32 protein-coding genes and 1 pseudogene are annotated in these 45,812 nt (G+C 60.7%); 18 read left to right on the top strand and 15 right to left on the bottom strand.

Annotated features, from left to right (window positions below):
- The 8 genes and pseudogenes from KDL09_RS03950 to KDL09_RS03915 all read left to right on the top strand — a co-directional run.
- Nucleotides 1-231, top strand: a pseudogene (locus tag KDL09_RS03950) (hypothetical protein); the annotation flags it as partial.
- An 8-nt stretch (nucleotides 232-239) separates the two neighbouring features.
- Nucleotides 240-989 (top strand): hypothetical protein, encoded by a 750-nt coding sequence (locus tag KDL09_RS03945; protein ID WP_294381602.1) that lies wholly within the window; start codon nucleotides 240-242, stop codon nucleotides 987-989.
- 25 nt (nucleotides 990-1,014) lie between these two features.
- On the top strand, nucleotides 1,015-1,785 hold the full coding sequence (locus KDL09_RS03940; protein ID WP_294381599.1) for a ThuA domain-containing protein: 771 nt from the start codon (nucleotides 1,015-1,017) through the stop codon (nucleotides 1,783-1,785).
- Nucleotides 1,786-1,792: 7 nt separating this feature from the next.
- Nucleotides 1,793-4,660 (top strand): DUF1553 domain-containing protein, encoded by a 2,868-nt coding sequence (locus KDL09_RS03935; protein ID WP_294381596.1) that lies wholly within the window; start codon nucleotides 1,793-1,795, stop codon nucleotides 4,658-4,660.
- Entirely contained in the window at nucleotides 4,657-6,057 is a 1,401-nt protein-coding gene (locus KDL09_RS03930; RefSeq protein ID WP_294381592.1) for a DUF1501 domain-containing protein, read from the top strand. The genes KDL09_RS03935 and KDL09_RS03930 overlap by 4 nt, the downstream gene beginning before the upstream one ends.
- A 17-nt stretch (nucleotides 6,058-6,074) precedes the next feature.
- Nucleotides 6,075-7,436, top strand: coding sequence for a hypothetical protein (locus KDL09_RS03925; RefSeq protein WP_294381589.1), 1,362 nt, complete (start codon nucleotides 6,075-6,077; stop codon nucleotides 7,434-7,436).
- A gap of 54 nt (nucleotides 7,437-7,490) precedes the next feature.
- Entirely contained in the window at nucleotides 7,491-8,279 is a 789-nt protein-coding gene (locus tag KDL09_RS03920; protein WP_294381586.1) for an SDR family NAD(P)-dependent oxidoreductase, read from the top strand.
- A gap of 31 nt (nucleotides 8,280-8,310) precedes the next feature.
- A complete protein-coding gene (locus tag KDL09_RS03915; protein ID WP_294381584.1) occupies nucleotides 8,311-9,168 on the top strand; it encodes a fumarylacetoacetate hydrolase family protein in 858 nt (285 codons plus the stop codon).
- A gap of 128 nt (nucleotides 9,169-9,296) precedes the next feature.
- On the opposite strand, the gene KDL09_RS03910 is transcribed toward KDL09_RS03915, so the two are convergent.
- The 4 genes from KDL09_RS03910 to KDL09_RS03895 all read right to left on the bottom strand — a co-directional run bounded on the left by KDL09_RS03910 (nucleotide 9,297) and on the right by KDL09_RS03895 (nucleotide 16,017).
- Complete coding sequence (locus tag KDL09_RS03910) at nucleotides 9,297-13,193, bottom strand: LamG-like jellyroll fold domain-containing protein (RefSeq protein WP_294381581.1); 3,897 nt, start codon at nucleotides 13,191-13,193, stop codon at nucleotides 9,297-9,299.
- 11 nt (nucleotides 13,194-13,204) lie between these two features.
- Nucleotides 13,205-14,200, bottom strand: a complete 996-nt coding sequence (locus KDL09_RS03905; protein ID WP_294381579.1) for a PmoA family protein — start codon at nucleotides 14,198-14,200, stop codon at nucleotides 13,205-13,207.
- A gap of 63 nt (nucleotides 14,201-14,263) precedes the next feature.
- A complete protein-coding gene (locus tag KDL09_RS03900; RefSeq protein WP_294381576.1) occupies nucleotides 14,264-15,541 on the bottom strand; it encodes an amidohydrolase family protein in 1,278 nt (425 codons plus the stop codon).
- 113 nt (nucleotides 15,542-15,654) lie between these two features.
- Nucleotides 15,655-16,017, bottom strand: a complete 363-nt coding sequence (locus KDL09_RS03895; RefSeq protein ID WP_294381574.1) for a hypothetical protein — start codon at nucleotides 16,015-16,017, stop codon at nucleotides 15,655-15,657.
- A 241-nt stretch (nucleotides 16,018-16,258) separates the two neighbouring features.
- On the opposite strand from KDL09_RS03895, the gene KDL09_RS03890 reads away from it, so the two are divergent.
- On the top strand, nucleotides 16,259-16,609 hold the full coding sequence (locus KDL09_RS03890) for an RNA-binding protein (RefSeq protein WP_294381571.1): 351 nt from the start codon (nucleotides 16,259-16,261) through the stop codon (nucleotides 16,607-16,609).
- 22 nt (nucleotides 16,610-16,631) lie between these two features.
- On the opposite strand, the gene KDL09_RS03885 is transcribed toward KDL09_RS03890, so the two are convergent.
- The 4 genes from KDL09_RS03885 to KDL09_RS03870 form a co-directional block, all read right to left on the bottom strand.
- Entirely contained in the window at nucleotides 16,632-19,184 is a 2,553-nt protein-coding gene (locus KDL09_RS03885; RefSeq protein WP_294381568.1) for a tetratricopeptide repeat protein, read from the bottom strand.
- Nucleotides 19,153-19,596, bottom strand: coding sequence for a biopolymer transporter ExbD (locus tag KDL09_RS03880; protein WP_294381566.1), 444 nt, complete (start codon nucleotides 19,594-19,596; stop codon nucleotides 19,153-19,155). Before KDL09_RS03880 ends, KDL09_RS03885 begins: the two co-directional genes overlap by 32 nt.
- Nucleotides 19,597-19,614: 18 nt before the next feature.
- Nucleotides 19,615-20,421 (bottom strand): MotA/TolQ/ExbB proton channel family protein, encoded by an 807-nt coding sequence (locus tag KDL09_RS03875; RefSeq protein WP_294381565.1) that lies wholly within the window; start codon nucleotides 20,419-20,421, stop codon nucleotides 19,615-19,617.
- 66 nt (nucleotides 20,422-20,487) lie between these two features.
- Nucleotides 20,488-21,930, bottom strand: a complete 1,443-nt coding sequence (locus KDL09_RS03870; protein ID WP_294381562.1) for a DUF1501 domain-containing protein — start codon at nucleotides 21,928-21,930, stop codon at nucleotides 20,488-20,490.
- 140 nt (nucleotides 21,931-22,070) lie between these two features.
- On the opposite strand from KDL09_RS03870, the gene KDL09_RS03865 reads away from it, so the two are divergent.
- The 6 genes from KDL09_RS03865 to KDL09_RS03840 all read left to right on the top strand — a co-directional run bounded on the left by KDL09_RS03865 (nucleotide 22,071) and on the right by KDL09_RS03840 (nucleotide 34,186).
- Nucleotides 22,071-25,103, top strand: coding sequence for a DUF1592 domain-containing protein (locus KDL09_RS03865; protein ID WP_294381559.1), 3,033 nt, complete (start codon nucleotides 22,071-22,073; stop codon nucleotides 25,101-25,103).
- Nucleotides 25,104-25,121: 18 nt separating this feature from the next.
- Nucleotides 25,122-26,441 (top strand): DUF1552 domain-containing protein, encoded by a 1,320-nt coding sequence (locus KDL09_RS03860; RefSeq protein WP_294381558.1) that lies wholly within the window; start codon nucleotides 25,122-25,124, stop codon nucleotides 26,439-26,441.
- A gap of 388 nt (nucleotides 26,442-26,829) precedes the next feature.
- Nucleotides 26,830-30,090, top strand: a complete 3,261-nt coding sequence (locus KDL09_RS03855; RefSeq protein WP_294381556.1) for a WD40 repeat domain-containing serine/threonine-protein kinase — start codon at nucleotides 26,830-26,832, stop codon at nucleotides 30,088-30,090.
- A 201-nt stretch (nucleotides 30,091-30,291) separates the two neighbouring features.
- Entirely contained in the window at nucleotides 30,292-31,047 is a 756-nt protein-coding gene (locus tag KDL09_RS03850) for a hypothetical protein (protein ID WP_294381553.1), read from the top strand.
- Nucleotides 31,044-32,279, top strand: a complete 1,236-nt coding sequence (locus KDL09_RS03845) for a hypothetical protein (RefSeq protein WP_294381551.1) — start codon at nucleotides 31,044-31,046, stop codon at nucleotides 32,277-32,279. Before KDL09_RS03850 ends, KDL09_RS03845 begins: the two co-directional genes overlap by 4 nt.
- On the top strand, nucleotides 32,276-34,186 hold the full coding sequence (locus KDL09_RS03840) for a PQQ-binding-like beta-propeller repeat protein (RefSeq protein ID WP_294381548.1): 1,911 nt from the start codon (nucleotides 32,276-32,278) through the stop codon (nucleotides 34,184-34,186). Before KDL09_RS03845 ends, KDL09_RS03840 begins: the two co-directional genes overlap by 4 nt.
- Here KDL09_RS03840 and KDL09_RS03835 read toward each other — a convergent pair.
- Nucleotides 34,176-37,112, bottom strand: coding sequence for a PSD1 and planctomycete cytochrome C domain-containing protein (locus KDL09_RS03835; RefSeq protein ID WP_294381546.1), 2,937 nt, complete (start codon nucleotides 37,110-37,112; stop codon nucleotides 34,176-34,178). The genes KDL09_RS03840 and KDL09_RS03835 overlap by 11 nt on opposite strands.
- Nucleotides 37,113-37,175: 63 nt before the next feature.
- Nucleotides 37,176-38,486: a hypothetical protein gene (locus KDL09_RS03830; protein WP_294381543.1), complete on the bottom strand. Its 1,311-nt coding sequence runs from the start codon at nucleotides 38,484-38,486 to the stop codon at nucleotides 37,176-37,178.
- A 100-nt stretch (nucleotides 38,487-38,586) separates the two neighbouring features.
- On the opposite strand from KDL09_RS03830, the gene proC reads away from it, so the two are divergent.
- On the top strand, nucleotides 38,587-39,390 hold the full coding sequence (gene proC / locus KDL09_RS03825) for a pyrroline-5-carboxylate reductase (protein ID WP_294381541.1): 804 nt from the start codon (nucleotides 38,587-38,589) through the stop codon (nucleotides 39,388-39,390).
- Here the strand turns inward: proC and KDL09_RS03820 are convergent, their stop codons facing one another.
- From KDL09_RS03820 to KDL09_RS03810, 3 genes are all read right to left on the bottom strand, one after another.
- Nucleotides 39,391-39,753 carry a hypothetical protein gene (locus KDL09_RS03820; protein WP_294381538.1) on the bottom strand — a complete coding sequence of 121 codons (363 nt, stop codon included), beginning with the start codon at nucleotides 39,751-39,753 and terminating at the stop codon, nucleotides 39,391-39,393.
- Between the two features lie 88 nt (nucleotides 39,754-39,841).
- A complete protein-coding gene (locus KDL09_RS03815) occupies nucleotides 39,842-40,249 on the bottom strand; it encodes a hypothetical protein (protein ID WP_294381535.1) in 408 nt (135 codons plus the stop codon).
- Nucleotides 40,250-40,263: 14 nt separating this feature from the next.
- Nucleotides 40,264-42,054, bottom strand: coding sequence for an NADPH-dependent assimilatory sulfite reductase hemoprotein subunit (locus KDL09_RS03810; RefSeq protein WP_294381532.1), 1,791 nt, complete (start codon nucleotides 42,052-42,054; stop codon nucleotides 40,264-40,266).
- Nucleotides 42,055-42,263: 209 nt separating this feature from the next.
- On the opposite strand from KDL09_RS03810, the gene KDL09_RS03805 reads away from it, so the two are divergent.
- The gene (locus KDL09_RS03805; RefSeq protein WP_294381530.1) at nucleotides 42,264-43,112 is read left to right on the top strand and encodes a hypothetical protein; all 849 of its coding nucleotides are present in this window, start codon (nucleotides 42,264-42,266) and stop codon (nucleotides 43,110-43,112) included.
- Between the two features lie 60 nt (nucleotides 43,113-43,172).
- Nucleotides 43,173-43,739, top strand: a complete 567-nt coding sequence (locus KDL09_RS03800; RefSeq protein WP_294381527.1) for a c-type cytochrome domain-containing protein — start codon at nucleotides 43,173-43,175, stop codon at nucleotides 43,737-43,739.
- A 56-nt stretch (nucleotides 43,740-43,795) separates the two neighbouring features.
- On the opposite strand, the gene KDL09_RS03795 is transcribed toward KDL09_RS03800, so the two are convergent.
- Together KDL09_RS03795 and KDL09_RS03790 are read right to left on the bottom strand one after the other, a co-directional pair.
- Nucleotides 43,796-44,890 (bottom strand): DNA alkylation repair protein, encoded by a 1,095-nt coding sequence (locus tag KDL09_RS03795; RefSeq protein WP_294381525.1) that lies wholly within the window; start codon nucleotides 44,888-44,890, stop codon nucleotides 43,796-43,798.
- Between the two features lie 12 nt (nucleotides 44,891-44,902).
- A complete protein-coding gene (locus KDL09_RS03790) occupies nucleotides 44,903-45,766 on the bottom strand; it encodes a hypothetical protein (RefSeq protein WP_294381523.1) in 864 nt (287 codons plus the stop codon).
- Between the last annotated feature and the right edge of the window lie 46 nt (nucleotides 45,767-45,812).

Genomic DNA, 45,812 nt, shown 5'->3' with positions numbered 1-45,812 from the left:
TTTCCCGGCGAACTCACCGTGCAGATCGGCTTGAACATCAAATCGCTCGCCAAAGATCCTCACGCTTTCGTCTCCGGCTACACGAACGGCTACATCTACTACACGCCCACCGTCCACCAGCGCACGAACACCGGCTACGCGCAGGAGGACTGCGATTCGCTCGTGGCACCCGAGTGGCAGAAGATTTTCGAATCGAAGGCCGTCGAAGTGATTCGCAACCTTGGCCGCTAAACACTCTCATGAAATCTTTCCTCATCCTCCTTCTCGCATTCAGTACAGTGGTCGCGGACGATCTGCCTAAGACACTCATGACCACACGCGGCAAATTGCTAGTCAGCGAAGATTTCACGCCGCCGCTGGCGCCTGTGACGGGCAAGCCGGTCGGCTTTGCGAGCGGATTCTCGGGCTGGCGCTACAACGCGGGCCCGGCTGGTGGAAAATCGGGCCAGTGGAAGCTGGCTGACGGCTGCTTCATCGGCATGGAAAGTCCCGAAGCGCATCATCCTGCGACGGCGTCATTAGGATTTCAGTTCACCAACGCGATCATCCAGTGCGAGGTGCGGTTGAACGATGTGCCGGACGAAGGACGGAAGTATCGTTCCCTCTTCGTGAAGGCGACGGACGTGAAGGACTACGTGATCTCGCTCAGCGTCGGCCCGGGCGGTCTGTTTTTGACGCCGTATGATGCGGATCGCATCAATCCCGCCACCAGACAGCGCGAGAAGGGACCAGCGGGCCGCGTCTCGACGCCGGTCAAACTCAACGAATGGCACACGGTCGTGCTGGAGATCCTGGGCGACGAGGTGGTGGGCACGCTTGACGGCAAGAGCACCACGCTGAGCAACAAACTCATCGGCACGGCCAAGCACAGCATCATGCTCGGTGCCAGCACGGAGTCGAGCTTCCGTCATCTGCGCGTGTGGGAGGCGCTGCCGAACAAAGACTGGGACACCACGAAGCCAACGATTCCAACCAACACGAAACCCTGATTCGATTTTCATTTCATCCACAGCCATGAACTTCTCCTTCTTCTCCCGCACGCTGCTTATTCTTGTCACGGCTGTTGGTCTGCAACTCCAGGCCGCAGAACCACCGCACATCGTCATCATGATTGGCGAGGACGAGTATCAAACCTGGGAGACCTTGCCGGAGTTTGCGGTGAAGGAATTGAAGGCTGTGCCGTATCGCGTCACGATCATTCATGCGGATGCGGCGGACAAGAACCAGTTCCCCGGCTTCGTGGAGGCGATGCATGACGCGGATCTGCTCTTCATCAGCGTGCGCCGTCGCACGCCGTCGGTGGAAGTGATCGATGCCGTGCGTGCGCATCTTGCCGCTGGGAAGCCGCTGGTAGGGATTCGCACCGCCAGTCATTGCTTTGCGCTGCGGCCCAAAGATCCCAAGCCAAAGCAAGGACTCGGCCATTGGCAGGAGTTTGATCCGCAAGTGCTGGGCGGAAACTACACCGGCCACTATGGTAAAGATCCCGCCACGATCACACGGGTGCCCGGTTCAGAGTCACATCCCATTCTGCGCGACGTGGCTGTTGACGGACTCATCGGACACGGCGGGCTCTACAAAAACACGCCGCTGCAGGCCGGCACCACGCCGCTACTGATGGGCACGCTGGCCGGTCAGGCGACGGAGCCCGTCGCGTGGACGCATCTCTATGGCGAGAAGAAGTCCCGCGTCTTTTACACATCGATGGGCCATTGGGATGACTTCAAACTGCCCGCCTTTCGTCGCTTCCTGTTGAATGGCATCGCTTGGGCATTGGAAAAATGACATCTGCGTGAAACTGCTGCTCGCCATCGCCGCTGCCGGTGTGATCCAGCCTGTGCTGGCGGCGGGCGAATTGCAGTTCAACCGCGACATCCGTCCGATCCTTTCCGAGCACTGCTTCCGCTGCCACGGACCAGATGCGAAGAGCCGCAAAGCAGACCTGCGTCTCGATCTTCCTGGCGGTGAATTGAACGAGCTGGTCAAGCGCATCACCTCCGATGATGACGACGAAATCATGCCGCCTCCGGACGTCCACAAACCGCTGGCCGCAGCGCAGATGGCGAAACTGAAGCAGTGGATGACGGCAGGCGCCCGCTATCAGAAACACTGGGCGTTTGAACCGCTGAGCACTCGTGCCGCGCTGAATTCGATCGATGCCATCGTTGAGCAGAGTTTGAAGGAGAACGGGGTGTCGTTCGCGCCGGAGGCGGATGCGGCGGTGCTACGGCGCAGAGTGGCGCTCGATCTGACGGGACTGCCGCCCACTGAAGCGATGCTGGCGAAGCCTTACGAGGCCGTCGTCGATGAGTTGCTCGCGTCGAAGCACTTTGGCGAACATCTCGCCGTCGCATGGCTTGATGCGGCGCGCTATGCGGACACAAACGGCTATTTCGGAGACAAGCCGCGCCAGATGTGGCTGTGGCGAGACTGGGTGATCGACGCATTCAACGCGAACATGCCCTACGACCAGTTCAGCATCGAGCAGCTCGCGGGTGATCTGCTGCCGAACACCACCGTGAAGCAACGCATCGCCACCGGCTTCAATCGCAATCACATGGTGAACAACGAGAGCGGCAGCATCGACGAGGAGTTTCGCACCGAATACGTCGTGGACCGCGTGGACACCACGATGACGACGTGGCTCGGCCTCACCGCAGGCTGCGCGCAATGCCACGATCACAAGTTTGATCCCATCTCGCAGCGCGAGTTCTACCAGCTCTTCGCCTTCTTCAACAACGTGCCCGAGCAGGGCGTGATCCACGCCGAGAACCCGCCGCCGTTGATCGAAGTTCCGTCCGACAAACAGAAAGTCGAACTTGATAAGGCACAGGCTGCCGTGAAAACCACAAAGGCAGCATTCGTGGCGGTTCACGAGGCGTTGAAGCCGCAAATCGCGGCATGGGAGAAAACCGCGGCGAGCTCGCTGCCGCAGCCGCCACACGACTCTTTGTTTCACGAGTCATTCGATGCCCAAGTCACCATGGTGGGCAACGAATCCGAACCGGAAGCTGGTGTGCGTGGCATGGCGGCGAAGTTTGATGCCACGCAGCATGTCGAAACGCGTGTGAAGAACTTCACCATGGACCAGCCGTGGACGATTGGCCTGTGGGTGAATGCGGATGGTTCGCTGAGTTGTCCGCTCTCCCTGATCGAGCCGAAGGGCGAACGTCGTGGTCTGGAACTGATCTGGCAGAAGGGCCGTTTGCAGGTCAATCTTGTGCATCGCTGGGGAGCCAACGCCATCGAGGTTTCGACCGTTGAAGCTCTCAGCGCGAAAAAATGGCATCAGGTCGTCGTGTGCTATGATGGATCGAAGAAAGCCGCCGGCTTGCGGGTGTTCTTCGATGCGAAATCGACGACGCTGGAGGTGCGTCGTGATTCGCTCGACGGCAGCATCGCGAATCAGGAGCCGCTGCGAATCGGTCGTCGCGATTCGGGCCTCGGCTTCTACGGTTTGATCGACGAAGTGCGTTTCGTGCCCGCCGCTCTCGATGTGCAGGCCGTGGATGAGTGGTTCTGGGGCGAGCGCATTCGTGGCATTGTCGAAACTGCGCTCGCCAAACGTCGTGCGGCGGATGTGGAAGTCCTGCTCGACTACTACATCGCACACTTTGCCGATGTGCCGACGCAGAAGGCACGTGAGGCCGTCTTGTCGGCTCAAAAGCGCGAGCAGGTGCTGCGCGATTCGATTCCGACGACACTGGTCATGCAGGAGATGCCGAAGCCGCGCACGGCGCATGTGCTGGAACGCGGCCAGTATGACAAGCCGCTCGATGCGGTTGTCCCCGGTGTACCAACGGCGATTGCAGCTTGGCAAAGTGATCTGCCGGCAAACCGTCTCGGTTTCGCCAAGTGGTTGTTTTCACCGGAGAATCCGCTGACGGCTCGCGTGGCCGTGAACCGCTTCTGGGCGCAGTGTTTTGGCGAAGGACTCGTGCGCACGCCGAATGACTTCGGATCGCAAGGCGAGGCGCCGACGCATCCTGAATTGCTCGACTGGCTCGCGGTCTCGTTTCGCGAAAGCGGTTGGAACATCAAAGCGCTGTTGAAGCAGATCGTCATGTCGCGCACCTATCGTCAGGATTCGCGCATCGCGATTGACGATCCGGAGAACCGGTTGTTCGCGCGTGGCCCCAGCGGACGACTTTCCGCCGAGGTGCTGCGCGATCAGGCGCTCGCGATCTCCGGTCTGCTCGTGCCGAAGATCGGCGGGCCGAGTGTGAAGCCGTTTCAACCACCGGGACTCTGGGAAGCGGTGAGTTACAACGGCGAGGAAACCTATGTTCCTGATGCGGGCGATGGTTTGTGGCGGCGCAGCCTCTACACCTATGTGAAGCGCCAGTCGCCGCATCCGATGCTGCTGATCTTCGACGGCCCCACACGCGAAAAATGCACCGTGCGTCGCGCCAGCACGAACACACCGCTGCAGGCGCTGCTGTTGCTCAACGACGAGACGTTCACGAAGGCCTCGGAGGCACTCGCGAAACGATCAGAAGGTCAGGAAGATCGCATCGCGTGGATGTTTCACGCCGCTACCTGCCGTGAGCCGCAAGCAGACGAACTGGAGCTGCTGCGCGGCCTGTTCGAACGCCGCAAGTCACTGCCGTTGGTCGCGCACGCGATCCTGAACCTCGACGAGGTGATCACGAAACGATGAATGCCTTTCTCCAGCGTCGTCAGTTCATCCGCGGCTCAGGTTTGAGCCTCGGCGGCATGGCTCTGGCGTCGTTGATGAGTGATGCGAAGGCGCTGACGCATTTCGCGCCGAAGGCGAAACGGGTGATTTATCTGTTCATGCACGGCGGTCCGTCTCAGCTTGATCTGTTCGATCACAAACCGGGGTTGAAGAAACTGCACGAGCAGGAGATTCCTGCGTCGGTGTTGGGCGATCAGCGCCTGACGGGCATGACTGACAAACAGAAGTCGAAGCCGGTTACCGCGTCTTTATTCAAATTCGCACGGCATGGTCAAAGCGGCGCATGGGTGAGCGAGCTGCTGCCACACACGGCGACGATCGTCGACGAACTGTGCGTCATCCGCTCCATGCACACGGAGGCGATCAATCACGATCCGGCGGTGACGTATCTGCAAACCGGTCATCAGCAGCCAGGGCGGCCGGGCTTTGGTGCTTGGTTGAGCTACGGCCTCGGTTGCGAAAGCCGCGATCTGCCGGCTTTTGTCGTCATGGTTTCACGCGGGAGCGCGGCACGTCCGGCGGATCCGCTTTATGCGCGGCTGTGGGGCTCGGGCTTTCTGCCGTCGAATCATCAAGGCGTCGCGCTTCGCAGCAGTGGCGATCCGGTGTTGTATCTCTCGAACCCCGCGGGCATCGACAGCGCCACGCGTCGCGATGAGCTGGATGTGATTGCAGCCTTGAACAAGAAGCAGCTCTCACAGCAGCACGATCCCGAAATCATCACGCGCATCTCGCAGTATGAAATGGCCTTCCGCATGCAGAGCAGCGTGCCGGAGTTGACAGACCTCAGCGGTGAAAGCGCGGCCTCGTTGGATGCCTACGGACCGCAGGCACGACAGCCGGGCAGCTTCGCGGCAAATTGTCTGCTGGCGCGACGCATGGCGGAGCGCGGTGTGCGTTTCATCCAGCTCTACCACCGCGGCTGGGATCAGCACTACAACCTGCCGAGCGATCTGCGTCTGCAATGCGGCGATGTGGACCAGCCGGCCGCCGCGCTGCTCCGCGATCTGAAACAGCGCGGCCTGCTGGATGAGACGCTGGTCATCTGGGGCGGTGAATTTGGCCGCACGACCTACTCGCAAGGCAAACTCGAACCGACGAATCATGGGCGAGACCATCACGGACGTTGTTTTACGATGTGGCTGGCCGGCGGCGGCATCAAACCGGGCAACCAGTTCGGCGAGACGGACGACTTCTGCTTCAACATCGCCCGTGATCCGGTGCATGTGCATGATTTGAACGCCACGCTGCTGCACCAGCTCGGCCTCGATCACGAACGGCTCACCTACCGATTCCAAGGCCGCGATTACCGGCTCACGGACGTGCATGGGAAAGTGGTGAAAGGAATCCTTGGCTGACCACGGCTTCATTCGTGATGAAACTTTGCGCCACGCTACTTTTCCTGACTGCATTCTGCCTCTCACAGGCCGCGGAACTGCGGATCACGACGTTCAAAGTCGATGCCACACCGCCCCCCGGTTCACCGTTGTGCAATGGCGCGGTGAAGCCGGTGAAGGAGATTGTCACGCCACTCACCGCACGCGGCGTGGTGCTGCTCGGCGCGGGCGAGCCGATCGTGCTCTGTGCGTTCGACTGGGTGGGCATTGGCAACGAAGGGCATGACGCCTATCGCGAGACACTCGCGAAGGCTGCCGGCACGTCGATGGATCGCGTGACCGTGCACACGCTGCACCAGCACGACGCACCGGGCAGTGATCTGGCCACGGAGCGCCTGCTCGCGGAGCATGGCCTTGGCGGCAAGTTTTCCAATCCGTCGCTCGACCGTGAAGTGATGCAGCGGCTTACCGCTGCCGTGCAGGACTCGCTCCCCAAGGCGCAGACTGTGACGGAGATCGGACTGGGCTCGGGCAAGGTTGAGCACGTCGCCTCCAATCGCCGCATCCTCGGGCCGTTGGGCAAGGTCATCTTCCAACGCCAAAGCTCCGGCGGCAAAAACCCGGCCGCACGTGAAGCGCCGGAAGGCACGATCGATCCGCTGGTGCGGCTCATCTCGTTTTGGAACGGCGACACGCCCGTGGCCGTGCTGACTTACTACGCCACGCATCCGCAGAGCTACTACGGCCAGGGTTCGGTGAACTGGGACTTCGTCGGCATGGCACGTGAGATGCGAGCCGAGGCGTTGCCAGGTGTCGCATGCGTTCATTTCGACGGAGCAGGCGGCAATGTGGCCGCCGGCAAATACAACGACGGCTCCAAGGACAACCGGCCGGTGCTCGCACAACGTCTCGCCGATGGAATGAAGCTCGCCTGGGAGTCGCAGACGAAGCATCCCATCACGGCCGCTGACGTGAAGTGGACCGTCGAACCGGTTGCCGTGCCGGTGCGCGACACGCTGGTCGAAGACGCGCTACTGACGAAACTGAAGGATGCGTCGCAGAAACTTCCGGATCGCATTCGTGCTGCGCGGGATCTGACTTTCCTGCATCGCACACGCGGCGGGCGTCGGATTCCGTTGAACTGCCTTCAGCTCGGCCCCGCCCGTGTGCTGCACATGCCGGGCGAGTTGTTCGTGGAGTATCAGCTCGCGGCCCAGCAGATGCGTCCGGGTGAATTCGTCGCGATGGCGGCCTACGGCGACTATGGCACGGGCTACATCGGCACGGAGATCGCCTACGGTCAGGGCGGCTACGAGACGGGCATCGTCTCCCGTGTGGCGCCGCAGGTGGAAAAGGTGCTCATGGACGGCATGCGGAAATTGCTGGAGGTGCAGCCTTGAGCATCGCCCCACGCTCGCCATAGAAACGGCTCCCCAACCCCACCCGCGACGATCATGCGACTCCAAGACCACGTCATTCTCATCACCGGCAGCACCACTGGCATCGGCGAATTCATGGCGCGACGTTTCGTCGCTGAAGGCGCGAAAGTCATTCTGCATGGCCGTGATGCCGCACGCGGTGAGGCGTTGCGGAAAGAACTCGGCGAGGACAAGTCAGCGTTTTGCCAGGGCAGCCTCGAAGACGCCGCCTATCCCGAAAAGCTCGCCGCCGATGCCATCGCGGCCTTTGGCAAAGTGGACGCGCTCGTGAACAACGCCGCGCTCACGATTCGCGGACGCATCGCCGACACTGATGCGACGTTTTTTGATCGAATGATGGCCGTGAACGCCCGTGCGCCGATGCTGCTCATTCGTGCGCTTTTGCCCGAATTGAAAAAGAACCGGGGCGTGGTGCTGAACATCGGCTCCGTGCTCGCCCACTGCGGCCAGGCCAACATGCTCGCCTACTCCATGTCCAAAGGCGCGCTGATGACGATGACTCGCAACCTCGCGGATTCGCTTGGCATGGATCGGGTGCGCGTGAACCAGCTCAACGTCGGCTGGACGCTTACGGACAACGAATATCAGGTCAAAATTGGCGACGGCCTCGGCGAAGGCTGGCCGGAACGTCTGCCGCCGCAGGTCGTGCCGATGGGCCGTCTGTTGCAGCCGGAAGACATCGCCGCCGCTGCGGTTTATTGGGTCGGACGCGAGAGCTACCCGGTCACCGGAACCGTGGCGGAACTCGAGCAGTATCCGATCATCGGCCGCTACGCGAACGCCGAGGGCGACGACAAAAAGTAATTCATCCCAACCGAGAACCGACAACAATACCATGAAACTGATCCGCTTTGGAAACCCTGGAGAAGAAAAACCCGGCCTGATCCTCGATGACGGCCGCCGTATCGACGCGAGCGCTTTTGGCAGCGACTACGACGAAAAGTTTTTCGGCGGCGATGGTCTGGAACGCCTTGCCGCCTGGGCCAAGGCCAACGCGGCTTCCGCGCCGACGGTGGATGCCAGCGTGCGCCTGGGTCCGTGCATCGCACGTCCGAGCAAGATCATCTGCATCGGTTTGAACTATGTCGATCACGCCAAAGAAAGCGGCATGCCGATTCCGGCGGAACCGATCGTCTTCTTTAAGGCCACCAGCGCCATCTGCGGTCCGAACGACAACGTCGTCATCCCGAAGAACTCGAAGAAGACCGACTGGGAGGTCGAGCTCGCCTTCGTGATCGGCAAAAAGGCCAGCTATGTGTCCGAAGAGAATGCGATGAGCCATGTGGCCGGCTACTGCGTGCACAACGATTACAGCGAGCGCGAATGGCAGCTCGAACGCGGCGGCCAGTGGGTCAAAGGCAAGAGCTGCGACACCTTCGCGCCGATCGGACCGTTCCTTGCCACGAGCGACGAGATTCCTGATCCGCAGAATTTGAAGCTCTGGTTGAAGCTGAACGGCAAGACGATTCAGAACAGCACCACCGCGCAGATGATCTTCGGCGTGAAGCAGTTGGTGAGCTACCTCAGCCAGTTCATGAGTCTGCTGCCCGGCGACATCATCACCACCGGCACACCTCCCGGCGTCGGCCTCGGCTTCAAGCCTGATCCCGTCTTCATGAAGCCCGGCGACGTCATCGAACTCGGCGTCGAAGGCCTCGGTGAGCAGGGTCAGACGGCGGTGGCATGCGCGTAAGCGCTGGGTGATTCGGTTTTACCGCAGAGAGGCGGAGGAGCAGAGAAGGCAGAGATTAATCTCATTAAAAACTCTGCGACCTCTGCCTCTTTGCTCCTCTGCGGTTATGACGAACAATCCAGAGCAGGCTACTCCACCTTCATCACCCCGTTCATCACCATCCAGTGGCCGGGGAAGGTGCAGAGGTAGGGGTAGTCGCCCTTTTCCTTCGGTGCGGTGATGTGGATGGTGAAGTTCGACTGCGGATTCGTCATGTCGGTGTAGGCGATCACGTCGTCGCTGTCGGGCACGTAGTGCTTCGCGAGTCCCTGCGGGTCGGTGATCATGAGATTGCACTTTTCGCCGAGGCGTTGCAGCGAGCCGGGTTTGGCGAGCAGCCAGTTGTGCGGCACGACGTCGGGGTTTTTGAAGACGATGGTGAGTTTCTCACCGGCTTTCGCGGTGAGCTGCTTCTGCACGTATTGCAAACCGAGCGCGGCTTCGATGACGATCTCGCGTCCGCCTTCGCCTTTGGCCCACGGGTTGGGTTTGGCAGGCTTGGGTGCTTCGAGGCCGATCTGTGCGGCGTGATTCGTCTTGGCGATCTTCGTGTAGCCGGCGAACTCGGTGAAGGGTTCGGCCAAAGCATGCGCGGTGAGGAAGATGTCGTGGCCGGTGCTCACGTGCAGATGAATCTGGCTCGCGGTGACAATTTGAGGGATTTCGAGGAAGAGCGTTTTGCCGCCATCGAGTTTCTGCACGCTGCGCACCTCCAGCGGATCGTGGCCGGGCGTGTCGGCATACTTCACGGAATACTCGGGCGAGCCATACTGAGGGCCGTAGTGGTAGTTCCAGCACTGCGCGAAGCAGGTGGCGGCATCGGCGTTCTTCACGGGCTGGTTGAAACGCAGCAGCACGCCGTTGTCGCGTGCTTCGAAGCCGACAGGCACGGGTTTGTCACCGCCGTTGAAGCGCACGCGCTGGAAGCAGCCGTCCTTCGGCGTGTAGCTGCCCCAGCCCTGCATGCCGTTTACGTAGAGGTGACCGTCCTTCGGATTGAAACGCGCGCATTGCGGGCCGGAGTCGAAGTTGCCGCTAATCTTGTAGGCTGCGGCCTGCCAACGACCTTTGACGTTCTGACGCATGACGAGCCACGCGCTGCCGCCGCCGGAGGAGAGATGGATCAAATTGTTGTCGCCTTTGAGTGAGGCCCATTTCTCGCTCGTGATGAAGGCCTGGCTGCTGGCGCTGTTGTCCTCACCACGCGGCAGATACATGAGCACGGGTTCCGGCGGTTGGCCGTTCTTCGGACCACCGGCGCCAAAGTGCGCGCCGAGATTGTGATCGAGTTCGATCTGGAAGATCGAGGTGGCGGGGGTCCAATCACCTTCCTGTCCGCTGCTCGTCACAAAGCGACCGTCGGCCGAGATGCCGAGGCCGTTCGGATTGCGGAAGCCGGTGCCGAGGACTTCGAGTTTGTCGCGTCCCGTGATGCGGCACACGCCTTGATTGCCGGAGGCGAAATACCAGCGGCCTTCCTTGTCGGTTTCGAGTCCGACGATGAAGTCGTGGCCGCCGGGCGAAGTTTGCATCGCGTTCGTTACGCACTCGTAGAAATCGGCTTCGTCATCGCCATTGAGATCGTGCAGGCAGGTGATTTGATCACGACCGAGCACGTAGAGCTTGTCCTTCACGATCTTCACGCCCAGCGGCTGGTTCAATCCGGTGGCGAAACGCTTCCAGCGCAGTTTCTCCAGCTTCTCATCAATGCCTTTCACGAGCCACACTTCACCTGTCATCGTCGCAATCGCCGCGGTGCCATCTCTGAAGAAATCATGCGCCGTGATGAAGAACAGCGTGCCATACGGATTCTCGAACGGGAGCGCGAGACGGTCCGTCGCGAACGGCGTCTGCGTGCCGAGTTCGCCTTTGGTTTCGATCCATTTCGGCCATTGGGTGGGACCGCCCTTGGTGAGCTTGGTCAGATCACGATCGCTTTTCCAAGCCGTGGTCAGGTAGTGTTTGTCACCCCCTGAAAAGGAAAAGACGATATCCTTACCATGACGATAAAAGCCGTGGTAGATCGCACCAATAAAGAGCCCTTGATTCTGAAGTGCCTCCACCTTGCCCGCTGCTTGTGCCCCGCCCATGAAACCATGACGGTGATCGGTGAGCTGGATAAAGCCGCCTTTCCATCTCGCTTGCAGCATGCAAGACACGGGATCAAACACCGCCGATTCGTCACCAAGATGGACGCACACCGCCTTGGGAATCGTCAGTCCTGCGCCTTTGAAAACGCAACTGAACACGCTGCCGAGATCGCTTGCGGCGAACCGGCCGTCTTTCCATGTCACCTGATCGTTTTGATTGCCCCAGTGGCCTTGCTGGCCGCCGTCGAGGCCGGGAAACTGTGGGAGCAGCGCGGGAAGCGGTTTTTGCTTCATGAACTGCAGCGCTTCCTTGCCGTAGAAGTCGAAGATGCGCTCACGATTCACGAATTCCTGCCAGTGCTCGTTGTCCTCGGGATGCAGCGGCTTGCGGTCGGGTTTGAACTCGGCGGGCTTGGGTGCCTGAGGCCCGGTGAGCGCCTCCAGGTCGTCGAAGTCCCAGAGACCGATGCTGTTGTCCATACGCAGACGCGGCGCGCCGCCTTTGCGCGGCTTCATCACGCCACGGGCGATGCGCACATCGTCGATGATGCCATCGCAGCCGATCGTGCCTTCAACGAGCCGGCCAAATGCAAGCCCACCCGGCCGGGCTTCGCCCCGGAGCGGTTGCACCGGCTTGTCGAACACCTGCTTGCCATCGATCCAGAAGATGACGCTGGTATCATCGGCACTGACGACAAAGTCGTGCCACTTGCCGTCGCAGACATCGACTCTCGAATCGAAATCGCCGCCGCGGCCGGGCATGTAGAGCGCCAGCGTGCCGCGCTTCGCATGCGTGTACAACTCCCAGTGCGTCGCCGAAGCCTTCACGTCGCTGGCCACCAGAATGTTGAAGCGATCCTTGCTGTTGAGCTTCGCGCGGCATTCGATGGTGAACGGGAAGGCGCGATACGGCTCGTTGTCCTTGATCAAAAGTCCGCCCTTGAGCGCCTTGCCAAACTCCGGGCCGAGCGAATCCACTGATTCAGGTCGTGCGTCGCCGCTCGCTGCGGTCTTGTTTGCCGCGCCGTCGCTCCAGGTGCGATACTTCGGCTTCGGGCCGGGCGGATTGTCATCAAGCTGCGGAACAAGCCACTTCAAGCCGTCGAGGTTGTCGAGCAGTCGGCCTTCGGCGTCTTCACTCGTATGATTGAGAATGCCAATCGGACCGCTGTAGCCGCTGGCACGAACCTGGCGCAGCACCTTCACATCCTGAGTGCCGACGCCGAGCGGAAGGATCTTGCGGCCCTTTGCCTCTCCATCGAGGTCCATGCCGTTGAGGTTGAGGCAAAGCAGCCAGGGCTTCATCGCATCGAGTACTTTCGGCAGACGCGCGAGATGCGTGTGACCGTGATGGAGGTTGTAAACAATGCCGACATTGTCGGTGCCGTGGTTCTTTTTGAGATACTCGCACACGGCGATCATGTTCTCCGGCTCGCCGCCCCAACCACCATGATTGTAAATGCCCACCCGGCTGCCGATGTTCTTCGCTCGCTCCAAGGTCGGCAGCAGCGCCTCTGCCGCATTCTTCACCTTCGCTTCGTCAGTGTCGCCCGCGACTTTGAGCATCATCCAGAGCTGCGGATGCAGCTTGTATTTCTGAAACAGCCGGAACGCCTCGTCATGCACGCCCCAGAACGCGAACATCTCGATGCCGTTCTTCTGATACGCGAGAATCTCCCGCTCAAACTCCGGCACATGCTCCGGACGCCAGTCATAGGCGATCTTTTTGATGCCCATCTTCGCCACCATCTCCGCACGGGCTTCTGGCGAACGTTTCTTCGCATCAAACGGCACGATGCACCACGCAACGAGATTGGATTTGTCGAAGAGTTCCGCGGCGTGGACCTGGCCTGCCAGCGAAACCAAAAGGACGAAGGAAAGAAGGCGGGAAAGCATGTGAGAAGGGTTTATTTGGTCGTCGAGTATGAGGCCCATTGGGCTTCGATCCATTTGGCATCGGGTTTGCCGTCGAAGACGAGGATGCGGTATTTGGAGATGTAGGGTTTGCCCGGTTCGATGGCCCAGTCGCCGTCCTGGGACGGGGCGACGCAGAGCTGCGGATTCTTCGGATTGAGGCGCAGAGGCTGCGGAAAACGGAAGTCGGACGGATGAATCAAGACCGCAATGCCCGTGGAGGCGCCATCAACATCACCACCGAGATAGACCCACTTCGCCTTCGTGCTGTCGCCGTTTTTACGATCATGCCCCTCGCTCGTGAGCATCGTAACGGCATCGACGGGATTCCAGAGCGCATTGCCGCGCACGCCGAGGCCGCCGTAGTGATACTTGGGCAGCTTGAGCGGTGTATCGCCCGCGCAGGTCTGCGTGCTGGTGAGATCGATGATGTTGGCGAGCGTGCCATCGAGCGTCTTCTGCGACACGTGAACTTCCCACGTCTCATTCAGGACTTTTTGATCCGGCGCATGGCTGTGATCGAGAAACACTTGTTCGCTGACGAAGCCGCCGCCGTCCGCACCGCCCCAGCTCTTGTCGAGCTTCACGAATCGCACTTCCGCAGGCAATGAACCGCCGCCTTTGGCATCCGTCTTGCCCATGTTCCAGAAATCCGGATGAGAGTCGCCAAACTCGGTCTTCGTCCAGGCGAGCCAGATGCCGCGCTGCCACGGATGATCGGGCTGGTGATTGCCGGTGACGAGTTTGCCGCTCGGTGAATACACCGGATGCAGATGCGCACCGTGTTTGAAGATCTGGTTCACCCCTTCCGGCACGTCACCCGGCTCCATCTGGTAATCGCAGATCGTTTTGCCACTGGCACTGAAATGAAGGACAGAGCCGTCTTTTTCAGTGGTGATATCCTCAGCGTTCAAAGGGCCTACGGAACACGCAGCATACACGAAAAAGGTCAGAATGTAGAAGCGTGAGTGCAGGGAGGCTAGTTTCATGAAATCAGATTTCCGTTTGTTCCGTGTATTCCGTAGGCAGCCCGAAGTGAACGCAGCTACAAATCACAAACTCGCAGGCTTCACGAGCGTGCCGGCCTTGATGACACCTCCCTGCATGACGGCGAGGAGGTTGTCGCGGTTTTCGAGGATGGAGATGTCTTGGAGCACGTCGCCATTCACCACGAGGACGTCGGCGAGTTTGCCTTTTTCCAGAGTGCCGAGTTCGTGGGCGCGGCCCATCATTTTGGCACCTCCGAGAGTGGCACAGGTGATGGTTTGGAGCGGGGTGAAGCCGACGTAGTTGACGAAGAAGGTCAGTTCCTGCGCATACGTGCCGTGTGGTGTCCATCCGAAGCCGTAGTCGCCACCGAGGCCCATCGTGCCGCCCGCTTTGAGGACCTTACGGCAGCTTTCAGCGCCGGCTTCGAGGGTTTCCTGATGACCGTCGATCACGCGCTGCGAGAGGCCGAAGTCTTTGCCGCGCTCCACGCTGAAGAGTTCGAAGCCGAGGCCGGGGCACATGGGCACGTTGCGTTTGAGCAGCAGATCGAGGCACTCATCATCCATGAAGGTGCCGTGCTCGATGGCATCATAGCCGGATTTGAGCGCGTTGCAGATGCCTTCGGTAGCGCGGCAGTGGCCGGTGACTTTGAGTCCGTGGTTGTGCGCGGTGGCGACGACGGCGTGCATTTCGTCGAAGGTCATGCACAGCGTGTGATGGTCGTTGATGTCCGGCGAGGCCGCGTCGCCGGTGGGATAGGTTTTCACCCACTCGATGCCGTCTTTGACGAGTTTGCGCACGGCGGTGCGTGCCTGCTCGGGGCCGTTCACGATGAAAACGATGCCCTCCATGCCGATGCGGCGGTAATCGGGATTCCAGTCCATCAAACCACCCGCGCCGCAGATCTCGCGACCGCTGGCGCTGAGTCGTGGACCGAGGATCATGTCCTCCTCGATGGCCTTCTTCATCCACACGTCGATGTTGTGCAGGCAGCCGCCGCTGCGTGCGCTGGTGTAGCCGCATTCGAGCGCGGTCTTCGCGTTCACGGCGGACTGCAGGGTGACGTATTCGACAGGGTACTTGATGTCGAGGTCCTGCAACTCGGTGACATTGAAGTAAGTCAGATGGATGTGCGCCTCGATGAGCCCCGGCATGATCGTGCCGCCTTTGGCGTCGATGACGCGTGCATCAGGTGGTGTGGCAGGAGCATCCGCAGCGGGACCGGCGTAACTGATGAGGCCGTCAGTGATTATCACGACGGCATTCGGGACCGGCGGCGCGCCGGTGCCGTCGATGAGCTGACCGTTTTGGACGACGGTGGTGCCTGGTTGGAGCTTCATAATTGGAGGAATACCAACGTGAGACTAGCAGGCCGGCCTTCGCTCATGCCAATAAAAAAGCGGAGCCGCTGATGACGGCTCCGCTTGGGAGGAATGAAAGCAACGACGTTGGATTACTGGCGCACTTCCTTGATGTGTTTGTCCGGAGCGGCGTCAAACGTGGTCTTGCTCGCGGCATCGGCAAAGGCCACCTGACGGGAGTAGGTGACCGTGATGGAAGGGTCGGATTTCTTTTTGCTCAGCGGGCACTGGCCGGAGACGGCGGCGATGATGTTGCTGAGATAGCCTTTTGGAGCGGCATTGAACTGGGCTTTGCACTTGTTGCAGCAGACGGCCACGGTCTTGGTGTAAGTGCTGGTGATGGCCGGGTTTGCAGGCTTGCCAGAGATGGGGCAGACGGTGTTCAGCGGCTCGGCTGCGTGGGAAAGACCGGCCAGCAGGCTGATGGCGAGAATGAGGGTGGCGATGTGTTTCATGTTGAACGGGGTGGGATTAAACGGCGGATTCGGATACGAATTCATGGACTTTTTCGCAACCGAAACTTTTGCCCGGCCAGGCGGGGAAGGGGAGGCTAGGCGCTGATTGACACTTTTCTCCGGCGGGCCTACGCTCGAGTCCGTGTGCATCCCAACGTGGGTGCAGACACGGAAAATCGGGTTCATGCCATGACCTGTTTCTCTAAGTGTGCGTCATGGCCCATCTTCAACGAATGATCCGATGAACCTGTATGTGAGCAATCTTTCCTATGCCATGACGGACGAGGAACTGCAGGGCGAGTTTGCCGCGTTCGGCAATGTCTCCAGCGCCCGTGTGGTCAAAGACCGCGAGTCCGGCCGTTCTCGCGGCTTTGGTTTCGTCGAGATGCAGGTCGAATCTGAAGCCCTGACGGCGATCAATGCGCTGAATGGCAAGGAAGTCGGCGGGCGTCCGCTGCGTGTGGTGGAGGCACGGCCGAAGGAGGACCGTCCTCCGCGTCAGTTTGGAGGCGGGGGCGGTGGGAGTCGTGGTTACGGCGGAGGAGGCAAACGCGATCAACGCGAAGACTGGGACCGCGACCAGCGCTCCTGAAGCCTTTCGAAGAAACCTCCCGTTACTTTGGCTGATACTTCGGATAACGCTGCTGAAGCTGCTGGAGCATCTGTTTTGCCTTGGCGGCATCACCTGCTTTTTCGAGCACCTTGGCGGCCTTGTAGAGCGCATCGGGCGTCACGTCGGGGTCGTCGAAGAACTGGCTGGGAACGGCATACTTGGCGGCGCCGTCCTTCCATTTGCCAATGGCGGCATCCTGCTGGCCCTCGGCGGCGAGCTTGTCACCCTGCGCGGCATAGATGTCGCCTTCGAGGATGAGCAGTTCGGCCTGGAGCTTGCCGTCTTTGACGACCTGAAGGGCCTCCTGAGCCACCTTGTCGGCCTCGTCGAAGAGTCCTTTGCCGAGCTGGGCACGGCCTTTGGTCAGCAGCGCCCGGGCACGGGTGGCGGCGTCAGGTTCTGATTTGAGGAAGTTTTCCGTGGCCTGAATGCTGGCGTCGAACTGCTTGTTCTCCAGTTGGGCCATGCCGAGGTAGTTCCACACCACGGGTTCGGTGTTCTCCGGAGTCTCCGGAGTGACGGCGAGTTCGAGGAAGCGCGCAGCACGTTTGTAGTCATTACCGCTGTAGAGCTTGAGGCCGAGCCACTTCAAAATGTTTGGTGGCACCAGACCGCCGGGCTTGGCCTGCAGGTAGCTTTCGATCGTCTTCGCGAGGTTGTCAGCATTCTGGCGGGCGTAGTCGCAGAGGATGATGAGCTGGCTGGACTTCTCCAGATAGTCCGCACTATCGATCTCGATGGAGCGCCGGAGGGCCGGAACGGCCTTGTCGTAGATCTTCTGGTCAAAGTAACCGCGGCCGATGCCGTAGTAGGCCTGGGCGGAGGCGGTCGAGGTGGGGAACTTCTTCAGCAGTGTTTCAAAGGCGGTGACAGTGGCCTTGGGATCCTTCTGCTCCATGGCGATGAAACCGAGCTGCAGCCAGGAGAGCTCGCAGGCGTCGGATTTCGGAAACTCCTTGGTGACGTGCTCGAAGTCGGCTTTCGCCTTGGGCAGATCGCGAGCATCGCGGTTGGCGAGACCACGGCGTGCAAAGGCTTTGGGGATGAACTCGTTCGTGGGGTATTCATTGATGAAGCGCGTGAAGGTGCCGACAGCCTCCTGATGCCTGCCTGCCTCGCCCTGTGCCCAGCCCATGTTGAACAGCGTGCCGGGGCGCAGCTTTTCGGGCAGCTTGTCGAGGATGACTTCGTTGTAGCTCAGCGCGGCCTGCTGGAAGTCGCCCTTGTTGAAATAGAAGTCGGCCCGGATCAGGCGGGCCAGCGAGAGGTATTCGTGGTCGGAGCGCTTCTGTGCATGCCGGGCGATGAAAGCGGTGGCGAATTCGCCGAGGTCCTTGTCATTCAGCAGGTAGAAGCAGTACAGCTTCCAGTAGCCGGCCTCGAAGGCCTCATCGGAGTCAGCGTGATATTGCTCGATGAGGAGATACACCTCGACGGCACGGGCATAGCTTTTCCGCAGGCGGAATGAATGACCTACAAGCAGCAGGATCTTGGCGCGTGAGGCTCCGGTTGGCAGGATCTCGGAGTTCTTGTTGTAGTAGTCGATGACGCCGTCGTAATCGGCCTTGGCAAACAGCGCCTGGATGATGCCGACGAGGGCGATGCTGCGATTCTGCTCGCTCGTTTCCTGCATGTGCAGGGCCTTTTCGAACATCTCGATGGATTCGTCCGGCTTTTTCAGCTCCGCATAGAGCACCGCCGCGCGGATGCTGGCCTCGGCGACGATGGCGCGGTCGGCGCTGGTTTTGACGAGTTCGTCGAAGATCGGCAGCGATTCCGCCTTCTTGTCCTGCCCGAGATAGATGCTGCCCAGCGTAAGCAGCGCAGTTTCGCGATAGGGATTGTCCGAAGGATCGTTCGTCTTGACGGCAATGACGCTGTTCAGTGCGGCGGCCTGCTTTTCCTTGTCTCCTGCCATTTCATAGGCGCGGCTTTTGTTGTAGGCGGCGGCGAGTTTGACCTGCTGGCTCTTGGTTTTTGCCTCGCAGAAAGCGAAGTTCTTCGCGGCGTCTGCGAATTTGGAATCATTGAACATCATGGCGCCCAAACGGTAGGCGGCGGACGGCGCGCCCTCGCTGGCGGGATAGCGGTTCACGACCTCCTCGTAATAGCCGGCAGCCTGCTTGAGCTGGTTCTGCTTCATGTAGCACTCACCGATCCGGAAGAGCGCGTCCGGCACCTGCCTGCCGCTGGGATAGGTCTGCAGGTACTTGGCGTAATTCTGGGAGGCCAAGCCCCACTCCTGGCGATCATAAGCCAGCGTGGCGAAATCGAACATGTCATCGTCCGGCCCCTTCGTCTTGGGCGGGGCGGGACGGTCCTTGGGGTCATCGAGCACCGGCTGTGCCTTCGGCGGCGGACGGACGGGAATGGCTTTTGGGACCGGAGCGTCATCCTCCACCGGCAGGGCACGCGGAGGTGCCTTCTGAGCCAGGGACGGTAGCGTGATCAGGCAGAACACCACCGGAAGAAAGAGGGGCGCATGGCTGCGCAAGATGGTTGAAAACTTGGCTGCGGTCATCTCACTGGGGCTTGGCGGCGGGTTGGTCGGCATCGGGCTTGCGCGTGGCGAAGGCGATGTTCCAGATGCCGGCCTTCTGGCAGGTGTCCAGCACGCGGATGACGTGCTGGTAGTTCACGATTTCATCGCCGCGCAGGATCACGGCCTGATCCTTGTAGAGCGCCACGATGTTCTTCAACTTCACCAACAGCTCGTCGGTATTGAATTTCTGTCCGTTGACGATGATCTCGCCGTCTTTTTTGATGTTGATGATGATCTCACCGACGTTGCGGGACTCCTTCTCCTTGCCCTCGTCGGCGGCAGGCACGCTGACATCCATGACCTGCTCTTCCTTGGCATACTGGAAGGTCACGGCAAAAAAGATCACCAGCAGGAACAACACGTCCACCAGCGGCGCTAGCTGCATGGGCGAGGGTTCGATGGAGTGCTGTTTGCGAAAGTTCATCTCAGGACGGCTCCGAGGTTACTGGCCTGCGACGGCGCGCGCCGCGCGTTTGTATTGGACGGCAAGCAGGGCCATGAGGTGCGTGGTGGCGGCTTCCATCTCGGAAATGAGGCGGTTCACCTTGCCGCGAAAAATGGCGTAGAACATGAGCGAGGGGATGCCGATCACGAGACCCGACGCCGTGCAGAGCAGCGCTTCGGACACGCCCTGTGCGAGGCCGAGCTGGTTCGAGCCGCCGACGCCCTTGCCGGAGATCTCATGGAAGGTGGTGATCATGCCCAGCGTCGTGCCGAGCAGGCCGAGCATCGGGGCGATGGCTCCCACGTCACCGAGATAGGCGATGCGGGCAAGCAGCAGGCTCGACTGGCGGTTGCCCTCGGCCTCGGTGACTTCCTTGACCTCCTCGAAGCTCGCGGTCGGATTGCGGGTGGCAAAGTCCAACGTCTTGGAGGTGATGCGGGCGATGCACTCGTTGCGGCGGTTGCACACGGCCAGCAGGCCCAGGTAGTCCTGCTTGCGGATCAAGGCGTCCGCCGAATTCATGAACGCATCGCTGACCACCGTGCCCTGTCTCACCGTGAGTGCGAACAGCACAATCATGAAGAATGCGATCATCGACAGAATGATGAGCGGATAGGCCATGACCCCCGTCCGTTTGACGAAGCCGCTGAACGTCAGCACATCGCCATAGGGATTTTCATCGGCGGCGCTCGCGGCCACGGCGGCAGGGGCGGCTGGCGCAGGCTGCTGAGCCTGGACGGTGAGGTTCATCGTGAAGACGAGTGCCACCAGCACGGCCAGGGCGAAGAGGATTTTTCGATGCATGAGGTCGCGACTTTAAACGTGGGTGCCAGCCTTGCAAGCGGGCTGGTTGGCGGGCTTCTCGCCGGACTAAGCCAGCAATTCCCGCACCACCTTGCACTCGTTCACCCCCGTGAGGCGGAAATCGAGCCCGGCGTAGCGATAGGTGAACTTCTCGTGATCAAAACCGAGCAGGTGCAGGAGCGTCGCGTGAAGGTCATGCACGTGCACGGGGTTTTCGACGGCCTGAAAGCCGAACTCGTCCGTGGCCCCATGCGTGTAACCGCCGCGCACTCCGCCGCCGGCGAGCCACATGGTGAAACCGTAGTGGTTGTGGTCGCGGCCGTGCTGCTTGCCGGCATTCGCGCCCGGCGTGGGCAACTCGACCGCAGGCGTGCGACCAAATTCGCCGCCCCACATCATGAGCGTGTCGTCCCAAAGGCCGCGCATCTTCAAATCGCTCATGAAAGCCGCGATCGCGCCGTCGGTGCGCTCGCCGAGCTTCTTGTGCTCGAGGATTTCGTCGTGGTTGTCCCACGGCTGGCCGGCGCCGGTCCAGAGCTGGATGAAACGCACGCCGCGTTCGAGCAGACGACGGGCGATAAGGCATTGGCGACCGAAGGCGTGGTCGCCATACATCTTCCGTACCCATTCGGGTTCCTTCATGATGTCGAAAGCGTCCGTCGCCTCCATCTGCATGCGATAGGCCAGTTCGTAGCTCTGCACGCGGGCTTCGAGCTGCTGGTCGCGGTCCTGCTGCACCAGATTGCGCTGGTTGAGCTCCTGCAGCAGGTCGAGCTGACGGCGCTGCTGCTTGAGATCAAGCGAGCCGTTCTTGATGAACTCCACCAGCTTTTCGACCCGGGTGTCCTCGGTGTTGATGTAGGCGCCTTGATAGGCGCTCGGCAGGAAGGCCGACTGCCAGTTCTTCGTGCGCCGCGTCGGCATGCCTCCTGGGCACATGGAAATATAGCCCGGCAGGTTCTGATTTTCGCTGCCGAGACCGTAGGTGATCCACGATCCCATCGTGGGACGGTTCAGGCGGCTCTCACCGCTGTTCATGAGGCCGAGCGACGGCTCGTGGTTCGGCACGTCGGCGTGCATCGAGCGGATGACGCAAAGGTCGTCGGCGAATTCCCCGAGCTTTTCAAACACCTCGCTCACCTCGAGGCCGCACTGGCCGCGCTTGGTGAACTTGAATGGAGATTTGAAGCCCGCGCCGGTCGGACGCTCGGTTTTGAGCACGTTCGGCAGCGGTTTGCCGTCGTATTTGTCAAGCATCGGCTTCGGGTCGAAGGTGTCCACCTGCGAGGGGCCGCCGTTCATGAAGAAGTGCACCACCCGCTTCGCCTTCGGTTCGAAATGCGGCTTCTTCAGCGCCATCGGATCCAGCGTGGCCGCCGCGGCCGGCGCGTCGAACAACGAGCCCAGCGCCAGGGAGCCAAAGCCCATGCCGGCACGGCTGAGCAATTGACGACGCGTCAGGAATGCATGCTCCAGATTCGGGGCATGATGGGAATGGGGGATGTTCATCTGGGGGTGCTAAAACTACGTTTTTCAGCCCAGCTTGCTTTCGCATGTTTCCCAGCCCAGGAAAGCGCAAAATAGGAGCAGAAGCTGCTGATGGAATTCTCAGCAGGAAGGCGTATCAAAACCGCCCCCAATCCCCCCCAATGGTCATCACCCCCCGTCAATTTGCCGTGGTCGGCTTTGCTGCTGCCACTTCACTGCTGCGTGCCGCCCCGGACTGGAAAGCCGTGGAGCCGATGCTCAATGCCAAGTGCTATTCCTGCCACGGAGGCGAAAAGACCAAAGGAGACATCGATCTGAAGAAGTTCGCAGCCAATCCGGACGTGACGGCTAACTTCGAACTCTGGGCAGACGTGAAGGACACGATCGACAACGGCGACATGCCGCCGCGAAAGGCCAAACAACTCACTCCAGAGGAAAAAAGCGGAATCACTGGCTGGGTTCAGCAGTCGCTGGATGCCTTGGCGGAGGCCAAATCTGGCGATCCCGGGCCGGTGACGATGCGCCGTCTCACGAATGCCGAGTACGATTACACCATCCGCGACCTCACCGGCCGTGATTACGCGCTGGCGAAGGAATTCCAGACCGACGGCGGCGGCGGCGAGGGCTTCACGAACACCGGCGACGTGCTCTTCATGAGCCCGGCGGCCATCGACAAGTATTTCGGCGCGGCACGGAAGCTCGCCGATTTCGCCACCATCATGCCGGGCACCGGCATCCAGTTTCACCCGCAGCGCGTCGGCCTGCGTGGACCGGAACAGGTGAAAGCGCAGGCTCAGCAGGGCCTGTATGTGTGGTATCAGCAGAAGGCGGCTCCCTTCCTCCCGAAGGATTTCGATCCCATGCGCGAAGGCGATTACATGCTCGCCTGCTGGAAGCGCAAAAACGCCCAAACCCCGCTCGACCAGCTCGCGAAGGAGATGAAGCTCAGCATTCACTTCCTTAACAACTGGTGGAATCTTGTGAACAGCACGGAGCCGAAGAGCCGCTTCCTCGATCTCGTACGGGTCGGCTGGCGAGAGCTGCCCGCCGATGAAAAGACCGCTCACGAGCGCATCAAGAGCATCGAAGCCGACCTGCTGAGCTGGAACAACCCGAAGAAGCCTGGCAGTGGAACCCAGCGTCATCAGCAGGACAGCGACGGCATCCGTCCGTATCCCATGCAGGCCTCGGTGGGCGGCAAAACGCACATTCACCTATGCTTTGGCGACATCGGCGACGGCAACAAAGGCGACATCGCGCTGGTGACGAAAATCGAAGCCAGTATTGGCAAAGGAAAGGTCGATTACTTCCAGTGGCTCAACAAAACGCTCGATGAAAAGCGCAAGCAGGCTGCTGCGAACCCGCCGCCAGCCAATCTCGACGCGATCAAGTCCCGCATTGCCGAGCTGGAGAAGGTGCGTGCGCTCTACGGCAAGCATCCGCAGCCGGGCCGCACGATCGAACCGCAAGTGCTCGCCTTTGCCGCGCCCCAGGTCTTCACATTGCCGCTGCCAGAAGGCGCGCACTGGCTGAAGGTGGACACGCGTCTCGACATGCAGAATCCCGAGGTCGATGAGGCGACGATGCAGTGGACGATTACCACTGAGCAGCCGCGCGACGTCACCAAGATCATCCCTGGCGTGCTCACCATCTGGAAACGCAGCACGAAAGCTTCGTGGCGCACGATGGACGACTTCAACAAGATGAAGACCGCTTTCCCGGACATGTATGAGCGCCGTCTCGAAGAGGTCGCGAGCAATCTCTACCGTGGCGGCAAACCCAACATCACCGTGTATTACTTCAGCGACGAACAGCTCGGTCAGCTGCTCGGGGACAAGGATCGCAAACAGCTGGAGGCGATGAAGAAGGACTGGGGCTACACCGCGCCTGCGAAACTCAATCCGCAGCAGGAGAAGGAGTACGACGGCCTGCTCTGCAGCCATCTGCGCTACTTCGCCAGCCTCGCGTGGCGTCGTCCGCTCACCGGTGATGAAAACAGCAAGCTCGACGCACTCTATTTCGCCGGCCGACAGAAGGAACTCGACCGCGAATCCGCCGCCCGCGAGGTGCTCGTGCGCATCCTCGTTTCGCCGAATTTCCTCTTTAAAGCGGAAACGCTGCCACAACTCGCCGCCACGGATGTGAAAACACCCGATGCGCCGCTGAATGCCTGGGAACTCGCCTCGCGCCTTAGCTATTTCCTTTGGGCCTCGAAGCCTGACTACGAACTCAAGCGCGCCGCCGATGACGGCAGTCTTCTGAAGCCCGAGGTGCTCGCCGCGCAGACGAAACGCATGCTGCGTGATCCCAAAGCCTCCGCGCTCGCGAAAGAATTCGCCGGCCAGTGGCTGAAGTTCAACGGCTTCGATGCGCACAGCAACGTGGATGAGAAAAAGTTCCCGCAGTTCACCCCGGAACTCCGTTCGGACATGCATCGCGAGGTGGTGGAGTTCTTCACGCATCTCGTGCGCGATGATCGCAACGTAAGCGACATCATCGGTGGCGATTACACCTTCGTGAATGAGCGCCTCGCCACCTTCTACGGCCTTCCCGCCGTGAAGGGTCCTGAGTTTCGCGAAGTGAAGGCCTCGCAGCAGAACCGCGGCGGCCTGCTCGGCATGGGCGCGATTTTGACGAAGACCTCGCGTCCGCAGCGCACCAGCCCGGTCGTGCGCGGCGACTACCTGTATCAGGTCGTCCTGGGCTTCAGCAGCCCGCCCCCGCCACCAAACGTGCCCGAGTTGAAGGAAACGAGCAAACCGTCCTCGCTGCGCGAAGCGCTCATGCAGCACCGCACTGACTCCGCTTGCGCCGTCTGCCATGAGCGCATCGACCCGCTCGGTTTTGCCCTCGAAAGCTTCGACCCCATCGGCCGCTTCCGCGCCACCGACGATACCGGTGGCAAGATTGACGACACCGGTGAAATGATGGACGGCACCAAGTTCCAAGGCCTCGCCGGGCTTCGCGACTACCTAAAGAAAAACGAGTACCAGTTCCTCACCCAGTTTAACCGTAAGCTTCTCGGCTACGCCCTCGGCCGCCAGACACTGCCGAGTGACAAAAAACTTCTCACCCAGATGCAGGCCTCGCTGAAGGCCAACAGCGGCCATTTTTCCGCCGCAGTGCTCGACATCGTGAAGAGCCGCCAGTTTTTGAACCGGCGCCTTGAAGCAAGCATCGCCAGCAATCCGTAATCCTCTTTGAATTCCCCCATGAAAACCTCTCGTCGTCTTTTCCTCCGTGGCACCGGTGCGGCCCTGGGCCTGCCCTGGCTGGAGTCCATCTGCGCTTTTGGAGCTGAGTCCGTCAAAAACAACACCGCGCCACGTCGTCTCGCCGTCTGCTTCACCGGCAACGGCGTGAACCCGCACCACTGGGGTGCCACGAATGGCGCGAACGGCATGGAGTTCATGAAGACGCTCTCGCCGCTCGAACCGCTGAAGAAGCACGTGAACGTCTTCAAAGGCCTGTGGAATCCGACCACCGTCGAAGGCGAAGGCGGCCACTACCCGAAGATGAACGTGCTCTGCGGTCTGAAGGTGAAGAAAACCACCACCGATGTCGAAGTCGGCACCACGATGGACCAGCTCATCGCCGAGCACACGGGCAAGTTCACGCCTGTGCCGAGCGTCGTGCTCGGCACCGAACGCCCGAGCTACAGCACCGACAGCGGCTTCACCTCGATTTACTCCGCTTACATCTCTTGGAACACCCCCACGACGCCAGCGCCGAAGGAAATCTTCCCGCAGCAGGCCTTCGACCAGCTCTTTGACGACGGCAGCCGCCGCAAGCGCGACAAAAGCATCCTCGATGTCGTGCTTGAAGATGCCAACAGCCTCAAACCGAAGCTCAGCCAGCGCGACAAGCAGAAGCTCGACGAGTATCTCACCTCCGTGCGCGAGATCGAGCAGCGCGTCGAGCTTGCCGAAAAAATCAGCAAGGCAGAGACCAACGGCCAAGGCTGGCAGCCGACGGTGAAAATCGTCACGCTCGGCCGTCCTGCGGGGGGCATCCCTGCGAGCAGCGAGGACCACCTGCGCCTCATGTTCGACATCATGCTTCTCGCCTTCCAGATGGATCGCACACGCGTGGCCACCTTCATGATGAACAACGACCTCTCGAACATGCGCTTCCCCAGCCTCGACGGCATCACGGGCGGCATCCACGAGTTGTCCCATCACGCCGGTGATGAGCATCGCCTCGACATGTATCAGCGCGTCAACCAGCATCAGGTGAAGCTCTGGGGCGAGTTCCTCGCCAAAATGCACGCCACCAACGAAGGCGAGCGTTCCCTGCTCGAAAACAGCATGATCATGCTCACCAGCAGTCTCATGGACGGCAACGCGCACGATTCACGGCAGCTCCCGGTCGTCCTCGCCGGCAACGGCGGCGGCACGATCCAAGGCGGCCGCTTCCACGACCTCAGCGCCGATCCGAATCGCAAACTCTGCCGCCTCCACATCGCCCTCATGGACCGCATGGGCCTCCACGTCGGCCACTTCGGCGATGCCGAGAATGCGCTGGCGATTTGAACTCAGGAGCTGGGCTGAAGAAGTCGTTGGACGAGGGTTGTTGTCATAAGTAATCGCACTTCCGCCAACCGAGATTAGCACTCGGCCGTGCTGCTATGCATTCGGAGACGAACGAGCGTGGGCAACCGGCCGGTTGGGTATTGGATTAAGGTGAGGCCAGGATCTGCAATGAAATAAGCTGAATTCCTAGATTCATGTGATGATTTGATTGTTTTTCTAGTAAATTTACACAAAGAAAAATTTGCGCCATTGGGTAAACGTGGAATCATGCGGCCCGGTCATGAGTGCTTCGTTCCCTGTTGAAGATGCCCTCTTTCGAGCCGCTCTCGAGCGACCCGCAGCGCAGCGTAACAGCTTTTTGAAACGGGCGTGTCGCAATGACCACGCAATGAGGCGGCGCATCGAGGAGCGCATTGCGGCCAGGGAGGAGAACGAACCCGCTCCAGACGACTCTCCGCAGGATGCTGAGACGAAGGAGACCGTGCACATGACACACGGGGAGGAGCCGTTGGAAAAGATCGGCAGATACAAGCTGCTGAAACAGATCGGGGCAGGGGGCTTTGGCACCGTCTGGCAGGCCGAGCAGGAAGGGCCGATCCCCCGACGCGTCGCGCTGAAAGTGGTCAAGCTGGGGATGGACACCCGCGGCGTCATCGCTCAGTTCGAGGCGGAGCGCCAGTTGCTGGCGTTGATGGACCATCCCAACATCGCCAAGGTCTTTGATGCCGGCGCCACCGAGGACGGTCTTCCCTATTTTGTGATGGAGCTGGTGGACGGAGTTCCACTCACCCGGTTTTGTGAGCATCGCCATCTTTCAACACGGGAGCGCCTGCGGCTTTTCGTGCTCGTCTGCCAGGCACTGCAACACGCCCATCAGAAAGGCGTCATTCATCGTGACATCAAGCCCAGCAACGTCCTTGTTTCTGACAAAGAGGGAATTGCATTGCCGAAGGTGATCGACTTCGGCATCGCTCGTGCGATTTGTCCGGTGTTCGATGGAGCAAGCGTGAGATCCTCATGTGCACAGATCATCGGCACTCCCGCCTACATGAGTCCAGAGCAGGCTTCCGGAGACACCGACATCGATACGCGCTGTGATGTGTATGCATTAGGCGTGTTGCTGTACGAACTGCTTACCGGGCGACCGCCATTCGATCAGCAGCGACTGGCGGAGGCGGATTCTGACGAGGTTCAGCGGCTGATCTGCGAAGAGGCGCCGCCCAAACCTTCCTCGATGGTTATGTCACTCGGCAAAGAGTTTGCCGCCAAACATGCGGAGCGTCAGCAGACCACGCTTTCGGGTCTGCTCTCGGAGCTGCGTGAGGATCTAGACTGGATCGCGATGAAGGCGATGGAGAAGGATCGAAATCTTCGATACGAGACGGCCAATGGTCTGGCCATGGACGTGGAGCGCCATCTGATCGGTGAGTTCGTACGCGCCCATCCCGACAGCAGGATGTACCGGCTTCGGAAACTGGTGAACCGGAACAAGCTTGTGTACACCATGGGTACTCTGGTTGCCGTTGCGCTGCTCGTCGGTGTGAGTCTCTCCGCCACACAGGCTTCACGGGCCACCGTGGCCGAGCACAAGCAGAGTCAGCTAAGGGATCTGGCAGAGAGAAACGGACGCAAGGCGTATGAAGAAAAAGAAGCGGCGAGGCGGGCCCTGGCCATGGCTCAGATCGCCCTGGCGGATGCTGCGTTTCGTGACCGGGACGGCACTGCGATGCAGGCGGCTTTGCATGAGGTTCCAGAAGATCTGCGTGATTCGAGCTGGCGATATCTGAATGAGAAGTCGGACATGTCGGTGGCCACCATTCAGATACCAGGAGAATGGGCTGTGCAATGTGTGCAGCCTCATCCCACGCAGGCAGGTGTGTTCATTGTCGCTTCCACCGACTACTGGGTCACGGTCACGGGAATCGACAAGCAGACGGTGCCGTTGCGCTTCCAGCTTGGTTTTGAGGATCACTCGAGCCCCGATCTTTGCATGACAGTCTCTCCTGATGGAAAGCGGCTCGCGGCGGCCAGACTCGGTGGTGACGAGATTGTCATCCACAGCCTTGAGGACGGCCAGTTCATCGATCGTTGGCCCGGCCCCCACACCGATGCCCTGCTCTACAGTCCCGATGGAAGAAGGCTGCTGCAGATCACCCGAGGCGGACCCACCTGCATGAGGAACTCAGAGTCAGGCGTCATCCTCTGGTCCGCAGAGGGGGAGGACTCTTTGCAAAGGGCCGTGTTTGATCGAACCGGGCGCAATGTGATCGGTTACAAGGCCGGCAAAGGCAACAAGCTGCAGATCCTCAACGCGTTCAATGGAACCGTCCTGAAGGATCTGGCCAGTCCCCGCGCACGGCTTGCCTGCCTGAGTCTCAGCCCCGACGGGCGGCAGCTGCTGACAGGTGACACGCGCGGCTTTGTGCGATGCATCAATCTCTGGGACGGAGCTTTTCGGTATGAGTTTCGTGCGGATGACCGTGCCATCTGCGCCCTGGCTTCCATCCCTGATGGACAGCGTTTCATCAGTCTGTCCAATCTCTCCGGAGGGCGTCAGTCGATTCAAGTGTGGGATGCTCAAACGGGGATTTTTCTGCAGGCCCTGCTCAATGGCAGCGGTGGCGGCCGGGAACTGTGCGTGCACCCTCTTTCCAAGGAGATCATGGTCTCGGGAGTCAACGCCAAGGCCTGGCGCCTTCAAGGGGTCGGTGAAAACCTCCGCCTGACGGCACGAGATGTGGCCAACACCGCGTTCTGGAACACGGACGATCAGATATTTACCCATGGCGCCAGTTCTGGCTTCGATCTCACCAAGATCGAAAAGGAGGGAGTTTTGGAAGAGCCCGTCTGGCAGGCAGGCAACAAACAAGCACGCATTGTCACGACAAGCGCTGACGGCAGCATGGCGGCGCTCGCCGCTTCGTCGACAGATGCGGCCGACATCCTCCTGCTGCGCCAGGAGCGGGGACGGGTGATCGAGGTCGGCAAAGCGAGTGCTCCCGGCGGTCTGCAGTTCATGCACCTTGATCCAAAGGGCGAACGTCTGATGATCCGCGCCACCGGTGCCTTTTACGTGATGGACACGATATCAGGAAAATCGACGCCGATCTCATGGGACCGGTCGTGCACCATCCGTGAAGCCGTTTGGGTCGGTCCATCCCGGCGGATCGTGGCTCTGCTCACCGCCAAAACCACACGAGGCATTCCGGGTGCCGAGGACAGGCTGGTCATCTATGAAGCCGACTCCTGCGAATGCCTGAATTCTGTTCTAAACGGCAGCGCCATCAACGCAATCGCGGTGTCGGCCGATGGCTCACTCATCGCCGAAGGTGGCGCCGACCGGACCGTTCGGCTGCGTGACCCGATCACTCTCGCAGTGAGACTCGAGCTGCGCGTGCATGACAGTCCAGTCATGGCCTTGGCCTTTCATCCCTCGCGCCCCGTGCTCGCCACCGCTTCCGAGGACCTCACTATCAAGCTCTGGAACCTCGCGGACGGAAAGTTGCTGGAGGAGTTGAACGGACCGGTGGGCCCACCGAGGCAGATCACCTTCAGCCCGACTGGCAGGCGTCTGGCCTGCATTTCCTCCGACCGGTCATTGCGCGTCTGGGACGTGGAGCGTTTCCTCGATCCCAAGGCCTCGGAATGATCGGTCGTGGGGTCGACGTTGCGCAACTTTGCATGTCGGCCGGTTTTTATAGGCGTCATGAACCAGCCCGCTTCTCTGCCTCGTCGTGCCTTTCTCACATCCGCCGTAGGCGCTTCGTTGGCGGTTTGTCTCCGCGCATCGGGTTCACAACCGGTCGGGCGAATCAAACTCCAAGTCTCGCAGGCGCGCTCCGTCGCTGTCGTGAACGATCAAATCATCGTCGCAGCCGATCGTGCGCTGGTGTTCCACCGCTCCGACGGCTCTCTGATTCGGCAACAGGCCATGCCGCGTCCCGTCCGGGCGGTGACCACCGATTCGAAGGGCGGCGTGGTCGTGACGTTCAGTGATCAAATCGCACGGGTGTCCGACTCGGATGCACTGGAACTGGTCGGTGAAAGCTTTGGCAGAAACGCCGCCCTCACCGGGATTGCCGTGGCAGATGACGGACGACTCTTTGCAGCGGACAGCGGACAGCGCGTCATCTGGCGTCTGGACGCACTTGGGAACGTGCTGGGCAGCATCTCCCCCGGAGGCGCGGGCTTCACCGTGCCGCGCGCTTTCTTCCCCATTACCTGGCAGAACGGTCATCTGATCGTTGCGGAACCCGGCCGGCATCAAATCCAGCGCTACACCGCCGACGGACTGCTGGTGGGAAAATGGGGTGGCCATTCCCGCACGCTGGAAGGTTTTTCGGGGTGCTGCAATCCAGTCGCCATTACTTCGACACCAAACGCTGTCATCACCGCGGAACGCGGACAGGTGCGCGTGAAGAAATTCGACGCTGCCGGCAAACTCGCTTCGCAACTCGCCGCACCGGACCAGTTCGCACCGCTCGTGGTCGAGGAAGACGGCGACTTGTTTGGCTGCGAAGGCGGATTGCTCGATGTCGCCGCGACGAATGACGGTCGCGTGGTCGTTCTCGACCGTTCCGCATGTGAAATTCTCGTTTTGTCATGAAACGCGTGCTGTTCACTCTCGCGGCGTTCACTGCCGTATGCGCCGCGCAGTCGCCTGAGACGCCGACGCATCAGGAGATCGCGCCCATCAAGATTCCGCTCGGCGAGGAAGGCACGCTCAAGACGATCTCGATGGATCGTCGTGGCAATCTGCTGGTCGGCGTTTCGTTTCGCGCTCCTGCTGGCGCAGTTGCAGCGGCAAAACCGAAACTCATGGACCGCCTGAGCGAGGCGTCGCGTGCCGGCGATGCCAAAGCGTGGGATAAAGTCGTCACCGAGGCCACCGTCGAAGAACTGCAGGAGGCGATGATGTCCGCGGACCAGGAAACCCGCGGCGAAATCATGAACCTCTTGTCGCAGGAGAAGCGTGATGCCGTGACGCAGGCCATGCGCGGCGGCAGACGCGGGATTCGAGACATGAATCCGGACGCACGCGGCGGCATTTCACCGCAGCTTTCCACCGATCACGAAGGGCATGCGTATGAGCTCAAGGTGGTCAGTCCGGACGGTAAAGTCCTCTCCACGTGGGCGATGAGCGACGGTCTGATGCCCAAGATGATCTTCGGCTGCCCCGATGGCGCGGTTTATGTCGCCGGCGGCGGGAAACTGGCGCAGTTCACCGAGGATGGGAAACTCGTGAAGATGGTGGACACCGACGCGGTGTGTGGGCAGAAGGCTACGGCGAGCGGGATCTGCGCGGACGCAACGCACGTCTATCTCGCCCTCGGCATGGGCAACAGCACGCGTGCGACGGAGGACCTCTACAAGTTCAAACGCGACCTAAGCGAGCCGAAGATGATCGTCGAGCGCCAGTTCGGCTGCTGCAGCCACATCGATCTGCGCGTGAATGCCGGCGAACTGCTCATTGCAGAGAATTCGCGGCATCGTGTGAACCTCTTCGATCTCGACGGCAAACCGAAAACCACCTGGGGTCAGCGGGATCGCTCGAGCATCGAGGGCTTCACCGCCTGCTGCAATCCCTGCAACATCGACTTCGGCCCCGGCGGCGTTCTTTACACCGCGGAGTCCGGCGTAGGACGTGTGAAGAAGTATTCGCCGGATGGAAAATTCCTCGGACTCGTCGGATACGTTGACACCACGAAGTTCGACAGTGGCGGCCAGCTTGCGGCCACGTCGTGCTACATCCCGATGGAGGTCAATGCTGACGCCAGCCGCATCTACGTGATGGATGTGCGCGCCGCGATCATCCGCGTCCTCGCGAAAAAGTCATGAGGCGCTGGCTGCTCCATCTGGTGCTCGCTGGCACATGCCTCGCGGAGACGCCGCTGCAGCTTGTGGTGATGGACCCGCTGGCGCTCCAGCTTTCCTGCACCTGCGTGAAGGGCACCGGCCACCGGCGCTACGACCTGCTCGCGAAACAAATGGAAAAGCAGCTCGGACGCGAGGTGCAGCTGACCTTTGATGAGAGCCTCGCGCTTGCACTGCAACGAACGAATGGGGAAGCCGATCTCGTGATCGGGAAAGACGCCGTCGTGCGCGCCGACGCTGTCAAAGCGGGCCTGAAACTGCAGGATGTCGCCGCGCTGACCGATCCCCGAGGCGAAACCAAGCTGCGCGGCGTTTTTCTCGTGCGTCAGGACTCGAAGGCGAAGACGCCTGCGGATCTCGCAGGTCAGAAAGTCGCCATCGGACCGGTGGAGGACGCGGAATCGAATGCAGGCGCGAAAGCGATGCTCAAGGCTGCGTGGCGCGAGCTCGGCAGCATGGACGCGGCGGCGCTCGCGTTGAGCGATGGCGAGGTCGACGCCGCCGTGGTGTCAGAATTCATGCCTGTGCTCCTCGAGGGCTGCGGCAAGCTCGACAAAGGCTCCACGCGCACCATCGGAACCACCGAAGGCGTGCCGTTCATCCGTCTCTTCGCGAACGAGGGCATCGACAAGGCAAAACTTGCGCAAGCTCTCGAAAGCGTCGCATCGAACCCGGATCTGCTGACCGCGCTCGAAAGCAAAAATGGATTCGTCATCGAGGACAACGACGCATGGCCTGACTGGCGCGGCGAAGGACGCCGCGGTGTGGTCTCGAGTTTGCCGGACAAACTGCCCGATCCATTGCCCAAACTGTGGTCCGCACCGCTCACTGGTCCGCCGATGGCAGGCGCGGCGATCTCTGGCGATTTCGTGATTGTTCCTGACAAATCCGAGGACGGAAAAACCGATGTGTTTCGCTGTTTGAGCCTGAAGGACGGCCACGAGCGCTGGCAGCTCGCCTATGACGCGCCGGATGATCTTGAATACACCAACGCGCCGCGTGCAACGCCGGTGATTCACGCCGGGCTCGTGTATTTGCAGGGCGCGCTCGGTCATTTGCACTGCGTGGACCTCACCAGCGGCCACATCGTATGGTGGCGGCATGTGTTTGCCGATTTCAAAGCCGAGCGTCTGAACTGGGGCGCGTCCGTTTCGCCGCTCGTGATCGACGACAAGCTGATCATCGCACCCGGCGCGAAGGACGCGTCTCTCGTTGCATTGAATCGCAAAACTGGCGAGACCGTCTGGCAGACACCGGGTCACGCCGCGGCGTATTCGGCCTTCATTCACGCCAAAGACCAAATCATCGGCTATGACGCCGCCAGCATCGGCGGTTGGGACGTGCAGACGGGAAAACGCCTGTGGGATCACGTGCCTCCGGACGGCTCCGACTTCAACGTGACCACGCCTGTGATGCAGGGCGATCAACTGCTGCTCGCCACCGAGAACAATGGCGCGCGGTTGCATCGCTTCGACGCACAAAACCGGCTCGTGCCCGAACCCACGATGAAGAATGTTGATCTCGCACCCGACACCTGCACCCCCACCATCGCAGCAAGCCGCGTCTTCGCGACACCTTACGGCGAGCTCTTCTGTCTCGAACTCGCCACGATGAAAACACTCTGGCGGCAGCAGAACGACATGTTTCACGATCACTGCAACATCGTGACCGATGGCCGCCATGTCCTGCTCTGGACCGCCAACGGCGATTTGATTCTGCTCGATGCTGCCGCCGACAAGTTTCAACCGATCTCACAGCAGCGTCCGTTCCTCGACAAGCATCCGGACTCCCTCGCGCATCCGGCGTTTGCGGGTGACTTGATCCTACTGCGTTCGAGCAAGGAGATCGCGTGCTTCCGGCTCACTCCTTAGTGATCGTTTCGTCGAGATTGAGCAAGACACGAGCAACGAGCGTTTGCGGTACGAGTTCGCCTTGTTTCTGCTCGTGCCGGTGAAGCATGGTGAGCAGCACGTTGCTTTCCTTCGGCGTCGGAGCGCGGCCGGTGCAGAGTTTGAAGCCGTAGGCGATGCGGGAGGTGTCGTCGGCACCGCCTTCCTTCCACATGCGTTCGCCGAGGGCTTTGGCCGTCTCCATGCTCATGGTTTCGTTGAGTGTCATGAGAGCCTGCAGCGGTGTGTTGCTCTTGGAGCGGCGGATGCAGGACGATTCGCCGTTGGGAACGTCAAAGGTGCTCAGGAATGGATACGGCGTGCTGCGGCGGCGGAAGACGTAGATGCTGCGACGGTATTTCTCCGCGCCGTCCTCGACATGCCACGGGAAGGGCGCGTAGCTGGCGGGTTTTTCGAAGAGATACGCGGGCGCGGGCGGCATGACGGGACGTCCGCCGACTTCGGGATTGAGCAGGCCGCTGGCGGCGAGCTGGATGTCGCGCACGACCTCGCCTTCGACGCGGAATCGCGGCCCACGGGCGAGCAGACGGTTGTAAGGATCGCGTTCGAGAAGCAGTGGCGTGACCTTGCTCGACTGCTGGTAGGTCTCGCTGGTGACAATGAGCTTGAGCAGGTGCTTAGTGCTCCACTGATGCTCCATGAAATCGACGGCGAGCCAGTCGAGCAGCTCGGGATGACTTGGCGGCGTGCCCTGCGTCCCGAAGTCTTCGGCAGTTTCGACCAAACCAGTGCCGAAGACGGCCTGCCACACACGGTTCACATAAGCGCGGGCGGTGGTGGGTGAGTTTTTATCGGCGAGCCATTTCGCAAAGGTAAGGCGTGAACTGTCGGCATTTTTCGGCAGCGGATTGAGCACGGAGGGCACCCCGGTGGTGACTTTGTCGCCGGGCTTGGTGAAGTCGCCGCGTTTCAGCACGGTGGTCATGCGCGGTTGGTCGCGCGCATCGAGCACGAGCGTGGTCGCGCCTTCGGGATGTTGTTTCCAGAGGGACTCGATCTCGTCGTTCACGGCTTTCCATTCGGGAACGGTGATGCGGAAGACGGCGAAGGCGTTGTTCTTGCCATAAAGCGGATTGGCCTCGGCGTTTGCGGCATCGGTGCTGCTGATGCGATAGCGACCAAGATTCATCGTCTGCAGATCGTCGCTGTTCCAGCCGCCGTGTTTCATGCTGACGCCGATGGTGAGTTCAGAGTCGGGCTTCACTTCAATCGGCTTTTCGAGCACGAAGACCGCGTTGCGCGGTACGTTGCGGCGTCCGGGACCGGCGTCGATGCCCCACGCGGTTTTGTCGTCGCCGTCGATGGCATAGCTGATCGGACCGGTGACGCGTTTGTCTTTGTCGGACTCTTTGTCGCGTGCGTAAGGTGCAAGCGGTGTGTTTTCCGGCTCGCCGAAGTCGGCGCTGGCTTTGACAAACTTCAATTTGGTCTCCTTGTCGTCGATCTTCATCGTTGCATTGAACTCGGTGAGCGCGGCAGTGCCTTTCTGCGAACGTCCGGGACCGTAAGCAGGCAGATTCGGATCGTTCATAAGTTCCAAACGGAAGGCGTTGATCGTTTGCGGTGCGTCCAGCTTCACGACAAACTTCACCTCGCTCTTCGTCGGCGCGTAGCCTTGCGCGAGGATGCTGCCATCGGGCTGGCGCAGGGCTTTTTCACCACCGGAGGGATCGTCCTCAAAATGCAGTGTGCGCCACTGCGGCTGCGCAGCTTTGATCTGCTTCGTCCATTCATCCATGCGCTGCTTCCAGTCGGGATGATCGTGCTTGAGCTTGTTTTCGAGCTCCGCGATGCGCGCGAGCAACTGCGACCGCTGCATCTGTTCCTTGGAGCTGTACACGACGCGCCAAGGTTCATTGTCGTTGTTCAGGTAGGCGAACATCCGGTAGTACTCCTCCTGCGAGATGGGATCGTACTTGTGGTTGTGGCACTGAGCGCAGCCGATGCTGAGACCGAGGATGCTCCTGCCGATCACTTCCATGTGATCGAACATCGCCTCCATGCGGAACTGCTCGGGATCGACGCCGCCTTCCTCGTTGATCATCGAATTGCGCAGGAAGCCTGTGGCGACGATCTGATCCTGCGTGGCCTTCGGCAATTCATCGCCGGCGATCTGCTCGATGATGAACTGGTTGTAAGGCATGTCGCGGTTGTAGGCATTGATGACCCAGTCGCGGTAGAACCAGATGAAGCGCATCGGATCCTTCTCGTATCCGTTGCTGTCGGCGTAGTGCGCGCCGTCGAGCCAGTGACGCGCCCAGCGTTCGCCGTAGTGCGGTGATTGCAGGAGTTTGTCAGGCAGTTCCGAAAGGCTGGACGTGTCCGATGGCTCGGGAGGAAGGCCGACGAGATCGAGGTAAATGCGACGGCGCAGTGTTTCAGGCGCAGCTTTTGGCGAAGGCTTGAGGTCTTCCTTTTCGAGGCGCTCGCGAATGAACGCATCGATGGGATGCTTCGCATTCGCGGGCACCTTCGGTCTCACCGGCGGTTTGAAGGCCCAGTGATCGGTCCTTTGTTCGATCTTAACGCTCGCGCTCTCGGGCCAGTCGGCACCGGCATCGATCCAGGATTTGAGCTTGGCGATTTCGTCAGCGGTGAGTGGATCGCCTTTGCGTGGCATGCGCATCTTCGGATTCGTGCCGAGCACGGCGTGCATGAGGCGGCTGTCGTCCGCATTGCCGGCGATGATGGCGATGCCGAAGTCGCCGCCTTTGAGCGCGATGGATTTGTTGTCGAGCCGGAACGCGGCCTCCTGCTTGTGCGGGCCATGGCACTTGTAGCAGTGCTCGCTGAAGATCGGCTGGATGTCCTGAACGAAGTCCACCGCAGCTCCGGCGGTGCCGCCGAGCGCAACAAGGGCGAGAATGGAGAATGCAGTCGATGCCATGTGCAGATGAATACGGAGCGTGCGCCAGCCTCTCACGCGCCGCGAGATGGAGAATCCGTGCGGCTACTTCTTCGATTCCGCCGGTTTGGCCGCGGTCGTCGTGGTGGGTTTGGTCTGGGCCGCCTTGGGCTTCGGTTTTGGCTTCGACTTCTTTTGGGATGGCGCCTTCGTGGCGGCCACGGTGGTGGATGGTTGCGGGGCAGGTTCCGCCGCCGGTGCGGGTTCGACGGCTGCAGGCGCGCTCACTGCCTCCACTTTAAAACTGCCTGCCCAGGAACTGATGTCTTTCCAAACACCGGCTCCATTTTCCTGCAGCCAGCCCCAGCCGAAGAACGCGATCAGACCCAGCGCGGCGAGATTCAAAACCACGGCAGCAAATACGCGCTTCTTGTTGCGCGGTGGGCGTGGCGGCGGCGCTTCCGGCTTCGAATCACTCTTTGTTTCGATGGTGGACGGCGGACGCGGAGTCACAGGCTTCGGCCTGGGTGCGTTTGGATTGGGCGTTGGTGCCGCCAGCGGTGTCGTATGTGCCCCGGGCGCCATGACCGGCGGCTGTTGAGGCATGTGGATGAAGCCGGTGTGCATCGACCTCATCAGCATGTCGAGAGCCAGTCCCACAGACTGCGGCCGCTGCTGAGGCGTCAGGTTGAGCAGCCAGCCGAGCCAGTCGCGCAGCGGCGGGTCGAGGTCTGGCCGCATGTGGTTGAGCATCTGGGTGCAATTGAAAGCCTGCCAGTCCGACATGACCTGCTCCACCGTGTCACCCTGAGCAGGCGCGGTGTTCGTGGCGATGCAGAACAGGCTCGCCGCAGCGGTGAAGAGATCGCTTTGTGTGGTGGGCGGGCTTCCGGCGTGGAGTTCAGGTGCGCGGAACCACAGCGTTTCCGGCGGATGTTCTCTTCGCGCGAGTGAGATGCCCCAGTCCTGCACTTGGAGAAAAAGTCCGCCGCCGGGATGATCGGCGATGATCAGGTTGCTCGGTTTCGGATCGCCGTGCGGCTGGCGCAGATGCTCGCCCACGAGGAGTGCATGCATGAACTGCACGGCGAGCGCACGCAGATCCGCTGGTGAGGGCGTGCGCCCGGCTGCGAAGGCGCGGGCGTTGACTCCCGGCATGAACTCGGAGACAAGCGCGAATTCGTCCTCCGTGGGCAGCAGCGTGATGAGCCCTGCGATCTGCGGATGCCGCACTTGCATCAGCGAAGGGGCGAGCAACTGCAGCCGCTCGCGATCCAGCGGACACGCGGTCTCGTGATCGTCGAGGAGTGCTTTGATCAGCACCTTGCGACCTGTCGCCACCTCCACGCCCCGATACACCTTCGCCGAAGGCCCGGCGGCGATGATCTTCTCGGGCTGAAAGTGGTCGGCGTACATGCGGGGCGACGATTTGCCAGAGCATGGCAAAGAACTGCTGCTTCGCGCAAGAGAAGATTGGCGTACTTGCAGGATGCGGCATCCGCCCCACAGTCACGGCATGTTGAAACTCGGACTCATCGGCTGTGGGAAAATGGGCGGCGCGCTTTTGCGCGGCGTGGAGCAGGCGCTTGGCAAAGGCGGCCTGAACGTGGCGCTCAGCGATGTGGTGCCGGAGGCGGTGAACAGCCTACGCAAGTGCCTCACGTGCCGGACCGTCACCGGTACGCCTGCGGAGGTGGCCGCCGCGTCTGACGTGGTGATTCTAGCTGTGAAGCCGGGAGATATGAAAGCGCTGTGCGAGACGCTGGCGGAGGTCAAGGGCTCGCGTTTGCATCTGAGCATCGCGGCTGGCATCAACCTCGCGCATCTGGAGATGTGGCTCGGTGCGCGTCAGCGTGTCATCCGCAGCATGCCGAACACGCCGGCGCTCGTCGGCGTGGGGGCGGCGGCCTTTGCACGTGGCAGCAAGGCCACTGCGAAAGACGCGGCTCTCGCTAGCAAGATCCTCGGTGCCGTCGGAACGGCGGACGAGGTCGCGGAGAAGCTGCTCGATGCCGTCACTGGCTTGTCCGGCAGCGGTCCTGCGTACGTTTACACCGTGATCGAATCGCTGGCCGATGGTGGCGTGCTCATGGGCCTGCCACGTGCCACGGCTGTGCGTCTTGCCGCACAAACCGTCGCAGGCGCAGCTGAGATGGTGTTGCTCGCGGGCAAGCATCCCGCCGCTCTCCGCGATGAAGTTACCAGCCCCGGCGGCACGACGATTGCGGGCCTCGAACAGCTCGAAGCACACGGCTTGCGCAATGCGATGATCCAGGCCGTGCGTGCGGCGACAGAGAAGAGCAAGGCGCTGGGAGCGTGATCAGAACGCCGGCTTGTAGTACCCGAGGTAGGCCAGCACGGCGCCGATGAGGATGGCGATCAGAACCACGACCTGTGCGGAAAGCACACGGCGTTTGGCGAGCACCGGCAGGAAGCCGAGCACCAGCCACAGGGCGAGTTTCACGATCACCCAATGCTGCGTGTAGAGCGAGGGCGCTCCCTCCGGCAGCCCTTTGGACATCTTTGCAAGCATGCCGAATCCGGAGACAAGACTGATGATGAGGCCGATGCCATGCCATTTCATCGACTTCTTGGCGCCTTCACTGGAGAGGAGGCCGCCGAAGCCGACGAAGACGAGGATCAGGCCGATGAGATGGAGGAAGTGGTAGGTCTGGATGGACATGGCGGAGTCTGTGCCCCAATCCAACGCCCGGCACAAGTGACAGGATGCATTGATTTCCCCCTCAAATCGTTCTGCCACAGGTGTTAGGTCAATACTTCCAGGATGAGGTGACGACCTGAAACTCGTCCTCGTAGCGTATCACGCCAGGATCGGTGGTGGTGAGCGTGCGGACGAAACGCCCGTGTTCTTCGAGAATGGTGATTATCTCGCGAAACCTGGCGATGAACTCCACGGCGGACGGCTTGAACCAAGACACCGCATCCTCAGGCCACTCGGCGCTCGAAAATGGCGGGCAGGGCAGGTGGTCATTCAACCACGCGAACAGCTCCGCGACATGCTCGTGTTCATAGTCCGGCAGATCGCCGGACTCCTTGAGCAAACGCAGTTCGGCGACGACGCCTGTTTGCTGACGCGCTCTTTCCTGATTCGTGCCGACGACAAAACGGATGAAAGTCATCCCACCCCGGGAAGTCTGCGGTGGTGGGTCGAAGCTCATGGCAGCCTGGCGGCTTATTCTGCCGCAGTCGCCTTCTCGCCCGCGAGCTTGGCGGCACGCTCGGCGAGTTCGACGTGGAACTGCTCCGGCGTCGGCTCATCGCCCTTGGTGCGAGTGCGCTCGAACCAGTCCGCGAAGATTTCGCCGTCCTGACGCTCTGCTTTGAAGGCTTCGAGGAGTTCACGGACCTTGCCGGGAACATCTTCGCCGAGCACGGTTTTGAATTCGAGACCGGCGAGGCGGTTGCCGCGGATGCTGCCGCCGACGAACATGGCGTACTTGTTCGGTGAACGTCCGACGAAGCCGAAGTCGGCGTTGTAAGGACGGCCGCAGCCATTCGGGCAGCCGGTCATGCGGAAAAGAATCGGCTCGTTTTCGAGACCAAGCTCACGCAGCGTTTCATCGATCTTGTCCATGAAGCCGGGCAGTACGCGCTCGGATTCGCTGAGAGCCAGACCGCAGGTCGGCAGGGCCACGCAGGCGTGGGCGACCTTGCGGGCGCGGGTCATGCCATCGGCGTGAACGACGCCGTGCTTCGCCAGGATGGCATCCACCTCGGCTTTCTGCTCCGGTTTGACCTCGGCGATGATGAGATTCGTGTTCGGTGTGACGATGTAGGGCAGATCGAGCGTCTTGGCGATTTCGGTGAAGGCGCTGCGATAGTGCGGGCCGTTTTCACGGTCCACAATGCGGCCCATGCTGACGTGGACGGCGCAGTAGAGTTTGCCGTCGCCCTGCTCATGCCAGCCGAGGTTGTCTTCGACGGTGTCGAACTTGAGTTCCTTCGGCGGGAAGGTTTCGATGCCCGGCAGGCGGCGCACGACTTCCGCGCGGAAGCCGTCGAGGCCCATCGTCTGCACGGTGTACTTGAGGCGCGCATTTTTGCGCTCGGTGCGGTTGCCGTGGTCTCGCTGCGTGGTGACAATCGCTTCGATGGCATCGACCACATTTGCGCGCTTTGCATAAAGCAGCGGCTGGCCGAGGAAGGGACGCGTGGTGAGCTGGCCGTGGCTCATGCCAAAGCCGCCGCCAACGGTGATCGTGTAGCCTTCGACCTCGCCGTTCACGACATGCGGCACGAGACCGACGTCTTGCGAAAAGATGTCCGCGTCATTGAGCGGCTGGATGGCCACGCCGATCTTGAATTTGCGCGGCAGATAGACCTTGCCGTAGATCGGATCGTCGCCTTCCGACGCCTTCGTGGCTTCACGCACGGCGGGATTGACCTCAGGATCCTTGATCCAGTTCGGTTCGAGCTTCTCGCCGTCGAGCCAGATGTCGGCATAGGCCTGGCTGCGCCAGAGGAAGCGCTGGCTGATTTCCTCGGTCAGCTTCTGAGTGTCGGCATGAATGGCGTCCTTGATCGGAGCGGCAGGTCCCATCGTGTTGCGCACCACGTCACCGCAGGCGCCCATGGTGCTGAGACCGCTGTGGCAGACATTGTGGATGACTTCCTTCAGGCCGCCTTTGAGCACGCCGTGGAGCTGGATGCCCTGACGGTTGGTGAGGCGCATGTTGCCGAAGGCCTTCGTGCAAAGATCGTCGTGAATGAGCCACTGCTTCGCCGTGATGCGGCCGCCGGGCATCTTGCTGCGGATCATGAAGCTCCACGCCTTGTCGAGCTTAGCCTTCGAGCGCTCGGCACGAACATCGCGATCGTCCTGCTGGTAGGAGCCATGGTGCTTGAGCAGGATGTTGCTGTCCTCCGAGATGTGGGAGAGGGACGTATCAGCGAACTGCTCGGCGATCTGGCCGCGGAGTCCGGCTGAGGCGAGTTTAATGTCTTCGACGGAGGCTTTGCTCATAGGAAAGGGAGTTGGGGGCGATGGGGGTTCCGAGACTGGACTAGAATGCCACGAATGCAAGAAGTGACAAGCAGTAATGTGATAATTGCCTATCGATAATATATGGAATTAATCGAACCTCTTTGCTCGCCTCGGTTCCGAGAAAAAACGGGCGCGTGACAAACAGCCGCTAGGACGGTTACACTTCTCTCAACATGAGCAGGCATCACATGCGCACGCTTCAAACGACGACCGTCCTGATGGCGGTGTCGTTTTTGGGCGGCTGTGTCAAAAAGAGCGAATACGACGCCCTGCAGGTTGAAAATCAGGCACTACAGGCGCGGGTGGATCAGGCCAGCCATCAATTGGAGCAGTCACAGACCGATTTGGCCACTCTCCAGGCTCAGTTGCAGCAGTTCGGAGAAACCAAGTCACAACTGCAAAAGACCCAGCAGCAGCTCCAGCAGACGCAGGAGGAACTCAAGGCTTTGAAAGCCCAGTTCGAACAATTCCGCACCCAGCGGCGCAATGCCATGGTGGGAAAGAAATTTCCGGTGCTGACATTGGACGGAGGCAAAGTACTGCGACAGGCCGAGATCACGTCGGTTACCGCGGAAGACGTCTCCATCCAGCACGACGGCGGTGTCATCAAGGTGGCTTTGGCCGATACGACGGACGCTCTGCGCTGGGAGGCCTGTTATGATCCGCAGGAGGCGAAGGCGCGTGCGCGCGAAAACATGCTCGCGGAAGCGCGTGCGATCGAGGCACGGCTGGCACGTGAACGAGGCGCGCCGACTGCGGCCACCTTTCAGCCTTCGCAGAATGCCGTCGATGTTTTGCGCTCCCAACTCGCTACCCAGCGAACGCAGCTGAACACCGAATACCAGATGCTGGTGGCAAAGAATCCTAAAGTGTTGCAGGGCGCCGGCTGGAATGCCTCGGCACCTGAGGCGAGTCCGCTGCTGAACAGCGTGTCCGGCAGCCGGGCCGTGCTCGGTCTCAGCCGTCTTCAATCCCTGCGCGATTCGATTCTCGCCACGGTGCAACAGCTGCGCGCCGTCGATCCCTCCGCACGTTGAGTCCGCCGCAAATTAAGCTAGGCAAACCGCTCTTTTAATCGTTCCATGTCACGCGCATCCATGAAATACAGCCTCATCCTCGCCCTTGTCCTCACCGCCACCGCCGCTTCCGCGGTCGACTACAAGACCCAGATCGCTCCGATCTTCCGCAACAAATGCTACGCCTGCCACAGCGTCACCAAGAAGGTGAAAGGCAAGCTGGCCTTGGACGATGCTGAGCTGCCCAACCAGATCGGTGCCGGCAAAAACATCATCCCCGGCGAGGCGATGAAGAGCACGATGTTCATCAACTGCACGCTCCCCAGTGATGATGCCGATGTGATGCCTCCGGACGGTAAAAACCGCCTGACCGATGCCGAGCTCGATCTCCTCAAAACCTGGATCACGGAAGGCGCGAACCTCACCGGTGGCGGCGCGGCTCCTGCTGCTGCTCCCGCAGCGATGCCTGCCGCAGGCGGTGTCCTGAAATGGACCAGCAGTGACGGCAAAGTCATCGAAGCCGAGTTCATGGGTCTTCAGGATGACGGCGTCCTGCTGAAGATCCCGTCGACGGGCGTCACCCACATCGTTCCTCTCTCCCGCCTCTCTCCTGAAAGCCAGGAACAGGCAAAGACTGCGAAGAAGTAACTGCCTCTTCAATCAAATCATCGACAACGCCACCGGATCAAAGTCTGGTGGCGTCTTCATTTCAGCACGAACACCGACTCCGCCACCCGCTGGCCATTAACCTGAAGTTCGACGCGATGGCAGCCCGGATGATGTTTGCGGGTGGTGAAATCGCGAATGACCTGCGACTTGGTGAGATCGAGCGTCGCTTTCGCCGCCAGATCGACCTCCGTCCACTTGAATACCTTTTCCGCACTCACGCCGCGTGCCTTCACGTAATGCACGACGTAGTCGATGGCGAGCCGTTGTGCGCGTGAGGAAGTGGAGGAGATCGTGGTGAACAATGTGAGCCGTTCACCGAGCGCGAGCCGTGGCGGTGATGCTTCCAGCGTCGCGATGACCTCCGCCTTCTTGCCAAAGCCGAAGAGCTTCAGCGCCCGCGGATGCCCGCGTTTGATCAGCGTGCGGCAGGCCTGCTTCGCGATCCAGTTCAGGTGCGCATGACCGAGATCCCAACTCTCCAGACGCTCCAGCACGAACTCCGGATGATCCTTCGTGATGTCATTGAGATGATTCGCCACCGAACGGCGCACGAACAGCGACGTGTCGTTCTTCAACGCCTCCAAAATCCCCCATGTCGGTGAAGGATCGCGCACGAGTGAACTCAATCGCATGCCCCACGGCAGACGCGGACGCGAACCCTCACTCGCCAGACGGCGCACCTTTTCATCGGCATCCTGCGTCCATTGCAGCAGCGTTTTCAGCGCACGCACCTGATCCGCCACGATAAACGGACGCACGGCGAACTCGGAAGAACCGAACACCGTGAAGAATCGCAGCGCTTCCATCGAGAACTCGAAATCCTCTTGTCCGAACGTGGCCACGAAGTCGCCGAGGAAAATCGTCACAAACTCATGCCCGAGTTTCGGTACGAGCTTTTGCAGCACGCGCACCTTCTGTTGAAACGATCCCGGCAGCGCCTCATCCGTTGCGACCGCGCATTGGTGCAGCCGCTGCATCAGTGTGCGTTCTTCCAACCCATCGAGCACAAGTTTCAAAAACGTCTTCGCATCGAACTTCGGCGCGAGTTGGGTCAGCTCGCGTGCGATTGAGCGATAGCGGGCTTCATCGAACCAGTCTTTGAGTTGGGCGGGGGAGGATTCGTCGGACATCGTCAGGGTGGATCACTTCAGTTTCGCAAACACAGCCCGGATCTCCTCCAGGCTGCCGATCGTGAGCACGACCTCGTATTCAAACACGAGTCCCGGCTTAAGCGCGAAAGTCTGGATCGGCGCGACGTAGCTGCAGTCACCCTTGTTGCCGTGGCGCACGCGATAGCACGTCGCCTGCGTTGTGTGCGGCATGAAGAGGCCGAGGCCGTGATCGTTCGCATCCACCCACGCGCACCAGGGCTCGCCGACTTTGATGTATTCGTTCGGAAAGCCCGGCTGCTTGCGCACGAGTTTCTGGTTCGCGTCTGCAAACACCAGCGTGTCGAGTTTCGGCGTCACAAACAACGCCGGCAGTTCCTGGTGCCGCGCCTTGTGCTCCTTGTCGCCGGTCCAGGTCATCTTGAACTTCAAGCGCGCCAGGCCGCCGTCCAGCCGCAGCCATTCTTCCATCACGCACTCCGGTGTGAAGGCTCCCGTGGCCCAGTGGCGCGGTTTCGTCTTCGCATAAAAGCTCATCGCATCCGACTTCGTCGCCATCACCTCGGCGGGCGCGTTCTTCCAGCTTCCGCCCTGCACCGGATTGTAGCGCCACGGTTTGCCGTTCCAGTCGCTGCCGTCTTCATCGCCGTAATACGACTGCTGCACGTAGCGACCCACGTCATAGGCGTTGAGCAGGTTGTCCTGCGATCCCGATTTCGAAAACCAGCCGATACAGGCTCCTGCGTTCAGGTTCACACCGAGACGCACCTGCCCGTTGTCGAGGTAATGCCAGTCCTCCGCCGCCTGGGCCGGGACGACCAGCAGCAGGAAAGTGTAAATGAAACAGTTTGGCGACACCCTTGCAGCCTCGCGGCTTCTCGCCAAATGCGCAAGCATGCCCGCCACCTCCCGCCGACTTCATGCGTTCACCGAATCCGTCATC

This window comes from Prosthecobacter sp. (assembly GCF_020439865.1).
Lineage (GTDB): Bacteria > Verrucomicrobiota > Verrucomicrobiia > Verrucomicrobiales > Verrucomicrobiaceae > Prosthecobacter.
The sequence above is the reverse complement of the archived record's forward strand: the minus strand, read 5'-3'. Positions and strand labels throughout refer to the sequence as shown.

What these genes read in the sequence shown, in the direction of transcription:
- KDL09_RS03800 (WP_294381527.1), top strand. Translation starts at nt 43,173, where the DNA reads ATGAAATACAGCCTCATCCTCGCCCTTGTCCTCACCGCCACCGCCGCT.
- proC (WP_294381541.1), top strand. Translation starts at nt 38,587, where the DNA reads ATGTTGAAACTCGGACTCATCGGCTGTGGGAAAATGGGCGGCGCGCTT.
- KDL09_RS03795 (WP_294381525.1), bottom strand. Translation starts at nt 44,890, where the DNA reads ATGTCCGACGAATCCTCCCCCGCCCAACTCAAAGACTGGTTCGATGAA.
- KDL09_RS03855 (WP_294381556.1), top strand. Translation starts at nt 26,830, where the DNA reads ATGAGGCGGCGCATCGAGGAGCGCATTGCGGCCAGGGAGGAGAACGAA.
- KDL09_RS03830 (WP_294381543.1), bottom strand. Translation starts at nt 38,486, where the DNA reads ATGTACGCCGACCACTTTCAGCCCGAGAAGATCATCGCCGCCGGGCCT.
- KDL09_RS03865 (WP_294381559.1), top strand. Translation starts at nt 22,071, where the DNA reads ATGGTCATCACCCCCCGTCAATTTGCCGTGGTCGGCTTTGCTGCTGCC.
- KDL09_RS03810 (WP_294381532.1), bottom strand. Translation starts at nt 42,054, where the DNA reads ATGAGCAAAGCCTCCGTCGAAGACATTAAACTCGCCTCAGCCGGACTC.
- KDL09_RS03885 (WP_294381568.1), bottom strand. Translation starts at nt 19,184, where the DNA reads ATGCCGACCAACCCGCCGCCAAGCCCCAGTGAGATGACCGCAGCCAAG.
- KDL09_RS03870 (WP_294381562.1), bottom strand. Translation starts at nt 21,930, where the DNA reads ATGAACATCCCCCATTCCCATCATGCCCCGAATCTGGAGCATGCATTC.
- KDL09_RS03895 (WP_294381574.1), bottom strand. Translation starts at nt 16,017, where the DNA reads ATGAAACACATCGCCACCCTCATTCTCGCCATCAGCCTGCTGGCCGGT.
- KDL09_RS03930 (WP_294381592.1), top strand. Translation starts at nt 4,657, where the DNA reads ATGAATGCCTTTCTCCAGCGTCGTCAGTTCATCCGCGGCTCAGGTTTG.
- KDL09_RS03805 (WP_294381530.1), top strand. Translation starts at nt 42,264, where the DNA reads ATGCGCACGCTTCAAACGACGACCGTCCTGATGGCGGTGTCGTTTTTG.
- KDL09_RS03890 (WP_294381571.1), top strand. Translation starts at nt 16,259, where the DNA reads ATGAACCTGTATGTGAGCAATCTTTCCTATGCCATGACGGACGAGGAA.
- KDL09_RS03945 (WP_294381602.1), top strand. Translation starts at nt 240, where the DNA reads ATGAAATCTTTCCTCATCCTCCTTCTCGCATTCAGTACAGTGGTCGCG.
- KDL09_RS03840 (WP_294381548.1), top strand. Translation starts at nt 32,276, where the DNA reads ATGAGGCGCTGGCTGCTCCATCTGGTGCTCGCTGGCACATGCCTCGCG.
- KDL09_RS03820 (WP_294381538.1), bottom strand. Translation starts at nt 39,753, where the DNA reads ATGTCCATCCAGACCTACCACTTCCTCCATCTCATCGGCCTGATCCTC.
- KDL09_RS03875 (WP_294381565.1), bottom strand. Translation starts at nt 20,421, where the DNA reads ATGCATCGAAAAATCCTCTTCGCCCTGGCCGTGCTGGTGGCACTCGTC.
- KDL09_RS03900 (WP_294381576.1), bottom strand. Translation starts at nt 15,541, where the DNA reads ATGAAGCTCCAACCAGGCACCACCGTCGTCCAAAACGGTCAGCTCATC.
- KDL09_RS03920 (WP_294381586.1), top strand. Translation starts at nt 7,491, where the DNA reads ATGCGACTCCAAGACCACGTCATTCTCATCACCGGCAGCACCACTGGC.
- KDL09_RS03835 (WP_294381546.1), bottom strand. Translation starts at nt 37,112, where the DNA reads ATGGCATCGACTGCATTCTCCATTCTCGCCCTTGTTGCGCTCGGCGGC.
- KDL09_RS03880 (WP_294381566.1), bottom strand. Translation starts at nt 19,596, where the DNA reads ATGAACTTTCGCAAACAGCACTCCATCGAACCCTCGCCCATGCAGCTA.
- KDL09_RS03790 (WP_294381523.1), bottom strand. Translation starts at nt 45,766, where the DNA reads ATGCTTGCGCATTTGGCGAGAAGCCGCGAGGCTGCAAGGGTGTCGCCA.
- KDL09_RS03910 (WP_294381581.1), bottom strand. Translation starts at nt 13,193, where the DNA reads ATGCTTTCCCGCCTTCTTTCCTTCGTCCTTTTGGTTTCGCTGGCAGGC.
- KDL09_RS03940 (WP_294381599.1), top strand. Translation starts at nt 1,015, where the DNA reads ATGAACTTCTCCTTCTTCTCCCGCACGCTGCTTATTCTTGTCACGGCT.
- KDL09_RS03860 (WP_294381558.1), top strand. Translation starts at nt 25,122, where the DNA reads ATGAAAACCTCTCGTCGTCTTTTCCTCCGTGGCACCGGTGCGGCCCTG.
- KDL09_RS03815 (WP_294381535.1), bottom strand. Translation starts at nt 40,249, where the DNA reads ATGAGCTTCGACCCACCACCGCAGACTTCCCGGGGTGGGATGACTTTC.
- KDL09_RS03905 (WP_294381579.1), bottom strand. Translation starts at nt 14,200, where the DNA reads ATGAAACTAGCCTCCCTGCACTCACGCTTCTACATTCTGACCTTTTTC.
- KDL09_RS03845 (WP_294381551.1), top strand. Translation starts at nt 31,044, where the DNA reads ATGAAACGCGTGCTGTTCACTCTCGCGGCGTTCACTGCCGTATGCGCC.
- KDL09_RS03915 (WP_294381584.1), top strand. Translation starts at nt 8,311, where the DNA reads ATGAAACTGATCCGCTTTGGAAACCCTGGAGAAGAAAAACCCGGCCTG.
- KDL09_RS03925 (WP_294381589.1), top strand. Translation starts at nt 6,075, where the DNA reads ATGAAACTTTGCGCCACGCTACTTTTCCTGACTGCATTCTGCCTCTCA.